Consider the following 57,671-nt stretch of genomic DNA (forward strand, 5'->3'; position numbering starts at 1 on the left):
GCCTCGTCACGTACCTACCTCTTCCAGACTTCTGTCAGCTTATGTAGCTGACTGTCCGGAATCTGCTGGGCACCTCAACTCGTGGAAGAGGGCGTCGAACCCCTGGGTGAGGAATGGCTGCAGAGGCTGCATAACGACCATCGCAACGTTGTCCAGTTCAGCCCGCCGACGCCGATCCTGGCCGACAACGCCCGCGAGGCGCTGGAACGCGTGTTCCAGCACGTGATCATTGATTCGGTCACTCAATCCCGTGTTCGAGGCGAAGGAAGCCATGCCGGGAGCCTTGAAGAGACCCGGACGTGGCCGGGGGAGATCGGCGGTGAGGTGGATGTAACAGTCGGGCGCGAACGTCTGTGACGTCTGCGTAACGCCTGTTTCTTATGTTTCCGTCGTTGGATCCGCCCGATGCGGCTTTGGCGTCCCCGCTGTTCGGCGGAGGGTGTCACGGGCCCCTGCTCAGGGAGAAGGGACCTATGGCGGCGTCAGAGAAAGTGAAGACGGTCTGCTCGTACTGCGGCGTCGGCTGCGGGATCGTCCTGGAGGTGGACGGGCGGCGCCGGGTCGTCAAGGCCTCCGGAGACAGGAGCCATCCGGCCAACGCCGGTCGGCTGTGCACCAAGGGAGCCACCACCGCGGACATGCTCGCCGCCCCCGGCCGCCTCGAAAGCGGGCTCGTCAGGCCCGACCGGGGCGCCGAGCCCGTGCCGACCGGCGTGGACGTGGCGATCAACGAGACCGCGCGCCGGTTGCGGCAGATCCTGGACGAGCACGGGCCGGACGCGCTGTCGTTCTACGTGTCCGGCCAGATGACGCTGGAGGCGCAGTATCTGGCCAACAAGCTCGCCAAGGGCTTCGTCGGCACCAACCAGATCGAGTCCAACTCCCGGCTGTGCATGGCCAGCGCGGGCAGCGGCTACAAGCTGTCACTGGGGTCGGACGGCCCGCCCGGCTCCTACCAGGACTTCGACCACGCCGACCTGTTCTTCGTGATCGGCGCGAACATGGCCGACTGCCATCCGATCCTGTTCCTGAGGATGATGGAGCGGGTCAAGGCCGGTGCCAAGCTCATCGTGGTCGATCCCCGCCGTAACGCCACCGCCGACAAGGCGGACCTGTTCCTGCAGATCAGGCCGGGCACCGACCTGGCCCTGCTCAACGGACTGCTGCACCTGCTGGTCGAGGGCGGCCACGTCGACCGGGAGTTCGTCGAGCGCTACACCGACGGCTGGGAGGCGATGCCGGAGTTTCTGCGGGACTACCCTCCCGAGACGGTCGCGGCCCTCACCGGCATCCCCGAGGACGACCTGCGCCGGGCGGCCGAGTGGATCGGCGCGGCGGGGGAGTGGATGAGCTGCTGGACGATGGGGCTCAACCAGAGTACGCACGGCACCTGGAACACCAACGCGCTGTGCAACCTGCACCTGGCCACCGGCGCGATCTGCCGCCCTGGCAGCGGCCCGTTCTCCCTGACCGGCCAGCCCAACGCCATGGGCGGACGCGAGATGGGCTACATGGGGCCCGGCCTGCCCGGCCAGCGCTCGGTGCTGGTGGAGGAGGACCGCCACTTCACCGAGGAGCTGTGGGACCTGCCGCCCGGCACCCTGCGCACCGAGGTCGGCCAGGGGACCATCGAGATGTTCTCGCGCATGGCCGAGGGCGAGATCAAGGCGTGCTGGATCATCTGCACCAACCCGGTCGCCAGCGTCGCCAACCGCAGGACCGTCATCGCGGGCCTGGAGGCCGCCGAGTTCGTCGTCACCCAGGACGTCTTCGCCGCCACCGAGACCAACGCCTACGCCGACGTGGTCCTGCCCGGGGCCATGTGGGCCGAGACCGAAGGCGTGATGGTCAACTCCGAGCGGAACCTCACCCTGCTCGAGCAGGCCGTGGAACCGCCGGGACAGGCGCTGCCCGACTGGCAGATCATCGCCCGCGTCGCCTGCGAGATGGGCTTCGAGGACGCCTTCTCCTACAGCAGCGCGGAGGAGGTGTTCGAGGAGATCAAGCGGGCCTGGAATCCCAAGACCGGCTACGACCTGCGGGGCGTCACCTACGAGCGGCTGCGCGAGACCCCCGTCCAGTGGCCGAGCCCGCCGGGTGGCGGTGACCGCAATCCCGTCCGCTACCTCAACGACGGCATCAGCCAGGCGCCGCTCATCCGGCCCGACGGCAGCCGGCCGCGCCTCGCCTTCGCCACCCCGAGCGGCCGGGCCGCCTTCCTTCCCCGCCCGTACCTGCCCGCCGCCGAGCTGCCCGACGACGCCTACCCTTTCGTCCTCAACACCGGCAGGCTGCAGCACCAGTGGCACACCCTGACCAAAACGGGAAAGGTCGCCAAGCTCAACAGGCTCAACCCCGGGCCCTTCGTCGAGATCCACCCGCGAGACGCCGCCGAGCACGGGATCGGCGAGGGCGACCTGGTGACGATCGCCTCCCGGCGCGGCAGGGCCGTGCTGCCCGCCCGCCTGACCGACCGCGTCATGCAGGGCAACTGCTTCGCGCCGTTCCACTGGAACGACCTGTTCGGCGAGTACCTCAGCGTCAACGCGGTCACCAGCGACGCCGTCGACCCCATCTCCTTCCAGCCCGAGTTCAAGGTGTGCGCGGTCTCCCTGACCAGGGTCGCCTCGGAGGCGGGCGGCGCCGCCTCGGAGGAACCTCCCGCGGCTCCGCAACACCTCCCGGCCCCCCGGACGCCCGGCGGGTCCGAGCGGATCGCCGCGCTGGCCGGCCTGCTCGGGCTGACCGACCTGGTGCCACCGGTGCTCGCCGACCACGAGCGCCGCTACCTGTCCGGCTTCATGTCCGGCCTCGGCGGCACGGCATCCACGGGTACGGCGGTGCCGGTCCTGCCGGACCACGCCCCCGTCGACCCCGCCCACGCCCTGTGGATCAACGGGGTGCTGGCCGGTATGTTCTCCCGCACCGTCGCGCCGTCACCTCAAGGAGAGACCGGCGATCAGGTGTCGGCGCGTGACGTCGTCGTCCTGTGGGCCTCCCAGACCGGGAACGCCGAGGAGTTCGCCACCACCAGCGCCGACCGGCTGATCGGCGCCGGGCGGAACCCCCGGCTGGTCAGCATGGCCGACTGCGCCCCGGCCGCCATCCCCCGTGGCACGGACCTGCTCGTCATCTCCAGCACCTTCGGCGACGGCGAGGCCCCCGACAACGGCGTCGGGTTCTGGGAGGCCCTCATCGGGTCCGGCGCACCCCGGCTCGACGGCGTGCGTTACGCCGTACTCGCCTTCGGTGACTCCAGCTACGACGACTTCTGCGGCCACGGGCGACGGCTCGACCAGCGCCTCGAAGAGCTGGGCGCCGTGCGGCTGGCACCCCGCCTGGACTGCGAGCCCGATGACCATTCGCTGGCCCTCGGCTGGCTTGAGCGGTTGCTCACCACCCTCGCGGAACCTTCCGTCCCGTCCCCGGCGAACCCGGAGCCCGAGCCGCCGCGGGCGGAACCCGGTTCGACGTTGCCGGGTTCCGGATCGACGCTCCCGGATCCCGGGCCGGCCTCCTTGGGCCCCGATCCGGCATCCTCGGCAGGCCCCGGAGCGGCACCGTCGGGCCTCGGCCCGGCTCCCTCGGGTCTCGGTCCGGCTCCCTCGGGTCTCGGCTCGGCTCCCTCAGGCTCCGGCCCGACGTTCTCCATTCCCGGCCCGACGTTCCCAAGCCCCGCCTCGACGTTCTCCGATCCCGGTTCGACGTTGCCGGGTCCCGGGCCGGCGTCCGTGGGTGCCGGGTCGGCCTCCTCGGATCGTGAGCCGTCGGCGGGGTCCGGCAGGGACGCGCCCCTCAGCGCCCCCCTGACCGGTAACCGGCTGCTCAGCATGCCCGGATCCGCCAAGGAGGTGCGGCAGTTCACCTTCGACACCGGCGGCGAGCTGACCTACCAGGCCGGTGACGCGCTCGGGGTGCTGCCGGTCAACAGCGCCGACCTGGTCGCCGAATGGCTGGCCGTGACCGGTCTCGACGCCGCCGACCCCGTCGAGATCTCCGGTCTCGGCTCCCTCCCGTTCGGCGAGGCCCTGCGGAGCCACCTGGAGATCACCAAGATCACTCCCGGCCTGCTCAGGTTCGTCGCCGAACGTACCCGCGACCGCGATCTCACCCGGTTCCTGCGCTCGGGCAACGGGGGCGAGCTGGCCAAGTGGACCTGGGGCCGCCAGGCCGTCGACGTGGCCGGCGAACTCCACGTCCGGGCCACGGCCCAGGAGTGGGCGGGCGTTCTCAAACGCCTGAGGCCGCGCCTGTACTCCATCTCCTCCAGCCCGCTGGTCGACCCCCACCGGGTGCGCCTGACGGTCTCGGTCGTCCGCTTCGACAACCCGCGCGGTACGCCGCGCAGAGGGGTGTGCTCGTCCTTCCTGGCCGACAGTCCCGAGAACACCTCCGTGCCCGTGTTCGTCCAGCGCAACAGGCACTTCCGCCCCCCGGCGGATCCGGCCGCCCCGATGATAATGATCGGCCCGGGTACGGGCGTCGCGCCCTTTCTCGGCTTCCTGGACGAGCGCCGGGCACTGGGGCACTCCGGCCGCAACTGGCTCTTCTTCGGCGAGCAGCGGCGCTCCACCGACTTCTACTACCGTGACGAGCTCGACGCGTCACGCCGCGACGGCCTGCTGACCCGGCTGGACCTCGCCTTCTCCCGCGACCAGCGCGCCAAGGTCTACGTCCAGGACCGCATGCGCGAGCACGGTGGCCGGCTCTGGTCCTGGCTTCAGGACGGCGCACACCTGTACGTCTGCGGCGACGCCAGCCGGATGGCCAAGGACGTCGACCAGACCCTGCGCGAGATCGCCACCGTCCACGGCGGTCTCGATGACGACGCGGCCGCCGTCTACGTCAAACACCTGGCCACGAGCAGGCGCTACGTGCGCGACGTGTACTGAGTTCCTTCGCCGTTCTCGTTCTTGTCGTCCGGGCCGGGACCGCCGCATCCGATTAGGGTCGCGGGATCGGCATTCTCGACGAGGAGTACGTGTGATCGGCAACCTGCAGTGCGTGGTGCTGGACTGTCCCGACGCTCCGGCCCTCGCCCGGTTCTACCGGTCGCTCCTGGGTGGCGCGCTCAACCGGCCCGATCCCCGGTGGACGCTCGACGACGACTGGGCGACCCTTCACACCGACTCCGGCCTCGTGCTCGCCTTCCAGGGAGTGAAGGAGTATCGGCCACCGCGCTGGCCGGATCCGGCGCGCCCGCAGCAGTTTCATCTGGACATCGACGTGAAGGACCTCGACCTGGCCCGGCGGCAGGTCCTCCGGCTCGGCGCCACCGTGCTGGACGCCGGAGACGGCACCCGCGGCTGGCAGATCTACGCCGACCCGGCCGGACACCCCTTCTGCCTGGTCCGCGGCTGACCGGCGGGTCCGGCCGCCCCGTGCGAACCCGTGGACGGCGCCGCGGGAGGGCGCCGCTCACGGGTACGGGCCGGGCGATCGTCAGATGCCCGGGAACACCCGGCGGAGGTCGTCCAGGGTGACGCCGTCGCCGGTGACGGTCGCCGACGGCGGGGTGTGCTCGGGGGCCAGCCTGCCGCCGAGCAGGCGCGACCAGGCCTCGCTGGGAAGCGACAGGGTGACGTCGGCGGTCTCCGGCGCCTCGCTGAAGCCGACGGTCTCCCCGAGGGTGAGGCCCAGGACGTGGTCGGGGTCGGTCGTCTCGACCCGGAGGGTCGTGGCCACGCGCGGGTCCAGGGCGTCGGACCTGCCGATGAAGCCGATCATGAAATCGAGCGGACCGGCGTACAGGTCGGTCAGCACCCCGGCGGCGTCCTGCCCGACGGTGGCCTTGGGGTCGAAGGCGACCTTGACGTCCCAGGCGTGCAGGGCGGTCTCGTTCAGGCGCATCCCGGCCACCAGCGCGACGCTGCCGGGCATGGGGAGGAATCCCAGCTTGATCTGCAGCCGCTCGCGGGCGTCGGCGTCGAGGTCCTCGTAGGCCGAGACGATGTCGGCGTCGGCGGTGAGAAAGTCCTCGGCCTGCTTCCCGGGGTCCTTCGCGTTCCACCGGTCCCACACCGGGTGGTTGAAGTCCTGGCCCGGCGCGTCCTGGCCGTTCTGCGCCGCGCGCAGTGTCGCCAGGCCGATCTCGGCGCCGCTGCCGAGGTGGCTGAGCACCTGGGCGACGGTCCACTCCGAGCAGCCGGAGGGCCGGGTGAGGTCGGCGGCGTCCAGCCCTCTGACGAAGGCCGCCAGCTCGTCGTGGGTGGCGCGCAGAGCCGCGATGGTCCTGTCGGCGAGTGTGGTCATGGTTCTCCTACAGGGTGGAAGTCGGACGTGAAGGACGACGGCACCGTCATCCCGGTGGCAGCGGGCCGGTCGAGCGGCGCGGCACGAGCGTCGGGTTGACGGAGAAACGCACCGACGCCGTCCGGCCCTCGATCCGCTCCAGCAGCAGCCGTCCCGCCGTCCTGCCCATGATGACGCCGTCCTGGTCGACGCTCGTCAGCGACACGTTGGCCAGCGCGGCCAGCCGGGTGTTGTCGTACCCGGCGACCGACATGTCGGCGGGGACGGTCAGGCCGGCCTCGTGGATGGCGGCGAGCGCGCCGAAGGCGGCCAGGTCGGCGCCGGCGAAGATCGCCGTTGGGCGCGGCGACCGGGCGAGCAGCTGGAGCGCGCCCTGGTAGCCGCCCTCCTCCGCGTAGGAGGTCGTCGCGACGGCGATCTCGTCGCCGAGCCCGTGCTCGCGCATCACGCGCTCGTACGTCGCCGCCCTGATCGTGTGCAGCAGCTCGGCGGCCCGGCCGAGGCTGCCGTCCTTCTGCGCGATGTGCGCGATCCTGCGGTGCCCCAGCGCGATCAGGTGCTCGACGACGAGCTCGGCCCCGGCGTCGTCGTCGTCGAACACCGAGTCGTAGGCCGCCGACTTCTCGTGGCGGCCGAGCACCACGGTGGGCGTGCCCGCCGCGACCTGTTCCAGCCGTGCCTTCGAGCTGAGCGGGGCGACCATGAGGGCGCCGTCCACCTGCCGGTCGACCAGGGCGTCGATCGCCCGCGTCTCGGTCTTCGGGTCGGTGCCGCCCTGGACGATGATGACCTGGTAGTCGGTGCCGCCGAGCTGCTTGGTGAGGCCGTCGAGGATCTCGGGGAAGAACGGGTTCCTGATGTGGGGGAGCAGCACGCCGATGGTGAAGGTGCGGCCGCGCATCGCCCGTGCCCCCGCGTGCGGCCGGTAGCCGAGCTCGTCGATGGCCAGCTTCACCCGGTCGCGCATGGCCGGGCTGACGCCGTAGGCGTTGCGCAGCACCTTGGAGACGGCGGTGGTGGACACCTGGGCGTGACCCGCCACATCGGCGATCGTCACACGCCGTCGTCCGTCGCGCGTGGCCATGGGCCCACCTCTCCGGGATTCCACAGGGACGAGATCCGTAGCCGAGTGTACGAGCAGCGGGCCCCGAGCTGGGACGACGGTGGGTAACGTTATCCATTTTTCGGCACACCTCGTGCCGCGGGAAGGGCAATTCGCTTGATGACACGGTGTTTCGATTGAGGACCGTTCCCCAAAATAAGGCTTGACGCGCCTTTTTTGTAACACTACGTTAACCGCACACGGGGGCTCTTAAAACGATTGAATCGAATCCCGGAGCGGCGTCATGAAGACCTATCACCGCAGGCTGGGCGCGGCCGTCGCCGCGCTCGCACTCGCTGCCCTGACCTCCTGCGGCTCGGGCGAGGAGCCCGCGGCCGACGGCGCGGTCACCCTCTCCTTCCTCATCGACAACAACGAGACGAGCGTGGTCACGGCCAAGGCGGTCGTCGACGCCTTCCGGAAGACCAACCCCACCATCAAGATCGAGACCGAGACCCGGCCGCAGGGCGGCGAGGGCGACAACATCGTCAAGACGCGGCTGTCGACCGGTGACATGGCCGACATGTTCTGGTACAACTCCGGCTCGCTGCTGCAGGCGCTCAACCCGGCGCAGTCACTGGCCGACCTGACCGGCGATCCCGTGCTGAAGGACGTGCAGGAGTCCTACCTGCCCGTGGTGACGCAGGGCGGGAAGGTCTACGGCGTGCCCATGGGGACGGCCGCGGGCGGCGGCGTCATGTACAACCGGAAGGTCTACGCCGACCTCGGCCTCCAGGTGCCCAAGAGCTGGGCCGAGTTCACCGCGAACAACGAGAAGATCAAGGCGGCCGGGCTCACCCCGGTGATCTCCGCGTTCAAGGACACCTGGACCTCGCAGCTGTTCGTGCTGGGCGACTTCTACAACGTCCAGGCCGCGGCACCGGACTTCGTTCGGGACTTCACCGCCAACAAGGCCAAGTACGCCACCACCCCCGCGGCCACGGCCGGGTTCCAGCGGCTGGCGGAGGTCCACCGGAAGGGGTACCTCAACAAGGGCTTCGGCTCGACGACCCTCGACGACGGGCTGAAACTCCTGATATCGGGCAAGGGAGCCCACTTCCCGCTGCTCACGTTCGTGCTTCCGCCGCTGCTGGCCGACAACCCGCAGGTCGCGACCGACATCGGCTTCTTCGGGATCCCCGGTGACGATCCGGCCAGGAACGGGGCCACGATCTGGGAACCCGGCGCCGTGTACGTCGCCAGGACGACCGAGCACCTCGACGCGGTGAAGAGGTTCCTGGCCTTCGTGGCCTCGCCCGCGGGGACCGCCGCCGCCACCTCCGCCGTCCCGCCGACCGGGCCGTACCGGGTCAAGGGCTCGACGCTCCCGGCCGACGCGCTGCAGGTGGCCAAGGACCTGCAGGTCTACATCGACGGCGACGCCACCGCGCCCGCCCTGGAGTTCCTGTCCCCGGTCAAGGGCCCGGCCCTGGAGCAGATCACCGTCGCGGTCGGCTCGGGTCTGACCCCGCCGGCCGAGGGTGCCGCGCAGTACGACAAGGACGTGGAGAAGCAGGCCAAGCAGTTGGGCCTCGCGGGGTGGTGACCGGCTTGGAACCGGACACCGCGAACACCGGATCCCGCCACGGCGCGGGGTCCGGCCCCCGGGCGGAGCGCCGGCGCGCCCGCTCCGCCCGGAACAGGTCCGCCGCCGCCTACCCGTACGCGTTCTACCTGCCCGCCGGGATCGTCTACGTCGTGATCTTCCTCGTCCCGACGGCGATGGCCTTCTACTTCTCGCTGACCCGGTGGACGCTCTTCGACAGCACGTTCGTCGGGCTGGACAACTTCCGGGACTTCTTCGCCGAGCAGAACCTGCGCGTCGGGTTCCAGAACACGTTCGTCTACGCCGTGGTGACCAGCGGCCTGAAGGTCGTGCTCGGGCTGCTGCTCGGCGTGCTGCTCACCTCGAGGCTGCGCCTGCGCGGCTTCCTGCGCTCGGTCGTCTTCTTCCCGGTGCTGGTCAGCACGGTCGCGGTCGGCATCACGTTCAGTGTGCTGCTCAAGCCGGACACCGGGCTGGTCGACAGGACGCTCGCGCTGGTGGGCGTCTCGGGACACGACTGGCTGGGCGACGCGAGCACGGCGCTGCTGTCGGTGGCGCTGGTCGACGTGTGGAAAGGGGTGGGCCTGGCCACCGTCATCTACATCGCCGGGATCCTGTCCATCCCGCCGGACTACTACCAGGCCGTCGCGGTGGACGGCGGCAACGCCTGGCACCGGTTCCGGCACATCACGCTGCCGCTCAGCCGGCCCGCCACGTACTCGGTGATCATCCTTTCCTTCATCGGCGGCCTGCGCTCGTTCGACCTGATCTGGACGATGACCCGCGGCGGTCCCGGCTTCACCAGCGACGTCATCGCGTCGATCATCTACAAGCAGTACCAGGCGGGCTTCTACGGCCTGTCCACCGCGGGCAACGTCATCCTCTTCGTCGTCGTCACCGCCGTCGTCCTCCCGCTCACCTGGTTCCTGGGCAGAAGAGAGGTCCCCTCGTGAGAGCGCTGCGCAAGGCCGGCGTCGAGGCGGTGGTGCTCGTCGTGGCAGCCGTCGTCTTCCTCGTCCCCTTCTCGTTCATGCTGCTGACCGCGGTCAAGGACAAGACCCAGGCCGCGGACCTGGACTTCGCCTGGCCGGCGAACTGGCCGATCGTGGCCAACCTCGTCGAGGTGGTGACCGCCCGGGACTACGTCCTGCTGCGGGCGTACGTCAACAGCACCGTCCTGACCGTCGCCTCCGTCGCGCTGATCGTGGTCTTCGCGGCGATGGCGGGGTTCGTGCTGCAGCGCAGGGCGGGCCGGATGGGCGCGCTGGTGAACCTCATGGTGCTGTCCGGGCTCATCATCCCGCCCGCGATCGTGCCGACCATCTGGCTGCTGCAGGGGCTCGGGCTGTTCAAGACGATGCCCGGCCTCATCCTGGTCGAGGTCGCCTTCAACCTGTCGTTCGCGGTGCTGCTCTTTCGCGCGTTCGTCGCGGCCATCCCCAGGCAACTGGACGAGGCGGCGATGATCGACGGCTGCACCGGCCTCGGCCTGTTCTTCCGTGTGATCTTTCCACTGCTGCGGCCGGTGACGATCACGGTGATCCTCACGACCTCGGTGGCCGTCTTCAACGACTTCGTGAACCCGCTGTACTTCCTGCCCGGCGACAAGAACGCGACCGTGCAGGTCACCCTCTACAACTTCCAGAGCCGCTACAGCACCCAGTGGAACCTGCTGTTCATGGACATCGTCCTGATCACGATTCCGCCGTTGCTGGCCTTCGTCTTCTTCAACCGCAAGATCGTGTCCGGCATGACCGCCGGTGCCATCAAGGGCTGACCCGAGGAGTTCCACGCCCCGTGACCACCGAACCCGCCCTCCGCGTCGAACCACCCCGCTTCGAGCATCACCGCGAACCGCTCGGCATGGGCGAGAGCGCGCCCCGCCTGTCCTGGACGGTCGTCACCGACCTGCCGGGCTGGCGGCAGCGCGCGTACGAGATAGAGATCGCCGACGAGACCGGCGCCACACTCACCGCGACCGGCGTCGTCGAGTCCGACCGCTCCGTCCTCGTCCCCTGGCCGGGGGCGGAGTTGGGCTCCCGGCAGCGGTGCGGCGCGCGTGTGCGCGTCCACGGCCGGGACGGCTCGGCCGCCGGCTGGAGCCCGTGGTCCTGGGCCGAGACGGGCCTGCTGGAGCCGGCGCGCTGGCACGCGGGCGCCGCGGCGCCACCGCTGGAACTCCTCGGCCCTCCCGACGGCCCCGCCCTGCTGCTGCGGCGCGACTTCGCGGTGCGCGGACCGGTCGCGAAGGCCCGCCTGTACGTGACCGCCCACGGGCTGTACGAGGTCGAGATCAACGGCGAGGTGGTCGGCGACGACGTCCTCGCGCCGGGCTGGACCAGCTACGGCCACCGGCTGCGCTACCGCACCCACGACGTCACCGCCCTGCTTCGGGAGGGCGCCAACGCCGTCGGCGCCACGCTCGCCGACGGCTGGTACCGCGGCCGCCTCGGCTTCCACGGGGGCAAGACCGGCGTCTACGGCGACCGTACCGCGCTCATCGCCCAGCTGGAGATCACCTACACCGACGGGACGGCCGACCGGCTGGTCACCGACGGTGGCTGGCGCTGCGCGCCGGGCCCGGTCACCGCCGCGAGCCTGTACGACGGCGAGACCCACGACGCCCGGCTGCTCCCGGACGGCTGGTCGTCGGCGGGCTTCGACGACGGCTCCTGGCTGCCGGCCGACGTCCTCGACCACGACCCCGCGCTGCTGGTGGCCCCCACCGGGCCGCCGGTGCGCCGGATCGAGACCCTCTCCCCGGTGGAGGTGCTCACCGGTCCCGAGGGGGAGACGATCCTCGACTTCGGCCAGAACATCTCGGGCCGCCTGCGCGTCCGGGTTCAGGGACCGGCCGGTCACACCGTTTCACTCCGGCACGCCGAGGTCCTCGAGGACGGCGCGCTGTCGCTGCGGCCGCTGCGCGACGCGGCCGCCCTGGACCGTTACACCCTGCGCGGGGGCGGGACCACCGAGGAGTGGGAGCCGCGCTTCACCGTCCACGGCTTCCGCTACGCCCAGGTGATCGACTGGCCCGGCGACCTGGGGCCGGGCGACGTCGAGGCGGTCGTCTGCCACACCGACATGCGGCGCACCGGCGCGTTCACCTGCTCCGACCCCCTGCTGACGCGCCTGCACGAGAACGTGCTCTGGAGCATGCGCGGCAACTTCGTCGACATCCCGACCGACTGCCCGCAACGCGACGAGCGCCTCGGCTGGACCGGCGACATCCAGGTCTTCGCCCCGACAGCCTCCTTCCTGTACGACTGCGCGGGCATGCTCTCCTCGTGGCTCGCCGACCTTTCCGCCGAGCAGGCGGACGTCGGCACCGTCCCGCACTACGTTCCCTGGATCGACCTGCTGTTCCCCGCCAGGCCGGCCGCGGCCTGGGGCGACGCCGCGGTGATCGTGCCGTGGGTGCTCCACCAGCGCTTCGGCGACCTCGGCGTGCTGCGGGCGCAGTACCCGGGCATGAAGGCGTGGGTCGACCAGATCGCCGCGCTGACCACGAAGAACCTGTGGGACGAGGGTTTCCAGTTCGGCGACTGGCTCGACCCCGCCTCGCCTCCCGACCAGCCCGGCAAGTCACGCACCGACCACGTCCTCGTCGCCACCGCCTACCACGCGTGGAGCGCCCGCATCCTGGCCGACACCGCCGGGCTGCTCGGCCACGACGACGACGCGACGCGCTACGGGGCGCTGGCCTCGGCCGTGCGCGCCGCCTTCCGCGACGAGTTCGTCACCCCCTCGGGCCGTTTGGCCGGGGACACGCAGACCGCCTACGCCCTCGCCCTGCACCTGGACCTCCTGGAGGAGCCCGGTCAGCGTGAGCGCGCGGGCCGCCGCCTGGTCGAGCTGGTCGCCCGCGACGACCACCGGATCGCCACCGGCTTCGTCGGCACCCCGCTCATCTGCGACGCCCTGGCCTCGGTCGGCGCCCACGACACCGCCTACCGGCTGCTGACGCAGCGGGATTGCCCGTCCTGGCTGTATCCCGTGACCATGGGCGCCACCACGATCTGGGAGCGGTGGGACAGCCTGCTTCCGGACGGATCGGTCAACCTCGGCGAGATGACGTCCTTCAATCACTACGCGCTGGGCGCGGTGGCCGACTTCCTGCACCGTACGGTCGCGGGCCTCGCCCCGGCGGCGCCCGGCTACCGCCGCTTGCGCGTCGCCCCGCGTCCCGGCGGGGGCCTCACCCACGCCTCGGCCGAGCTGCGCACCCCGTACGGCCCGGCGTCGGTCGCCTGGACGGTGGCCGGGGGCGCGCTGACGGTCGCCGTCACGGTCCCGCCGGGCACCGTCGCGGAGCTGGACCTGCCCTGCGAGGGGGTCTTTCCGAAGGAGGTGGGCTCGGGCACCCACACGTTCACCGGCCCCTACCGGCCGTAGCGTCACTCGCGACCTCCCGGAAACGTTGTTAGGGGTCGCGGTCCCGGGGGCCGTGTCACCTGTGGGAGGCCGCGTTCCTGGGAAGAGGTCGCGTCCTGAGGGATCGCGTTCCGGGGCATCGCGTTCCGGGGAAGAGGCCGTGTTCCGGGGGGCGCGTTCCTGGGAGGAAGGCCGTGTCCCGCCCCCCGGACCGGGGGGCGGGAACCTCGTTCAGGTGCCGGGGATCTCCTTCACCTTCGGGATCGGGGAGAAGACCAGCAGCAGGATCGGCAGGATGGCTCCGGCGATCACCGCGAGCAGGATGGCCGGGCGCAGGCCGAGGCCCTCGCCGAGCAGGCCCGCGCCCAGGGCGCCCAGCGGAGCCGGGATCAGTCCGAGGGAGTAGATCGTGCCGATCACCCTGGCCTGGAGGTGCGGCGGGGTGATCGACTGCACCAGGGTCATGTTGCTGACGAAGAAGACCTGGTTGCTCGCCCAGACGACGAACTGGGAGAGACCGAGCATCCCGGCGGCCAGCCAGACCGGCCCCGACGCGAACGGCACCAGCAGCAGCGCGCAGTTGCCGATGACCGTGCTCCACAGCAGCGTCGGGCCGATCCCCACGCGGCGCATGGTCCGCACCGACAGGGTCGCGCCGAGGATGGCGCCGACGCCGCCGGTCGCCATGACGATCCCCACCCACTCCACCGGCAGGTTGGGCCCGCCCCGCAGCAGGAACAGCACGTAGATCGACTGCATGGCGCCCATGACGAAGAACGAGTACAGCCCGCTGGCGATGGCCAGCGGCCGGATCATCGGCTGGTCCATCACCCACCGGAAGCCCGCCCAGATCGCCCGGTGCACGCTCCCGGCCGTCTCGTCGTCCGGGGTGGGCACCTCCTCGCGCTTGCGGATGAGGAGGATGGCGATCGCGGAGAACAGGTAGGAGAGCACGTCGATCATGATCAGCAGTGGCGCGGCCACCACCTTGATCAGCGCCGCAGCCGCGCCGGGACCGGCGGTCTGCGCCAGCGACTCGCTCAGCTGCAGCTTGCCGTTGCCGTCACCCAGGTGCCGCAGCGGGACCAGCGAGGGGAAGTAGGAGCGGTAGGCGACCTGGAACAGCACCGACAGCAGGCTCAGGACGAACACGACCGCGTACAGCACCCCGAGCGTGAGGCTGTCCATCACGTACAGCAGCGGCACCAGGGCCAGCACCGCGGCCCGGCCCAGGTCCGACCAGATCAGCACCGGCCGCTTGCGCATCCGGTCGATGTAGACGCCGAACAGCAGGAATCCCAGCATCGGCAGCCGGACCAGCGCGCCCAGGATGCCCATCTCGGTCGCGCTCGCGCCCAGGGTGACGACGGCGATCAGCGGGATCGCCACGTACGAGATCTGCGAGCCGAACTGGGAGAGGGTCTGGCCGGTCCACAGCCGCAGGAAGTCCTGGTTGCGCCAGAGACCACCGTCGTCATCGGCCCCCTCGGGCCGCTTCTCGCCCCCGGGGGCACCGGGACTCCCGGGTCCTTCGGGTCCTTCGGGATCTCCGAGGGTTCCGGGGGTTTCTGGGGCTCCGGCGATCGGGGCGTCCTCGGGGACGTCGAGGGTCGTGGGGCCCACGGAGCCCACGGGCCCCACGGGACCCACAGCGGACTCACCGTTCCCGATGCTCCGAGCGCCGTCGGCCGTTCCTGACGCTCCGGCCGTCGTGGTCTTCCCGGCGTTCCCGGTGCTTCCGGTGCTCTGTGGCGGCCCCGTGCTCCCCGCGCTCCGGGTGCTCTCAGTGTCCGGTGACGCCATCGTCGATCCAACTCCTCAGCTTGGCGGCCGCCTCGGCGACCAGGGGTTCGAACAGGATGACCACGCGCTCGCCGGGGATCGCCTCGATCGCGAGGTTCCCCTTGACCACGCCGGTCCAGCCCAGGTCGGGCCGGTCACCGGCGGGGGCGAAAAGCGCCACGTCACCCTCGTACGGTTCGTGCCGGTAACGGCCGACCGCGTGGGCGTTGGCCCGGAACACCCGAAGGAAGCGCCGGGCCTGCTCGACGTCGGCGGTGTCGGGCGCCAGCCGTTGTTCCCGCCCGGCGGCGGCGATGACCGCCAGCAGCATCTCCTCGGGGCCGAGCCCGGCGAACTCCTCGCCGTCCGTCTCCAGCGGCCCTCCCGCCAGCGCGTGGGTCATGAGCGAGGCGTCGTCCTCCAGCGAGCTGGTGATCACGGGCTCGTCCGCGTCGGAGTAGAACAGCACCAGCAGCGGGACGTCCTCACCGAGGGCGCGCAGCCGCCTGGCCATCTCCAGCGCGATGTTCCCGCCGATGCAGAACCCGCCCAGCACGTACGGCCCGCTGGGACGGACGGCCCGCAGCCGGTCGACGTAGTCCTCGACCATGTCGGCCATGGTGGTGTGCGGGTCCTCGCCGGGTGCCAGGCCGCTGGCCGCGATCGCGTAGACGGGCTGGTCGGGGCCGAGCCTGCGGGCCAGCGGGTGGTAGCGGAAGACCTGCCCGCCCAGGGCGTGCACCAGGACGATCGGGGTACGGTCGCCGTCCGCGTTGAGTGTCACCACCCGCTGCTCCCCCAGGTCCTCCGGGCGGCGCAGCACGTCCGCCAGGCCCGCCACGGTCGGCGAGGCCAGCACGGTCGCCACGGGCAGTTCCCTGCCGAACTCCTGCCTGATCCGCACGGCCAGCCGGAGCGCCAGCAGCGAGTGCCCGCCCAGGTCGAAGAAGTCGTCGAACACCCCGACCATGGGGACGTCGAACAGCTCCTCCCAGATCGCCGCGATCCGTCCCTCGACCGGGTCCCTCGGCGGCACCCTGAACCCGTCCGCGCCCACCGGGTCCGGCGCGGGCAGGGCCTTCCTGTCCAGCTTGCCGTTGGAGGTGATCGGCAGGGCGTCCAGCACCACCCACGCCGACGGGATCATGTGCTCGGGAACCCTGACGCGTAACCGCGCCCGCCAGTCGGCCGAGGCGTCGCCGGTGACGACGTACCCGATCAGGCGCTCGCCGTCGGCGACGACCGCCGCGGCGCGGACCTCGGGCTGGTCGAGCAGGGCGGCCTCGATCTCGCCGAGCTCGACGCGCATGCCACGGATCTTGATCTGGGTGTCGAGGCGGCCGAGGTACTCGATCTCGCCGTCCGGCCGCCACCTGGCCTGGTCCCCGGTGGCGTACAGGCGGGAGCCCGGCGGGCCGTGGGGATCGGGGACGAAGCGTTCCGCGGTGAGGGCCGGGCGGCCGAGATAGCCGCGGGCCAGCTGGACCCCGCCGATGAACAGCTGCCCCGGGGTGCCCACGGGCGCCCGTCCGAACCGCTCGTCGAGCACCTCCAGGCGGGTGTTGTCGACCGGGCGGCCGATCGGGACCGCCTGCTCGGCGGGGTCACAGCGGTGCCAGGAGACGTCGACCGCGGCCTCGGTCGGCCCGTAGAGGTTGTGCAGCTCCACCCCGGGCAGCCGCTCGGCGAAGCGCCGCACCAGGTCGGCGGGGAGCGCCTCACCCGAGCAGACCACCCTGCGCAGGCCGCCCGCGTCCGGTCCGTCCGCGCCCGGTCCGTCCACGACAGGCCCGCCCGTGCCCGGTTCGTTCGCAGCCGGTTCGCCCCTGCCCGGGGCGCTCAGGGCCTCCAGGCCGGGCGTGTCGAGGAACGGGTCCAGCATGGACGGTACGAAGTGCGCTGTGGTGACCTTCTCACCGCCGATCAGCTCGGTGAGGTAGCCGGGCTCGTAGTGCCCGCCCGGCCTGGCCACCACCAGTCCCGCCCCGGTGACCAGCGGCCAGAACAGTTCCCACACCGACACGTCGAACGAGACCGGTGTCTTGTGCAGCACCCGGTCCGCCGGGGTGAGCCCGTACGTCGCCTGCATCCAGCGCAGCCGGTTGACGATCGCCCGGTGCGACACCCCGACGCCCTTGGGCCTCCCCGTCGACCCCGACGTGAAGATCACGTACGCGAGGGAGTCCGGCGGATCCTCCCGCGAGGAGACCTCGGAGGGGGCCTCCGAGGCGGCGGGCAGCAGGACGACCCGCGTACCCCCCGGAGCCTCGTCCGCCAGGTCGGCGGAGGTCAGCAGCACCGAGGCGCCCGCGTCGTCGAGCATGCCCCGCACCCGCCCGGCCGGGTGGCCGGGCTCGAGCGGCAGGTAGGCGCCCCCGGCGGCGAGGACGCCCAGCAGCGCGGCGGGCAGGTCCGCGCTCCGTTCGAGCAGCACCCCCACCGGCCGGTCGCGCGACACCCCGGCGCGACGCAGCTCCCCGGCGATCGTCAGGGCCCGCCCGGCCAGCTCGCGGTAGGTGATCCACGAGCCCTCGAAGCCCACGGCGGGGGCGTCGGGCGTCAGCTTCGCCTGGGCGAACACCAGGCCGTGCAGCGTGCCGCCCGGGTGCTCGCGCCCGGTGGCGTTCCAGCGATCGATCGCCTCGTTCTCCGCCTTGCCCACGCCGGGCTCGCCGGTCAGGGCGTCGATCACCCGTCCGGCCAGGGACTCCATCTGCTCCGCGGGGAACTGGGAGGCGTCGTAGGAGACCGTGAGGGTCAGGCCGCCGCCGGGCACGCGGACGAAGGCCACCGTGCACGGCATGTCGGTCTGCTCGAAGAACTCCTGCCCGGTGATCGCCACGCCGTCGCCGGACAGCCCTCCGTACACGTGGAAGTCCCGGAAGTCGAACAGCGTGTCCAGCAGCGGCGAGCGGCCCGCGGCCCGCTGGATCTCGAACAGCGGGTAGCGCCGGTACGGCACCGCGGCCACCTCGGCGTCGAAGACCCGCCTGACCAGTTCGGCCCGGTCGCCCGCGTCGAGGCGGACCCGCAGGGGCAGCGTGTTGAGGAACAGCCCCAGCACCTCGCCGCCGCCCTCGGTCTCCGGCCTGCCGTGGCCAAGGACGCCGGTCATGACCTCCCGCTCGCCGGTGACGAGGCCCAGCGCCGTCACGTACGCGGCCAGCAGGGTCGTGCGCAGCGGGACCCGCAGCTCGCGGCTCTGCCGTTCGAGCGCCGCCACCGTCTCGTGCGGCACCGGCACGGCGACCACCTCGGCGGCGCGCGGCCCGCCGGACGGGAACCCGGGCAGCCGGGGCAGACGGCTCTCCGGGGCGTCCTCGGCCCGCTTCCGCCAGAACTCCCGCGCCGCCGCCGAGCCCACCGCGGCCCGCTCGGCCGCCACCAGATCCCTGAACAGGGCACGTGGCGGAGCGGGATCGGCGGCGTCGCGCGGATCGTGCGAGCCGTTCGCGGTGTAGCGGCCCAGCAGTTCGGTGACCAGCGCCGCGACGCTCCAGCCGTCGAGGACGGCGTGGTGGAAACTGAGACTCAGCGCGAACTCGTCGTCGTCCAGCACGTGCGCGTACGCCCGCAGCAGCGGCGGTGACGACCAGTCGAACCCGGAGTGCTTCTCGGCCTCCCGCCACGCCGCCAGCCGCTCCCGGGGGCCGTCCCCGTCCGAACCGTTCCCGCGCAGGTCGGCGACCTCCAGCGGGATGGTCGCGGTGTCGTGGACGAGCTGCAGCGGCTCGCTGAACCCGGTCAGGTCGAACGAGGTGCGCAGCACCGGGTGCCGGGCGGCGACCCAGGCCAGCGCCCCGGTCAGCGCCTGGACGTCCAGGACGCCGCGCAGGGTGATGGTCATCAGGTCGTGGTAGGTGGGGCTGCCCGGTTCGAGCTCGCTGTGGTAGAGCATCCCCGCCTGCAGCGCGGCCAGCGGGTACGCGTCCTCGATCATCGCTCGCCCTTCCTGAGCTTGGCCAGATCCGCGGCGCCGAGCATGCCGAACGCCCCGGTCGCGGCCTCCGGCTCCGGTTCCGCCTCCACGGAGGACCCGGTGTCCGGTGTGTCCAGTACGGAGGCCAGCTCGGCCACGGTCTGGTGGGTGAACAACCGCTGCAGGTCGAGCCCGTAGCCCAGGTGGCGCAGACGGGCCACCACCGAGAGGCTGCGGATCGAGTCACCTCCGACGCCGAAGAACCCGTCGTGACGGCCGACCTTGTCCAGGCCCAGCACGTCCTGCCACACCTGGGCGACGGCGCGTTCCGCGTCGGTGCGCGGCGGCTCCCAGGGAAGGTCGCCCCGGCCGGGCGGCGGCGGCAGGGCGGCTCGGTCGAGCTTTCCGTTGGGGGTGAGCGGGAGGGCGTCCAGCGTCACCCAGGCGGTGGGGATCATGTGCTCGGGCAGCTCGCCCCTGAGCCACTCGCGAGGATCGGCGTCCACGGTGTTCACCGGGCCCCGCGTCCCCTCGCGCCGCACTCCGTACCCGACCAGCCGGGCTCCGGCGCCGTCGTGCCACACGCCGACCGCCGCCGCGCTCAGGTCCGGGTGCCCGCCGAGCACGGCCTCGATCTCGCCGGGTTCGACGCGCATGCCACGGATCTTGATCTGGGTGTCGAGGCGGCCGAGGTACTCGATCTCGCCGTCGAATCGCCATCGGGCCCGGTCCCCGGTGGCGTACAGGCGGGAGCCCGGCGGGCCGTGGGGATCGGGGACGAAGCGTTCCGCGGTGAGGGCCGGGCGGCCGAGATAGCCGAGGGCCAGCTGGACCCCGCCGATGAACAGCTCGCCAGGCGTCCCGACCGGCACCGGGCGCAACGCCCCGTCCAGCACGTACAGGCGGGTGTTGGCCACCGGGCGGCCGATCGGCACGACCTTCTCGCCCGGCGTGTAGCGATGCCAGGAGACGTCCACCGCTGCCTCGGTCGGCCCGTAGAGGTTGTGCAGCTCCACCCCGGGCAGCCGCCCGGCCAGCCGCTCGGCGGCCCCCGCCGTCAGCTCCTCGCCGCTGCAGATCACCCGGCGCAGCGAGCGGCACTCCTCGATCCGCTCCTCCGAGGTGAAGGCGGCCAGCATCGAGGGGACGAAGTGGACCGTGGTGACCGCCCGCTCGGTGACGAGGTCGCGCAGGTAGGCGGTGTCCCGGTGGCCGTCGGGCCGGGCGAGCACCAGGCGCGCCCCGCTGATCAGCGGCCAGAAGAACTCCCACACCGACACGTCGAACCCGGCGGGGGTCTTCTGGAGCACGGCGTCACTCGCGTCCAGGCCGTACGTCTCCTGCATCCAGCGCAGCCGGTTGACGATGGCCCGGTGTGGCACCCCGACGCCCTTGGGCCTTCCCGTCGACCCCGAGGTGAAGATCACGTACGCGAGCGAGCCGGGCAGGTCCCGCACCCGGGGGGCCGCGTCCCCGGGCACCGCAGGGGTGTCCAGGGCGGCGGTGAGTTCCACGGCCCCGGCGTCGGCGAGCATGGCCTCGACACGGCGTTCGGGCAGCCCCGGATCGAGGGGAAGGTAGGCGGCCCCCGCCTTGAGCACGGCGAGCAGCCGCACGGGCAGGTCGAGCGAGCGCTCCGCCCGTACGGCGAACACCCTCCCTGTCTCTGTGCCCCTGGTCGTGCCGGTACCGGCGACGGAGGCGCGCAGCCGCGCTGCCAGCAGGTCGGCGCGGTCGTTCAGTTCCGCGTAGGTCAGCGTCTCGCCCTCGAAGACCACGGCCGGGGCGCCGGGAGTCCGCGCGGCCTGGGCCTCGACGAGACCGTGCAGCGTCTCCTTCGGCGGGTACGCGGTCTCGGTGGCGTTCCAGCCGGTCAGCACCAGTTCCCGCTCCCCGGGGGGGAGCATCTCCAGGTCGCCCACGCGGGTCCCCGGAGCGGCGACGGCCGCGCGCAGGAACGTCTCGAAGGACACGGCGAGCCGCTCGACGGTGTCCGGCAGGAACAGGTCGCGGTTGTAGACGAACCTCGCAGCGAGGCCGTCACCGGTCTCCGAGACGTACAGCTCCAGGTCGAACCGGGTCGAGGTGGTGTCCGGCGCGAACGGCTCGACCACCGGCCCCTCCGTCCGATCGGCCGCGAGCCCGGTCGTGGTCGTGACCCCGGTCTGCTCCTCGGTCGTGAGCCCGGCCGTGGTCGTGGCCCCGGACTGCTTCCCGGTTGTGAATCCGGTCGTGGACCCGGTCTGCTCCTCGGTCGCGAGCCCGGTCGTGGCCGTACCCCCGGCCACCGGTACGGATCGCCCTGTCGGGACCGCACCGCCCAGGTAGCTCTGCAGGGCGAAAAGCACCTGCACCACGGGCGGACGGGTGGCGTCCCTGGCCAGGTCCAGTTCGGCGACCAGTTTCTCGAACGGCAGCTCCTGGTGGGCGTAGACCTCCAGGGCGGCGTCGCGGGTGCGGCCGAGCAGCTCGGTGAAGGCGGGGTCGCCCTCCAGGCGGGCCCGGAGCGGCAGCAGGTTCACGAACAACCCGACCACGTCCTCGAACTCCGTCTGGTCCCGGCCGGCGACCGGTGAGCCCACCGCGAAGTCGTGCTGTCCCGACCAGCGGGAGAGCACGGCCTGGAACCCGGAGAGCAGCGCCATGTAGAGGGTCGCACCGCGTTCCCGCGCCAGTGCGCCGAGCGCCCCTGTGAGCCCGGCGTCCAGCCGCAGGTCGTGCCAGGCACCCCTGTGCCCCTGTCGAGCCGGCCTGGGCCGGTCGAGGGGAAGTTCGAGCGGGGGGAGCTCGGCCAGTTCCTCCCGCCAGAACTCCAGGTGCCGTTCCAGACGCGGCCCGGCCAGGCGCTCGCGCTGCCAGAGCGCGTAGTCGCCGTACCCGACACGAGTCTCCGGACGGCCGTCACGAACGTCGCGGCCGTCACGGTCGTAGCGCCCGGAGAGCAGCTCGTCCAGCAGGATCTCCGCCGACCAGCCGTCGGCCACGATGTGGTGTACGGCGACCAGCAGCACGTGGTCCTCGGGGGCGATCCCGACCAGGGTCACCCGGAGCAGCGGGCCGTCGCCGAGATCGAAGGGGCGTGCCGCGTCGGCGCTGACGATCCGCCGCGCCTCCGCTTCCGCCTCCGTCGCGGTCTCGACGACCGACTCCACGACCGACTCCATGGCGGAGTCGGTCGTGGAGTCCGATCCCGGCAGGGCCGCCTCCGTGGAGACCGATCCCGCCGAGGTGGTCCCCGGCAGGACCGATTCCGCCGACGGTCCCGCCTCGACGACGCGGATCGCGATTCGTGCCTCCGGGGCCGCGGCCGGGACGATCCGCACCTCGGGCCTCCCGTCGGGGGAGGCGGGGAAGCGCATCCGCAGGCTCTCGTGCCGCGTCACGGCGGCGTCCAGCCTCGCCTCCAGCGCCGCGAGGTCCAGCGGCCCGCGCAGCCGCGCCGCGGCGGGCAGCACGTAGGCGCCGGTCCCCGGACTGAACTGCTCCATGAACCAGAGCCGTTCCTGCGCGAACGACAGCGGTGGCGCCGTGCCCTCAGGGCGCCGCGCCGGTCCGGGTCCCACCTTGGAACCCGCGCCGGGCCCGGCTTCCGCCAGCGCGTCCAGCGCCTGCGCCAGTCTCCGTACGGACGGGTGGCTGAAGGCCAGCTTCAGCGGCACGTCCAGCCCGGTCGCGGCCGAGAGCCTGGCGATCGTCCTGGTGGCCAGCAGCGAGTGGCCGCCGAGCTGGAAGAAGTCGTCGAGCGCCCCCACTCGCTCCACTCCCAGGACCTCGGCCCATATCGAGCACACCAGCTCCTGCGTGGCGGTCTCCGGGGGCAGGTAGCCCTCACCCGAGCGGTGCTCGGGAGCGGGCAGCGCGCCCTGGTCGACCTTCCCGCTCGGCGTGAGCGGGATGCGCCCGACCTCCACCACGGCACTCGGCACCAGGTGCGGCGGCAGCTCCGCCGCGAGATACTCCCGCAGCTCCCCGGCGCCGAGCCGGTGCCCGGACCGCTCGCGGGCACCCTCCGCCAGGCCGGTGCCGTTGATCGACCGTTCGTCGGATGCCGGCTCGTCGGCCACCCGTTCGCCGGCCGTCCTTCCGGCCGCTCGCCCGTCAGGGGCCCGGTCGTGCCGTACGACGTAGGCGACCAGGCGGCGGTCACCGGGGGTGTCCTCCCTGACCGTCACGGTCGCCTGGCCCACCCACGGGTGGGCCAGCAGGCGGGCCTCGATCTCGCCGGGCTCCACGCGGTAGCCCCGGATCTTGACCTGGCGGTCGAGACGGCCGAGGATCTCCAGGCGCCCGTCGGGCCGGAACCTGGCCCGGTCGCCCGTGCGGTACAGCCGAGAACCGGCCGGACCGTACGGATCGGGCACGAAGCGTTCCGCCGTCAGGGCGGGCGCCCCCAGATAGCCGCGAGAGAGCCCGTCGCCGCCGACGCACAGCTCGCCGGGCACGCCGACGGGCACCCGTGCGCCGTACTCGTCCAGCACGTGGACGCGGGTGGCGGACAGCGGGTGACCCACGGTGGGCCGCCTGGACGCCTCGGCGGGGTCGAGCTCCCCGGCCGTGGCGATGATCGTCGTCTCGGTCGGCCCGTAGCTGTTGACCAGGGTGACGCGCTCGCCGTGAGCCTCGTACCAGGCGGCGAGCGCCGGTCCCGGCAGCGGGTCGGCACCCAGGATCAGCAGGCGCAGCGCGGGCGGCCAGGAGACCCGGGCGGCGACCAGCTCCTGCCAGTAGGAGGTGGGCAGGTCCATCACCGTCAGCGACGCGCCCCGGGAGGTCCGCAGGAAGTCGGGAAGCGGCTCGTCGGGGGCGAGCACCAGCTCGGCCCCCGAGGTGAGCGCCGGGTAGATCTCCTCGGCGTGCGTGTCGAAGCCCACGGAGGCGAACTGCAGCACCCGGTCGTCCGGCCGGATGCCGTACTCGGCGCGCATCCACGCCACCCGCGCGTCCAGCGCCCGCCGCTCGACCTGCACGCCCTTGGGGGTGCCGGTCGAACCGGAGGTGTAGATCACGTACGCCAGGTTCCCCGGCCCGCCGGGCCTCGTCACCCGGCCGTCACCGGCGGGCGTCCGGACGTCGTGCTCGCCCGGTCCGTGAACGCGGACGCCGGACGGAGAGCCGTCTCCGATGTGTTGGTTCTCTCCGGTGCCCCGGTCGTCGCCGGTGTATGAGTCCTCTCCGGTGGCGGGACCGTCCGCGACGCCGTCGAGCGGGATCGTCGGCAGGTCGCACTCCGGCAGGCCGTCCTGGGACAGCAGCAGCGCGGCCCCGCTGTCGCGCAGCATCCAGCGAAGGCGCTCGGCCGGGTAGGCGGGGTCGAGCGGGAGGTAGGCGCCTCCCGCCATGGCCGTCGCCAGCAGCGCCACGACCAGCTCGGGACCGCGCCGGGCGCACACCGCGACCACGGTCTCGGGGCCCACCCCCGCCGAGGTCAGCCGCGCCGCCAGCCTGACGGCGCGATCGCGCAGCTCGGCGTAGCCGAGCCGCCGGTCGCCGTGGCTGACGGCGACCGCCTCCGGCGCCAGCCGCACCCGTTCCTCGAACAGCTCGACCACCCCGGCCGGACCGGTGGAACCGGCGGTCGAGGAAGGGCCGGGCAGGGCGGTGGACAGGGACGCGGTGACGGCGGGCAGGCGGTCCTCGGGAAGCAGCATCGCGGCCCGCAGGCGGGACAGCGGAACATCAGGGTCGTCGGCCACGGCCTCCAGGACGCGCTCGTACCTGCGCAGCATCCTGGCCACCGTCTCCGGTTCGAACAGGTCGGCGTTGTAGGACAGCAGCGCGTACAGCGATTCCGAGCGAGGTGTCACGTCGAGCATCAGGTCGAACTTGGCCTGCCGCGCGCCCGGATCGAACACGTCGGTCTCGATGCCGGGCATGACCAGCTCGGACGCCTCCTTGTCCTGCATCACGAACATCGCCTGGAACAGCGGCGTGGTGCTCAGGTCGCGCTCGACGCGCAGCTCGTTGAGCAGCCGCTCGAACGGGATGTCCTGGTGGGCGAAGGCGTCGAGCACCGTCGCCCGGACGCGGCCCAGCAGCTCCCTGAAGCCGGGGTCTCCCGACAGGTCGCCGCGGAGCGCGAGCGTGTTGGGGAAGAAACCGACGATCTGCTCCAGCTCCGGGCGTTCCCGCCCGGCGATCACCGACCCCACGCACACGTCGTCCTGCCCGGAGTGGGCGCCGAGCAGCGTCTGGAAGGCGGCCAGCAGCACCATGAACGGGGTGCACCGCTCGTCCCTGGCCAGCCGGTCCAGCCGGGCGGTCAGCTCCCGCCCGATCCGCCGCGCCGCGTAGTCGCCGTTGGACGACTTCACCGGCGGCCTGGGCCGGTCGGCGGGGACGTCCAGCGCGGGTACCCCGGCCAGTTGCCCGCTCCAGTAGTCGAGCTGGCGGCGCACGCCCTCCTCGTCCAGCAGCCCGCGCTGCCAGGCCGCGTAGTCGGCGTACTCCAGCACCGGCGCGGGCAGGTCCGCCTCGCGTCCCTCCAGGTGCGCGCCGTAGCAGGCGGCCAGCTCGCCCAGCAGGATCTTCAGCGACCAGCCGTCGGCCACGATGTGGTGCAGCACCACGCACAGCACGTGGTCGGTCTCCGACATGGTGATCAGGTGCACCCGCAGCAGCGGCCCGGCCGCCAGGTCGAACGGGCGGTTGGTGAGGTCGGCGACCAGTTCGGTCGCGCGGGCCTCCCGCTCGGCGGCGGGCGTCCAGGTGAGGTCGATCAGGTCGGGTTCGACCGGCCGGGGCGGCTCGATCTCCTGCACCGGGCTGCCCTCGTGCGAGGTGAAGCGGGCGCGCAGGGTCTCGTGCCGCTCCACCAGGCGGCCGAGCGCGTACCTGAGCGCCTCGATCGAGACGTGCCCGCGCAGCCGCTGCACCATGAACATGTTGTACGAGGCGTCGGACGGGTCCAGCTGCTGCAGGAACCACAGGCGCTCCTGGCCGAACGACAGCGGTGGCGGCCCGCTGTCGCCCGCGCGCCGGGGGATGCCCGACGGCCGCCGCGGCGGCGGTTGCCGCCGCAGCCTCTCCTCCAGCGCGGCCCGCTGTTCCGGGCTGAGCCGCGCCAGTTTCGCCCTCAGGTCACTCATTCGCGGGGTCCTCCAGCGTCGCGAGCAGCGCCGCCAGCTCCTCGTCGTCGTCCCCGAGCTGCAGCTCCAGTACGGCGAGGGCGTGCTCGGTCACCGTGGTGATCTCGAAGCACCGCCGCAGCGGCATCTCCACGCCGTACGTCTCCCGGTAGCGGGTGACCAGCAGCACCGCCAGCAGCGAGTGGCCGCCGAGCTGGAAGAAGTCGTCCTCGACGCCGATGCGCTCCCGGCCGAGCAGCTCGCTCCACAGGGCGCACAGCTCGGTCTCCAGCGGGGTGCGCGGCTCCGTGTACGGCGTGCCGAGGTCGGCCCGGCCCGAGCCTGTCGGCGCGGGCAGCGCGCCCCGGTCGAGCTTGCCGCTCGGGCCGAGCGGGATGTGGTCGATCCCGACGAACGCCTGCGGGATGAGCGCGGCGGGCAGTTTCTTGGCGAGCGCCCTGCGCAGCTCTCCGGTGAGCACCGAGGCGTCTCCGGACCAGTCGACGTAGCCGACCAGCCCGCGCCCGCCGGGGGCGTCGTCGCGCAGCGCCACGACCGCCTGGCGCACCCTGGGGTGCTCGGCGATCACGGCCTCGATCTCGCCGAGCTCGACGCGCCAGCCGTGTACCTTCACCTGGTCGTCCATCCGCCCCAGGAACTCGATGTCCCCGTTGGCGCGGACCCTGGCCAGGTCGCCGGTCGCGTACAGCCGCGAGCCGGGCGGCCCGTACAGGTCGGGCACGAAACGCTCGGCCGTCAGGGCGGGGCGGCCCGCGTAGCCGCGCGCGACCTGGACCCCGCCGATGTGCAGGTGCCCGGGTACGCCGACCGGCACCGGCTGGAGCAGGTCGTCCAGGACGTGCAGGCGGTTGCCCGGCATGGGCGGGCCGATGGGCAGTGTGTGCAGCGCGTTCAGCGCCTCCGGCGTCTCGCCCGGCTCGACCCGCCAGGCGGTCACGTCGACCGCGGCCTCCGTCGGCCCGTACAGGTTGTGCAGCTCCACACCGGGCAGCCGCTCGAAGAAGCGGGCGGCCAGGCGCGGCGGCAGCTCCTCGCCGCTGCAGATCACCCGCTTCAGCGAGCCGCACGACTCGATGCCGGTCTCCTCCAGGAACAGGGCCAGCATCGAGGGGACGAAGTGCGCGGTGCTCACCGAGTGCGCCTTGATCAGGTCGCGCTGGTGGTTGGGGTCGCGGTGCCCGCCAGGCCGGACCGGTACCAGGGACGCCCCGGTGACCAGCGGCCAGAAGAACTCCCAGACCGACACGTCGAAGCTCGTCGGGGTCTTCTGCAGGACCGTCTCGGCCGGGGTGAGGCCGAACCTGCGCTGCATCCAGGCGAGCCGGTTGACGATGCCCCCGTGGGTGTTGACGACGCCCTTGGGGCGCCCGGTCGAACCCGAGGTGTAGATCACGTACGCGGCGTCGCCGGGACCGGTCACCGGAAGCGCCGTTCCTGGGGGCTGCGGTCCCCAGGTGTCGGGCGCGTCCAGCAGCACCGGTTTGACGGCGCCCTCGGGGAGCAGGTCGCGCAGGTGGCGCTGGGTCAGCATCACCCGGGCCCCGCTGTCGGCCAGCATGAACGCCAGCCGCGACGGCGGATACTCCGGGTCGAGGGGGACGTAGGCCCCGCCCGCCTTGAGCACCGCGAGCAGGCCGACGACCAGCTCGGCCGACCGCTCGGCGCACACCGCCACCGGGCTGCCCCGCCTGACCCCGATCCCGCGCAGCCAGTGGGCCAGCGCGGTGGCGCGCTCGTCCAGCTCCGCGTACGTCAGCGTGGTGTCACCGGTGACCACGGCCGGAGCGCCCGGGGTCCTGGCGACCTGGGCCTCGATCAGCGAGGTCAGCGAGGTCGCCTCGATCAGCGAGGTCAACGAGGTCGTCGAAGTCAGTGAGGTCGTCGAGGTCGGAGAGGTCGTCGAGGTCGGAGAGGCCGGCGCCGTACCGGCCCCGGCGGCGCCACCGACGTCCCCGGTGTCCTGGGCGCCGGCCGGATCGGCCACGCCCGCCGTGCCGACCAGGACGTTCAGGGCACGCCCCGGGTCCTCGCCGGCGCCGAGCGCGATGACGTGGTCCCGTTCCGCGGGGGTCAGCAGCGGCAGCCGGGAGATCGGCGTCCCCGGGGCGGCGACCGCGGCCTCCACCAGCGTCTCCAGGCAGGCGCCGAACCGCTCGATCGTGGGCCGGTCGAACAGGTCGGTGCTGTACTCCAGCCGGGTGTGCAGCCGTCCCCCGCGCATGTTGAGGTCCAGCTGCAGGTCCACCTTGGCGGTGCCGTTGGCGATCTGGCCCTCGTTGGTGTCGCCGGCCAGGTTGAACATCACCTGGTAGATCGGCGGCACGCTCAGGTCCCTGGTCGGCTGGAGCGCCTCCACCAGCCGCTCGAACGGCAGCTCCTGGTGGTCCAGGGCCTCGGCGACCGTGGTGCGCACCCGCCCGGCCGCCTCGGCGAACGTCGGGTCGCCGGTCAGGTCGGCGCGGAGCGCCACGGCGTTGACGAACATGCCGATGACGGGTTCGGTCTCCGGCAGCAGCCGTCCCGCGATGGGGGTGCCCACCACGACGTCGTACTGGCCCGACCAGCGAGACAGCACGGTCGCGAACGCGGTGAGCATGACCGTGAACAGCGTCGAGTTCAGGTCCTTGGCCAGGCGCTGGATCCCGGCCGACACCTCGGGGGAGAACGCGCCCAGCTGCATCTCACCCCGGTAGGAGCGGCTGCGCGGGCGCGGCCGGTCGGCGGGCAGGGCGAGGTCGGCCGGGATACCGGCCAGCCGCTCCCGCCAGTGCGCCAGCTCCTCCTCGACGAACTTCCCGGTCAGCCGTCCCCGCTGCCAGACGGCGAAGTCGGCGAACTGGATGGGCAGCTCCGCCAGCTTGGGCTCGCGCCCCTCGCCGATGGCGTCGTAGCACTCCTCCAGCTCGTTGACGAAGACGTGGCTGGAGACGCCGTCGAACACGGTGTGGTCGAACACGCAGATCAGTCGCAGGTCGTCGTCGGCCATCCGGACCTGCCGCAGCCGCCACAGCGGTGCCCGGTCCAGGACGAACGGCGTGACCGAGTCCGACTTGGCCAGCCGGGCGAGCTCGGCCTCGCGCAGGTCGGCGGGCAGGTGGGTGAGGTCGGTCTCGGTGAGCCGCACCGGGGGGACGGCGCCGCTGACGATCTGCACCACCTGGCCGTCCCTGAACTCGAAGACGGTGCGCAGCACCTCGTGGCGGCGTACCACGTGGGCGACGGCGGCCTCCAGCCGGCGCGGATCGACCGGCTGGCGGGCGCTCATCGGCATGAGCATGCCGATGTTGTAGACGGCGAGCTCGGGTTCGAAGCGGGCGAGAAACCACATCCGCTCCTGCCCCGAGGAGGACGGGAAGACGTCCACCATCTGTTCGGTCATCCCGCGTCTCCCGCTTTCATCGCCTCGCGCAGGCTGCGCGGACGCATGTCGGTCCAGACCTGCTCGATGTGGGCCAGGCACTCGTCCTTGGTGCCGGTGAAGCCCGCGTCGTGCCAGCCGTCCGGGTTGTCGCGGCCCGAGGGCCAGATGGAGTACTGCTCCTCGTCGTTGAGGACGACCTTGGTGTCGGGAAGGGGCTCGCTCACTGCTGCTCACTCCTGCGGGGGAGACGGGGGATCATGGTCTGGTTCGCGGCCGGGGCGGTCTCCGCCGGCGGCGTGGTGGCGCGCACCTGCTCGATCAGCGAGGTGACCCCGGCCACCGTGGGCTCCTCGAAGAGGCTGCGCATCGGCAGCCGCACGCCCAGCTCCTTGCGGATGAGGGCGATGAGCTGCACGGCGATCAGCGAGTTGCCGCCGAGTTCGAAGAAGTCGTCGTCGACGCCGATGCGCTCGCCGCCGAGCACCTCACTCCACAGCCGGGCGATGGCGGTCTCGACGTCGCCGCGAGGCGCCACGTAGTCGTCGGCCGCCGCGCCGCCGGGACGGGGACGGTCCGACACGGCGGCCGGGTCCAGCTCCGTCTCGACCGTTTCCTGGGTGACCGACCCGACACCGGCCAGGTAGGCGGCCACCGGGGTCGCGGCGATCACCACCTGCGCGCCGAGGGGGGTGGCCAGCAGCCGGTGGAACGCCTCGGCGCCCTCGGCGGGACGGATGCCGACCGCGTCGGGGCCTCCGGCGGTCGTCGCGACCTGGCCGCCCTGGTCGGGGACGGTGACCGTGCCCGCCCGCTGGGCTCCGGCGTCGGCCGTCACCCCGGCCACCACGGCGTCGGTGTTGATGCGGCGCAGCACGTAGTCGGAGATCTCGGTGACGATCGTGCCATTGGAGTCGATGAGCGTCACGTCGACCGCCAGCACCTCGTCGGTGCCGCTGTCGCGGAAGCGCATGTGACTCCAGAACCTGCCGGGCAGCCGGTCCCTGACGGTGATGCGGCCGTAGCCGAGCGGCAGGTAGTGACCGACGACGTCGATCCAGGTGAAGGAGGTGGCGCTGTCGAGCAGTGCCGGGTGCAGGCCCCAGCCGTCCAGGTCCTCCGACAGCTCCTCGGGCAGCTCGAACAGTCCCAGGGCCTCGTTCTGGCCGATGTACCACTTCTGCATGTGACCCCAGTGGGGGCCGAGCGTCAGCAGCCCGGACAGCGGCACGCCGCCCTGCTCGTCCGACGCGGGGGTGCAGCGCTCGATGATCGCCGTCACGTCGGCGTGCCCGGCGGGCCCGGCGTCGACCTTGGCCGCGGTGCCGCGCGCGTGGGTGCGCTGCTCACCGCCGATGACGCTGCGCACCTGGAAGTCCGCGCCGTCCGCCTCGGTGCTGAACGTCACCCGTACCTCCGCGAAGGCCCCGTCGGCCACCGACAGCGGTTCGACGAACACCACGTCGCGCAGCTCGACGGCACCGGTGCCGGGCAGCACCACCTCACTGGCGCAGCGGGCCAGCTCCAGGTGGCCGGTGCCCGGGAGCACCGGCACCCCGGAGATGCGGTGCCCGTCGAGCGCCCAGTGGGTGTCGGGGGAGAGGCCGCCTCCGGCCCAGCCGAGCCCCTCGCCGTCGGCCTCGTGCCAGGCCGACAGCACGGGGTGGTCGACGGCCCTGATCCGGTCGCCGCGCTGCAGCGCCACGAACCCGGCGGGTGCGGCGACCTCCGCCGCCATGCCGACCTCGAGCCACTTGCCCCAGTTGGCGGAGACGACCGTGGCCGCGCCCCAGCCGTGCTCGCCCCTGGCGTGCGCGTCGAGGAAGTTGTTGGCCGCGCAGTAGTCGACCTGGCCGAAGCCGCCCGCGACCGCGGTGATCGACGAGCAGAGCACCACGGCCTCCAGGTCGAGGTCGGCGAAGGCCTCGCGCAGCGCGAGCGTGCCGACCACCTTGGGCGCCAGCACCTCCTCGGCGGCGGCCCGCTCCTTGATCTCGGCCATGCCGCCGCCGGGCAGTCCCGCGGCGTGCACGATCACGTCCACCCGGCCGAACCCGGCGATCGTCTCCTCCCTCACCCGGCGCATGTCATCGGGGGAGGTGACGTCGGCGGCGAGCACCAGGACCTCGGCCCCGGCCTCCTCCATCCTGCGGATCGCGGCGATCGCCCGGCCCTCGCGGCCGCCTTCGTGCGCGTCCCAGGACCCCCGGTCGGGCAGCCCGGCCCGAGACAGCAGGACCAGTCGCACCCTGGCCCGCGCGGCCAGGTCCTCGGCGAGCGAGATGCCGATGCCGCCCAGGCCACCGGTGATCACGTAGACCTGCCCGTCCCGGGGACCGGCCTGCCCGCCGACCACCCCGGCCGTCTCCGCGGTCTCCACAGAAGAAGCGGGCACCTCCAGCTGCTCGTAGTGCTGCAGCCAGCGGCGGCCACCCCTGATGCTCACGGTGGGCAGCAGTCCCGCCTCGTCGGGCTCGGGCCTCCTGCCCAGTTCCGCGGCGGCGTGCCTGATCCAGTCGCCTCCCTCGACGTCGACGTGGCGCACCCGCAGCCACGGTGTCTCCAGCGGCACCACGCGGGGGAACCCTGCGAGGGTCGCGTACTCGGGACGGAGCAGGTCGCCGCCGGTGACGTCCTGGGCCCCCGAGGTGAGCAGGTCCAGTTGCACCCCGTCCGCGGGCTGCGCCGCGGTCAGCGCCTGCACCAGGGCCAGCACGCTGAAGAAGCCCCGGTCCTGGGCCTTCCAGGTCTCCTCGGCCCCGGCGGCCGGTTCGGCGCCGACGGTCCACGCGTGGACCACCCGCCCCGGCACCTCGCCCACGGCCGACAGCAGCGCGTCGTAGTCGGCGCGCTCGGAGGGACGCACGGTGTAGACGCCTTCGGGGTTCTCCGAGGAGAACTCGTCGCCGGGCCTCACCTCGACGACCTCGGCCCCCGTCGCGCGCAGCGCGTCCACCAGCCCGGCCGAGCCGTCGTCGGCGAACACCAGGGCCCGGGTGACCGGCGACAGCGGCGCCGGTCCCGGCGGGACCTGCCGCCACACCGGCACGCTGAACCAGCGGTCCAGCGGCAGGTCGTCCTCGACCGGCGCGGGGTTGGCCACGCCGCCGACGAACGCCCCCTGCGGGTCGGGGTCGATCCAGGCGCGCTGGCGCTCCCACGGGTAGGTCGGCAGCGAGACCCGGTGGCCCTCCTCGCCGAACGCCTCCAGCGCGACGCCGTTCACCCACAGGGTGCCGTACGCGGCCGACAGCACGCCCACGTCGCCACCGGCGTCCTTGGGGCCGGGGAGGGAGGGCAGCGGCGCGACCGCGCCCGGCGGGTTCTGCGCCCTGGCCAGCCCGGCCAGCTGCCTGCCGGGGCCGCACTCGATCATGATCCAGTCGCCGTCGGCGAGCAGGGCGGCCACACAGTCGCCGAACAGCACCGGCTCGCGCATGTGCCGGGCCCAGTAGGACGGGTCCGTCGCCTCGTCCGCGGTGATCCAGGTGCCTGTCACGTTCGACAGGAACGGCAGGCTCGGCGCCGACCGTTCGACGCCGGCGACCAGCGCGCGGAACTCGCCCAGGATCGGGTCCATCATCGAGGAGTGGAAGGCGTGCGAGGTGCGCAGCTCCATCCGGCCGATGCCCTCCTCCTTCAGCAGGGCCGACAGCTCGGCGATCGAGGCCGGGGGACCGGCCACCACGCACGTGCCGGGGCCGTTGACGGTCGCCACCGACACGTCGTCGGGCAGCAGCGGCCCGATCTCGTCCGGCGCGAGCTGCACGGCGAGCATGGCCCCCGCGGGCATGCCCTGCACCAGGCGTCCCCTGGCCGCCACCAGCCGCAGCGCGTCCGGCAGGCTGAAGACCCCGGCCACGGTCGCCGCGACGTACTCGCCGATGCTGTGGCCGATCATCCCGGCGGGTTCGGCGCCCAGCGAGCGCCAGAGCGCGGCCAGGGCGTACTCCACGGTGAACAGGGCGGGCTGGGTCAGCGCCGTCTGCCGCAGCCGCTCGTCGGCCTCCTTCCCGGTGGCGAAGATCAGCTCACGCAGGTCCTCGCCCAGCACCGGCCGCAGGATCTCGGCGCACTCGTCGACCGCGTCCCTGAAGACCTGCTCGGTGCGGTACAGCTCGGCGCCCATGCCCCCGTACTGCGAACCCTGCCCGGAGAACAGGAACGCCGGGCGCGGAGTGCGCCGTGAGGCGGCACCGGAGACCGTCCGCTTGGGGTCGCGGAGCGCGGCGACCGCATCGGCGACGCCGGAGGCCACCACCGCGCTCCTGCGCGACAGTTCCCTGCGCCCCACCCGCAGGGTGTGGGCGACGTCGGCCAGGTCGGCGTCGGGGTGGGCCTCCAGGTGCGCGGCCAGGCGCTCGGCGGCGGCGGCCAGCGCGGTGTCGGTCCTGCCCGACAGCCGCAGCAGGTGCGCCGGGCGGGAGCCGCGCTCGTCGCGGGACGGCGCCGGGGCCTCCTCCAGCACGATGTGCGCGTTGGTGCCGCCGATGCCGAACGAGCTGACGCCCGCCCGGCGGGGGAAGCCGTTGCGCTCCCACTTGGTCGGCGTCCCCGTCACGTAGAACGGGCTCCGGGTGAAGTCGATCTTCGGGTTGGGGCTCTCGTAGTGCAGCGTGGGCGGGATCAGCCCGTTCTCCAGGGCCAGCACCGCCTTGATGATGCTGGCGATGCCCGCCGACTGGCCCAGGTGGCCGATGTTGCTCTTGACCGAGCCGATGCCGCACCACTGGGTGTCGTCGGTGTCCTGGCCGAACACGCTGCTCAGCGCCGCGACCTCGATCGGGTCGCCCAGCGCGGTGCCCGTGCCGTGCGCCTCGACGTAGGTGATCGTGCGCGGGTCGATCCCGCCCACCCCGAGCGCCTGGGCGATCACCGCGGCCTGGCCGTCCATGCTGGGCGCGGAGAACCCGACCTTGCTCGCGCCGTCGTTGTTGATCGCGTTGCCCAGGATGACCGCCCGGACGTTGTCGCCGTCCTCGATCGCCTCCGACAGCCGCTTCAGCACGATCACGCCGCCACCGCTGCCCCAGATCGTCCCGGCCGCCTTGGCGTCGAAGGCCCGGCAGTGGCCGTCGGGGGAGACGATGCCGTCCTCGTCGTACACGTAGCCCTGGCCCTGCGGCAGGTCGAGCATCGCGCTGCCCGCCAGGGCCATGTCGCACTCGCCGTTGCGCAGGGCCTCGGCGGCCACGTGGATCGCGACCAGCGAGGTCGAGCACGCGGTGTGCAGGGTGTAGCTCGGGCCGCGCAGGTCCAGCTTGTACGACGACAGCGTGGCGCAGTAGTCGACGTGGTTGCCGACCATGACGGCCAGCCAGCCCGCGTTCGCGTGGGCCTGCGCGTTGCTCCTGATGTTGATCCACTGGTAGAAGTCCCCGCCGGAGCCGGCGTAGACGCCGATCTCGCCCGGGTACCTGAACGGGTCGTATCCCGCGTCCTCCAGGGCCGTGTGCGACAGTTCGAGGAAGAGCCGGTGCTGCGGGTCCCGGATCTCCGCCTCCCTGATCGACATGCCGAAGAACGCGGCGTCGAACCCCTGGTGGTCGTCGAGCATCATCGCGGCCGGTACGAAGTCCGGGTCGTCGAGGATGTGGTCGGGCACGCCGAGTGCCCGCTGCTCCTCGCGGGTGAAGTGCGTCAGCGACTCGACTCCGTCGGCGAGGTTGCGCCAGAACTGCCTGGCGTCCCCGGCGCCGGGCACTCGGCACGACAGGCCGATGATCGCGATTGGTTCGACGGTGGGCTCCTCGGCCATGCGGGGGTCCCTTTCTTCCTTGCTGGGCGCGGTCGGCGCCGGTGCGGTGGGTTGGACGGGGGGCGGCTCGATTTCCGGTGCGGAGGGTCGTGCGGGTGGCGACTCGATCGCCGGCTCGGTCATGGGGTGGGTGACCGGGCGGGTTCGCGCTCCGGAAGGTCGTGCGGTCGCCGGTTCGGTCTCGGATGCGAGGGGGTGGACGGGGGTCGGTCCGGCCGCGAGGGCCGAAGGAGGGACGGATGTCGGCTCGGGTGCGGGTTCGGGTGTGGGGTCCTGCTCGAATTCGGCTGCGGGGCCGGGTCCGGGCTCGGATGCGGGTACGGGTTCGGGTGTGGGACCGAGCCTGGGCTCGGATGCGGGTGCGGATGATTGCGCGGTTGTCAGCTCGGCTTCCTTGAGCGGTCCTTGAGGCGGTCTCGCCGCACGGCGAGTCGTCGTGCGGCGCGGTCGAGGCCCGGAGTGGGGCCTCCACCGTCGAGGTGCGCGGCCAGGGCGCGGATGGTCGGGTGGCGGAAGAGGTCCACGATCGGGATCTCCCGGCCGAGGGCCGAGCCCAGGCGGGCCTGGACGGCGGCGATCGCCAGCGAGTGGCCGCCGATCTCGAAGAAGTTGTCGGTCGCGCCCACCCGCGGCACGCCGAGCACGGCCCGCCACACCTCGGCCACGGCCCGCTCGGTCGGGCCGGACACCTCCCCGCCGGCCTCGCCTCCCGGCCGGGACACGGGGCGGCGCAGCGCGGCGCGGTCGACCTTGCCGTTGGGGGTCAGCGGCAGCGTGGGAACCACGATCACCTCGGCGGGCACCGCGTGCTCGGGCAGTACCGCGCGCAGGTGGTCGAGCAGCCGCGGCGCGGCCAGCCCGGGTCTGCGGGGCACCGCGTAGGCGTGCAGCACCGTCTCGCGCCGCTCGTCCCGGTCGGCCACCGCGACGGCGGCGCGGACCTCGGGGTGGGCCGACAGCGCCGCCTCCACCTCGCCCAGCTCCACCCGGAAGCCGCGGATCTTCACCTGGTCGTCACGTCGGCCGGCGATCGTCACCGTCCCGTCGGGGTTGAGACGTCCGAGGTCGCCGGTGACGAAGCCGTCCCCGGTGAAGCGGAGCCGGGTGAGCCCGGCGTCGAGATAGCCGGTCGCCAGGTTGGCGCTGCGCACGACCACCTCGCCCAGCTCGCCCACCCCGGCCCGGCCGCCGTGCTCGCCGACCACGACCAGCTCGCTGCCCTCGATGCCGCGCCCCGCCGGGACGGGTTCGGCGCTCTCGCGCACCCAGGCGGGGATCTCGTACCAGGCGTGGGCCTGCGGGGTCTCGGTGGTGCCGTAGAAGGCCACCAGGCGGGCGGCCGGTACCAGGCGGCGCAGCCGCGCGGCGTCGGCGTGGGTGAGCCGGTCGCCGCCGGTCGCCACCAGCCGGACCTCGGGCAGCGTCGCGCCGGTCCCGCAGAGCATCCTGGCCAGCTGCGGGGTCAGGTGCAGTACGGTGACGCGGTGCTCGCGCAGCCACGCGACCAGCCGGACGGGGTCGCGGAGCAGTTCCCGCTCCGGCACGCACAGCCGGGCGCCGGTGGCGAGCGGCACGAACACGTCGCGCAGCGCGGGGTCGTGCGCCAGGCCCGACAGCAGGGCGAAGCGGTCGGCGGGGGTCACCGCGAAGGTCGCCGCGTACCAGGCGACGAAGTGCGCGAGCGGTCCCTCGCCGGTCACCACCGGCTTGGGGTCGCCGGTGGTCCCCGAGGTGAGCGACAGGTAACCCCGCTCCGAATGCGGCGGCTCCCACGGCGTCGCGCCGATCCGAGCCTCCCCGCCGCTGTTCTCCTCCGGCCTCGCCACGGCCGTCCGAGTCTCCCCGTCACCGGGCTTTCCGTCACCGGCCGGCACGGTCTCCGGCAGCACGATCTCCGGGAGGCCCGGCAGGGAGGGCGCGCCCGGGCAGCGCAGCGCCGCCACGGCTCCGGCGGCGGCGGCCTGGCGGGCCAGCACCGGCGCCGGGTGCGCCGGGTCGAGGATCACCCAGAGGGCCCCGGTGGCCAGCACCCCCAGCAGCAGCCCGGGAAGCTCGGGCACCCGCGCGGCGAGCACCGCGACCGCCTGGCCGGGCTCCACCCCGGCCGCGCGCAGCGCCGAGGTCGTACGGTGGCGCAGCGCGGTGAGCTCGGCGTGCCCCAGGACCCGCCCCGCCCCCTCCACCACGACGTCGCCGTGCAGGGTGTCCAGCGGCCCCGGACCGTCCCAGACCGGCAGCGCGGCGGGCGGTTCCTGCGGGGCCAGCCGGGCCTCGCGCGCCGCCTCGCCCGGGTCGGCGAGCAGGTCGCCCAGCAGGTGCGCGTAACCGGCCAGCAGGGCGTCCATCCTGGCGGCGGAGAACAGGTCGGGGTTGTAGACGAGCTGCAGGGCGTACCCGTCGCCGCGCTCGCTGACGTACATCGTCAGGTCGAACAGCGCGCCCGGCAGCCCGGCGGGCAGCGGCTCGGTCACGCACCCCAGCAGGTCCAGCTTGGGCTCCGCGAAGTTGTACATGTTGAACAGCACCTGCGTCACCGGGTTGCGCCCCAGGTCGCGCGGGACGCGCAGCGCCTCCACGACACGCTCCAGCGGCACGTCGCCGCGGGAGACGACCTCGGCGAGCTCGTCGCGGCAGCGGGCCACGTGCTCCTCGAAGGAGGCCTCGGGGTCCTGGCGCAGCCGCAGCGGCAGCATCCGCACGCACATGCCGATCAGCGACTCGAACGCGACGTGCCCCCGGTCGGCGTACGGGGTGCCGACGAGCAGGTCCCGCTGCCCGGACAGCCTGGAGAGCAGCTGCGCGAACGCGGCCAGCAGCACCGGGTACGGGGTGACCCCCAGCCGGACCGCCAGACTCCTGACACGGTCCCCGATCTCACCGTCAATCTCCGCTGTTCGGAGCGCTCCAAAAAAAGTTTGGACGGGAGGGCGAGGGGTGTCCCTGGGCAGGTCGAGCACCATGGGGGCGTCCTTGAGGTGCTCGCGCCACCAGTCGACCCCGTCGCCGTCCGAACGCTCCCTCGACCAGCGCGCGTAGTCGGCGAACGACGCCCCCGCCGGACCGTGCGGGTCGCCGCGGTAGGCGGCGCTCAGGTCCCGGTAGAAGACGTCCTGGGACCAGCCGTCGAAGACGATGTGGTGCGCGGTCACCGCGAGCACGTGGTCGTCCTCGGCCAGCCGGATCAGCCTGGCCCGCACCAGCGGGTCGCGCGCCAGGTCGAACCGCGTCCGCGCCTCCGTCTCCAGCGCCCTCACCAGCGCGGTCTCGGGGTGGGCGAACGTCGAGAGGTCGTCGAGCGGGAGCGGCACCTCGCCGGGCGGGACGACCGACACGTGGGGCACGCCGTCGCGGGAGGTGATCCGCCAGCGCAGCGTCTCGTGCCCGGCCACCACGGACTCCAGGGCGCTTCGCAGCGCGCTGTGGTCCAGCGGGCCGCGTACGCGCTCGGCCATCGCGATGTTGTGGGCGGGGGTGTCGGGGGCGAGCCGCTCCACGAACCACATGCGCCGTTGCGCGGGCGACAGCGACGGGGACTCGCCGGAAAGGGCGCTTCCCGCGGGCGCGTCGTCCCGGAGAGGGGCCTTCTCGACACCGGAAGAGAGGGCGCCGTAGGTGCGGGCCGCGTAGACGTCCTCGACCGAGATGTCCCGGCCGAGCTCCGCCCTGACGGCCGACACCAGGCGCATCGCCCGCAGCGAGTGCCCGCCGCGCTCGAAGAAGTCGTCGTCGGGGCCGGGGGGAGGGGCGTCGAGCACCCGCGCCCAGATCCCCGCCAGTCCCGAGGTCTCGGCCGTGTTCCCGTTCACGTCCCCGGTCGCGCCCCCGGGAACCCCGGAGGCGTCCCGGGCGAGGCCGCGCAGGGCGGCGAGGTCGACCTTGCCGGAGGCGTTCAGCGGCAGGACGGGGACGTGCACCACGCGGGTGGGCAGCATGTAGACCGGCAGCCGTCCCGCGCAGTGCACCCGCAGGGCCGCCAGCCCCGGCGCGTCCAGCGGCGCGACGTAGGCGACCAGCTCGCCGGGGGCGTCGACCACCGCCTGCGTCACCCCGGGGTGCGCCCGCACCACCGACTCGACCTCGCCGATCTCGACCCGCTGTCCCTGGATCTTCACCTGCCGGTCCAGCCGCCCCATGAAGGCGATCCGGCCGTCCTCCTGCCAGGCGACGTGGTCGCCGGTGCGGTAGAGCCGCGCCCCGGGCGCGGCCTCGAACGGGTCGGGAACGAACCTCTCGGCCGTCATGCCGGGCAGGCCCAGGTAGCCGCGGCTCACCTGCGGCCCGCCGATGTACAGCTCGCCGGGGACGCCGACGGGACACTCGCGCATGTCCTCGTCCAGGATGTGCGCCCGGCAGCCTCGCAGGGGATACCCGATCGGCAGCGACCGCTCCCACGTCCCCGACAGCTCGGTGCCGACCACGCAGACGGTCGTCTCCGTGGGGCCGTACCAGTTGTGGAAGCGGGTGTGCGCCGACCAGCGGGCCACCTGCTCGGGGCCCGGCGGCTCACCGGCCGTGATCAGGTCGCGCAGGTGCGGCAGCCTGGCCGGGTCGACCAGCGGCAGCAGGGCGGGCGGGACGAACCCCCAGGTGACGTCGTGCGCCTCCAGGAACCGCTGCAGGCGGGCCGGGTCGGTCCTGTCCTCGTCCGGCACCAACTGCACGCAGCCGCCCACGGTGAGCGGCGCGAGCATGTCGAGCACCGAGACGTCGAACCCGAGCGCGGAGAACGCGATCGACCGGCACGTGGAGTCCAGGCCGAAGTGGGCCGCCGCGGCCGAGGCGAACGCGACCGCGGAGGCGTGGCTCACGACCACGCCCTTGGGCCGCCCGGTCGACCCCGACGTGTACAGAACGTAAGCGGCGTTTTCCGGCCGCGCCGGACCGCCGCCGACCTCGCCGCCGATCCCGCCGTCGCTTTCCTTCCCGGTTCCGGCCGAGGTTCCGGCCAGGGGCCCGTCGGCGGCTCCGGAGGTAATTTCGGACACGGGCGCGGCGCTCGTTTCCGGTTCGACCAGGGGACGCCCGCAGCCGTCCAGCAGCATGCGGCCGTGGCCGTCGGTCACGACGACCGTGATGCCCGCGTCGTCGAGGACCTCGTCAAGTCTCCGGCGTGGATGCGCCGGGTCGAGGGGGACGTACGCGCCGCCCGCCATCATGATGCCGAGGGCGGCGACGGTCATCAGCGGCGTGCGCCTGACGCAGAGCCCGACCCGGTCCTCGGGACCCACCCCGAGGGCGCGTAATCGCAGCGCAAGCGCGGTGGCGGCGCCGATCAGCTCGCGGTAGGTGAGGCTGGTGTCCCACTGCCGGATCGCCGGGGCGGAGGGCGTCCGCGCCGCCTGGGCGGCGACGAGATCGCACAGCAGCGCGTCCGGGGCGATGTGGGATGGTCCGGCCGTCCAGGAGGCGGGAGCGGGAGCCGTCGGCGGCGCCGGTGAAACGAACGACGGACCGTGCAACGAGGCGGACGACGAGTCCCCCCGCATCGCTTCGAGCATTCACCCCCCATAGCCCCAAACAGGGTTTTTGCCCTGTCAAGTATTCACAAGCGATAAGCCAGATCATTCCTATTATTTGTGTCATCGGCAGTCAAGGATTGAAAATTAAACATGAGTCGGAATGCCGGTTTCGGCCGCACGGGAAGATCTTCGGGCTTACTGACGCTCCGAGATCGCCGCAGTTCACGGCGATATCGTGAACGGAAGGTGACGTACCACTTCCCTGAGTCGTAAAGCGTCTCACTCTGTGGACACCGGAAAGAGGCCGGAGGCTACCAAGAGCAAGCGTCCGAAATGCCGATTTCGGTCCTAGTTCACTGCGCTGTCATTTCGGTCGTATTCATCGGCGATCCGCTCGGCCTCCTCGTCCGTCAGCCGATCGATCTCCGCGGCCAGGCACTCCTCCACCACCAGCGCCAGCCCGCGGACCGAGCGCGTGGTGAACAGGGCGTTGAGCGGCAGGTCGATGCCCACCGCCGAGCAGATCCTGGCGACGACCTTGGTGCCGAGCAGCGAGTGCCCGCCGACGTCGAAGAAGTCGTCGTCGATCCCGATGCCGTTCCTGCCCAGAACCTCGCACCAGATCTCGTGCACCAGCTCCTCACTCGCCGTGACCGGTCCCGCGGGCGCCGCCGGGGCCTCCTCCGCGACGGGGGAGGGCAGCGAGGCGCGGTCGAGCTTGCCGTTGGGCAGCCTCGGGAAGTCCCTCACCGGTACGAAGAGGCTCGGCACCATCGTGGTGGGCAGCCGCGACGCCAGGAACGCCCGAAGCTCCCCGGCCGTCACCTCCCCGGCCGTCACCTCCCCGGCCGTCACCTCCCCGGTCGTCCCGGTCGTCCCGGTCGTGCCCACGCTCGTGTCCGCATCGGTGTCCGCATCCGCCGCCGCGCCCGCGCCCGCGCCCGCGCCCGTGCCCACGCCCGTGACCACGCTTCTGCCCGCATCCGTGTTCGCGCCGCTCGCGCCCGTTTCAGCGCCCAGGTTCGCGTTTGTGCCCGCGCACACCCCCGTACCCGTGCCCGTTTCCAGGCCCGTGCCGGCTTTTGTGCCCGTGTCCACGTACGCGACCAGCGCCCGGCCGCCGGGCGCGTCGTCCCTGACCGCGGCGACCGCCCGCCGCACGCCCGGGTGCGCCGCCAGCGCCGCCTCCACCTCGCCCAGCTCGATCCGCACCCCCCGCACCTTCACCTGGTCGTCCGCGCGCCCGAGGAACTCCAGGGTGCCGTCGGGCAGCCGCCGCACCAGGTCGCCCGTCCGGTAGAGGCGGCCGCCCCGGCCGAACGGGTCGGGGACGAACCGCTCGGCGGTCAGCCCCGGCCGCCCCCGGTAGCCGCGGGCGACCCCGTCGCCGCCCAGGAACAGCTCCCCGGAGACCCCGGCGGGCACCGGCTCCATCGCCTCGTCCAGCACGTACGCGGTGGTGCCCGCGACCGGCATGCCGATCGACATCGACTCCGCGCCCTCCGGCACCCGGTGCGCCAGCGACCAGATCGTCGTCTCCGTCGGCCCGTAGAGGTTCCACAGCTCACCGGCGACCCGGTGAATCCGCCCGGCCAGCGACACCGAGAGCGGCTCCCCGCCGCTGAACACGCGCGGCAGCCCGGCGGGCAGCCGCTCCAGGATCTCCTCCAGCACCGACGGCGGCGCCTGCACCGTCGTCACCCCCGCCTCCGCCACCAGCTCGCCCAGCCCGCCGTTGCGGTGCGGGGGAGCCAGCACCACCGCACCGCCCGCCGTCAGCGGGCCGAAGATCTCCAGCGCCGCGATGTCGAACGACAGCGAGGTCAGCAGCAGCATCCGCTCCCGCTCGGTGAACCCCAGCCCGGTGACCAGGTTCACCACCCCGCGATGCGGCACCACCACCCCCTTGGGCGTCCCCGTCGACCCCGAGGTGTAGATGACGTACGCCGGAGCGTCGGGGGAGACCGGGCCGGGGACGAACCCGGACGCCCCGTTCATCGGCAGCGCGTCCAGCAGGATCGCCGGGGGATGGTTCGACGGCAGCAGCTCCACCAGCGTCGAGCGGGTCAGCAGCAGCGGGCTGCCCGAATCGGCCAGCATGAACCCCAGCCGCTCCGCCGGGTAGTCCGGATCCAGCGGCACGTAACAGCCGCCCGTCTTCAGCACCGCCAGCAGCGCCACGATCAGCTCGGCGCTCCTCGGCAGGCACACCGCGACCGGCGTCTCCGCCCCCACCCCGCGCTCGCGCAGCCGCCGGGCCAGCGCGCCCGCCCGCTCCTCCAGCCGCCCGTAGGTGAGCGTCCCCTCGGCGGAGATGACCGCCGGGGCGTCCGGTGTCCGCTCCGCCCGCTCGGCGATCAGCTCGTGCAGGCAGCGCTCGGGGTACGAGGCCGCGGGACCGTGCCAGGAGGCCAGCAGCCGGGCCCGTTCCCGCCCGTCCATCAACGGCAGCCGGGAGATCGGCAGCTCCGGGTCGTCGACGGCCGCGCCGAGCAGCGTCAGGAACGCCGACACCAGGCGCCGGATCGTGTCCTCGTCGAACAGGTCCGTGCTGTACTCGACCCAGCCCTCCATCCTGCCGTCCGGATTGTGCAGCTCCATGGTGAGGTCGGCCTTGGAGGTGCCGTTGCCGTACCGGCCGCGCCCGTCCACCGCGACCTGGTTGAACCCCACCTGGAACAGTGGCGTCCTGCCGGGGTCGCGGGGCGGGTCCACCGCCTCCACCAGCTTCGCGAACGGCACGTTCTGGTGGTCGAACGCCTCCAGCACGGTCGTGCGGACCCGGTCCAGCGCCTCGCCGAACGCCGGGTCGCCGCCCAGGTCGGTACGGAGCGGCAGCGTGTTGACGAACATGCCGATCAGCGCGTCCAGCTCCGGCAGCTCCCGCCCGGCGACGGGGGAGCCCACCACGACGTCGGTCCGCCCGCTCCAGCGCGCCAGCAGCACAGAGAACGCCGTCAGCAGCACCGTGAACGGCGTGGTGCCCCGCCGCCTCGCCAGCGCGCCCACCCGCTCGGCCAGCTCCTCGGGCACGGCGAAGTCCAGCACCGAGCCCACGTAGCTCATCTCCGCGGGGCGCGGCCGGTCGGACGGCAGCTCCAGCGGGACGCTCCCGCGCAGCCGCTCCCGCCAGTACGCCAGGTCGCCGTCCAGCTCGCCGCCGCCCAGCCGGTCGCGCTGCCAGACCGCGTAGTCGGCGTACTGGATCGCCAGCTCGGGCAGCTTGGGCTCGCGGCCCTCGCGCAGCGCCCGGTAGACCTCGGTCAGCTCCCGCCACAGGATGCCGGCCGACCAGGCGTCGAAGACCGTGTGGTGCAGGACCAGCAGCAGCCGCCACTCCCCGCCGCCCAGCGTGACCAGCCGCACCCGCCAGAGCGGGGCGCGCTCCAGCCGGAACGGCTTGCGCGCCTCCTCCGCGGCGACCCGCTCGAACTCCTTCGCCGCCTCCTCCGGGGGCAGCCCGGAAAGGTCGGTCCTGGCCATCGAGACCGGCACCCGGTCCGCGATCGTCTGCACGACCCGCTCGTCGCGCAGCTCGAACGCCGTCCGCATCGACTCGTGCCTGCCCGCGAGCACCGCCAGCGCCCGCTCCAGCAGATCGGGGTCCACCGGCCGCAGATCGGCCGCCTCCGAGCGGATGGCGATGTTATACACGGCCAGGTCCGGCAGGAGCTCGTGCAGGAACCAGATCCGCTCCTGGGCGAACGAGGCGGGAAAGACGTCCATTTACACGTTCTCCTTCAGGCACTCGCGGAGCTGTTCCGCGATCACGGGCAGGGCGGCCGTCTCGCCCAGGGTGGCCAGCCAGTGCCACTGCTCCAGGGCGTGGCAGAGCCGGTAGAACGCCAGGCGCCGCGGCCAGTCGTCCGGCAGGCCGCCGTACCCCTCCAGCAGGTACCGCCGCCGCTCCGCGTCACCCCTGACCGCGAAGTAGTCGGTCCGCGCCAGATCCATCAGCGGGTCGCCGCCCAGCGCGTTCTCCATGTCGATCACGCCGGTCATCCGCAGCGGGCTCCCCGGCCCGTCCTCCTCGGCGACCATGACGTTGCGCTCGTGGAAGTCGTTGTGGCACAGGACGGGGGAGTCGCAGCGCGCCACCAGGTGGCGGTTGCGCCCGACGTACGCGGAGATCTCCGCGTGCAGCTCCGCGTCCCCGCCGAAGTCGGTGAACTGCGCCAGCCTCAGGTCCAGCTGCCCGCCCACGTACGCCTCGTTGGAGCTCTCCCGCGGCCCGTCGATCGGCCCGAACCCCTCCACCGAAACCCCGTGCACCGCCCGCAGCGTCCGGCCCATCTCCCGGTACAGGCCCGCGACCTCCTCGGCCGCCAGCGCGCCGGAGACCTCCGACAGCGGCCGGCCCGGCACCTTCGTCATCACCGCGTACGCGTGTGGCAGGTCGCGCCGCGAGACGTCCCAGTGCACCATCTCGGGACAGGAGGCGCCGCTGCCGCGCAGCAGCTCGTAGACGCGCGCCTCCTTGTGCAGCCGCGCCGCCAGCACGTCCGGGTAGATCTTCACGATGAGCTCGCGGTCGGCGCACCTGACCTCGTACACCGCGCTGATCTCCCCGCCGGTCCGCAGCACCACCTCCCGCACCTCCGCGTCCGGGTACGGGGTGCGCAGCACCGCCTTCGCGCGCTCCAGCGGCAGCGGCATCGTGATCGCCTTGGCGAACGCCGGGGCGGTCCAGGCCACGCTCACCCGGTTGCCCGCCCGCTCCCGCAGGATCTGGGCCCCCACCAGGTCGTCCGCCGGGGCGTCCGGCATCTCGTCGTCGAACCGCGACAGCACCCGCGTGCGCATGGAGATCAGCACGTGCACCGCGATGCCCAGGCCCAGCACGACGTACATGAACGCCACGCCGCGGCCCTGGCCGACACCGATCACCGCGCCCACCGTCGGCGCCAGCGCGCCGCCCTCGACCAGCAGCGGGTTGAGCAGCCGCTCGCCCAGCGGCGCCACCACCGCCATGCCGATCGGCAGCGTCGACCACGACACCATCTGGTTGAGCGACTGCACGCGGCCGTGGAAGCGCTGCGGCACCTTCGTGTGGATGATCGTCAGGAAGGTGCCGTTGACGATCGACAGGCAGCCCCACAGGCCGAACGCCCCGATCCCCACCACCCACGCCGTGGGTTGCAACCCGGTGATCACCGCGAACACCGACAGCCCCAGCGTCGCCAGCATCACCCCGCGCATCCGCCGCCGCCTCGGCCCGCCCCACAGCGCGATCACCATGCCGCCCAGCGCCCCGCCCAGACCGCCGACGAAGGAGATCTGCCCGGCGACGGTCAGCGTGGAGAACGACAGCACCAGCGGGGTTATCGACAGCAGCAGCGCCGCGAGCATCACGTTGAGCGTCGCGAAGTAGATCATCGCCGCCCGCAGGTGGCGGTTGCCGATCGACATCCGCAGCCCCTGCGCGATCTCCTTCGACAGGGGCTCCCTGGGCGAGTGCGCCATCGTGTCCGGGAAGCGGATCAGCAGCAGGGCGCCCAGCACCAGGACGAAGCTCGCCACGTCGACCGCCAGGATGCCGCCCAGGCCGATCGTGGAGAGCAGCGCGACGGCCACCAGCGGCGCCGCGAACTGCGCCGTGCCGATCACCATCTGCACCACCCCGGCCGCGTGCCCCATGTACTCCTTCGGGACGAGCTGGGGGAGCGCGGTGGTGAAGCCCAGCCGCTGGAAGATCAACGCGATCGACAGGCACGCGGTCAGCGGGTAGATGTGCCAGATCTCCAGCGTGTTCGTCCAGAACAGGGTGCCCAGGACCAGCTGCGTGCCACCGGCCATGCAGTTGCCGAGGATCATCATCGAGCGACGGCTCGACCGGTCCACGATCGCCCCGGCCAGCGGCGCGATCACCACCCCCGGCATGATCGACAGTGCCACGAACAGGGCGAAGTCCACCAGCGACCCGGTGGTCAGGTAGATCCACACCGGGATCGCGAAGTCCGTGATGGCGGTGCCCACCATCGACACCAGCTGGAACGCCGCCACCACCAGGAAGCGCCGCAGGCTGGGCGGCGGCGCCTTCGTCGCGGTCCCCGCCCTCGAGGGGCCGCTCCCGCCGGTCCGGCCGGAGCCGCTTCCGCGTGATCTCCCCGAGCCATCTCCGCCCGCGGAGCTCGCGGAGTCCGTCACCCCGACGGCCGCGTCCTTTCCGGTGGAGCCAGGCGCCCCCTGGGAGGCGGCCACCGCCGGGCCCTCATCGCCCCCTTCCGGCGCGCGCCCCGTCACCTCCTCCGGGGCGGGGGAGCGGACGGAGACCTCCTCGACCCACCAGCCCGCCCCCGGACCCCGCGAAGGCCGGTCGAGCGTGCCCGCCGCGCCGTACCCCATGGCGATGTGCGTGTTGGTGAGGATCTCCGACAGCTCCGCAGCCCGATATTTCAGGAAATAGTGACCTGCCTCATCCAGGATCACCAGTGCCGTCGTGTCGCTCAGGAAGTGCCACTCCCGGTAACGCTCCTGGTAGTAGTCGGTCGTCGGATCCTGCTCGCCCACCACCGAGATCACCGGCGCCCGCAGCCGCTTCACGCGCTCCGCCAGCACCCGCGTGAAGATCTCCTCCGCGATCAGCGTGTCACGCCGCTGGTTGCGCACCATGAACCGGATCTGCTCGTCGTCCAGCCCCGAGATGTCGGTGCCCATCGACTTCATCCGGTTCTCGTACACCCGGTCACCGCGCAACCGGTCGTAGCGCGTCAGCCGCGCCAGCGGCCCCGCGATCCGGCCTCGCGGTTTGGCGAACGGGAAGATCGCCCCGATGTACACCGCCTCCAGCGCGCGACCCCGCTCCTCCAGCCGCCGCGCCACCTCCACCACCAGCGCGCCGCCGATGCCGCAGTGCCCGTACAGGGCCAGGGGGCCCTCGACGTTCTCCAGGATCTCGGTCACGCACAGGTCCGCGACCTCGTCGATCGGCCTGGTCTCCTCGTCGGGCAACCCGGGATCGTGCCCGGGAAAGGCCAGCGCGTGCAGCGAGCACCCGTCCGGCAGCGCGTCGGCCAGCGGCTGGAAGATCAGCGGGCTGCCTCCGCCGTACGGTACGCACACATACGTCATCAGCCGGGGGCCCGGCCTGGTCAGCTCGTACAGCAGGCTCCGCGGCCCCGCCGGACCCGCGGGCCGCTCCACCAGGGCGGCCAGCTCGCGCACCGTCGGATGCTTGAACAGGTCCATCACCCCGACCGCGCGCCCCCCGACCACCGGCAGCGCCTTGCGCATCCGCGCCACCGCCTGGATCGCGACCAGCGAGTGACCGCCCAGCTCGAAGAAGTCACCGTCGGCACCGACCGACGCCACCCCCAGCAGCTCCCGCCAGATCTCGGCGATCGCCCGCTCCACCGGCGTCCGCGGCTCCGCCCCCGGCCCCGCGGCCTCACCGCCCGGCCGCTCCGGCGCGGGAAGCGCGCCGCGATCCAGCTTGCCGTTCGGGCTCAGCGGTAACGCGTCCAGCACCACGAACGCCGACGGCACCATGTGGTCGGGCAGTGTCACCTTCAACGCCCGCCGCAGCTCCGCCCCGTCCAGTCCCGCCCCGTCCGGTCCCGCCTTGCCCGGTCGCCCGTCCCGTCCGGCCCCGTTCGGCTCCGCTCCGGGCGGACCCTCCCCGCCCGCGCCCGCCACCGCGGGCACCGCGCCCACCACGTACGCGACCAGCCGCCTGTCACCCGGCGCGCCGTCCTCCCGAACCGTCACCACCGCCTCGCGCACCCCCGCGAGCCCGCGCAGCACCGCCTCGATCTCGCCCAGCTCGATCCGCTGCCCACGGATCTTCACCTGGTGGTCGATCCGCCCCAGGAACTCGATCGCCCCGTCGCGGCGGAGCCGTACCAGGTCACCCGTCCGGTACAGGCGCGCCCCCGCCGTCCCGAACGGGTCGGGCACGAACCGCTCCGCCGTCAGGCCGGGCCGGGCGTGATAGCCCATCGCCACCTGCGCCCCGCCGATGTGCAGCTCACCGGGGACCCCGAAGGGCACCGGCCGCAGATGCCGGTCCAGCACGTGCAGCGAGGTGTTCTCCACCGGGTGCCCGATCGGCACCGTCGCGTCACCCGGGCGGCACCGCCACAGGCTCACGTCGATCGCCGCCTCCGTCGGCCCGTACAGGTTGAACAGCCCCGTCCCCGGCAGGCGCCGGAAGAACCGCTCGGCCACGTGCGCGGTCAGCTCCTCGCCGCTGCACACCACCCGCCGCAGCGACCCGCACGCCTCGACGCCCTCCTCCTCCAGGAACGCCGCCAGCATCGACGGGACGAAATGCGCCGTCGTCACCCCCCGCTCCACGATCAGGTCCCGCAGGTACGCCGCGTCCCTGTGCCCGCCGGGACGGGCCAGCACCAGCCGCGCGCCCGTCACCAGCGGCCAGAAGAACTCCCACACCGACACGTCGAAACCCGCCGGGGTCTTCTGCACCACCACGTCGTCGCCGGTCAGCCCGTAGACCCGCTGCATCCAGCCCAGCCGGTTGCGGATGCCACCGTGGGTGTTGGGCACCCCCTTGGGCCGTCCCGTCGACCCCGAGGTGTAGATCATGTACGCCGCGTCCGCCGACGTCGCCGACGGCTCCACGGGCGTGCCCGGCCCGTCCGGCAGGTCGTCCAGCACGACCGTCACCACCCCGCCCGGCACGTCCGGGAGCACGCCGAGCACCGCCCGCTGCGCCAGCAGCACCGGCACCGCCGCGTCGGCCAGCATGAACGCCAGCCGCTCCGCCGGGTAGTCCGGATCCAGCGGCACGTACGCCCCCCCGGCCTTCACCACCCCCAGCAGCGCCACCACCAGCTCGACCGACCGCTCCGCGCACACCGCCACCAGCGAGCCCGGCCCCACCCCCAGCCCCCGCAGCCGGTGCGCCAGCCGGTTGGCCCGCACCTCCAGCTCCGCGTACGTCAGGCGCTCACCCTCGAACTCCACCGCCACCGCCCGCGGCGTCCGGGCCACCTGCGCCTCGAACATCCCGCCCAGCGTCGCCCCGTCCGCGTACGGCTCGCCGGGACCCGCCGCGCACGCCAGCACCCGCTCCCGCTCCTCGGCGGGAAGGACGTCCAGCTCCGAGATCCGCGCCGCCGGAGCCGCCACCACCGCCCCCAGCAGCGCCTCCAGCTGCGCGGCCATCCCCTCGACCGTGGCCGCGTCGAACAGGTCGCGGTTGTAGACGAACAACCCGCCCATACCGCCCGGCTGCTCGCTCAGGAACAGCTCCAGGTCGAAACGCGTCGCCCTGGCCTCGAACTCGAACGGCTCCACCGACAACCCGGGCCAGCGCGTCCCCTCCCTGCGCCCGTAACTCTGCAGCGCGAAAACCGCCTGGAACACCGGCGACCTGCTCACGTCGCGCTCGATGCCCAGCTCCCCGACCAGCTGCTCGAACGGCAGCTCCTGGTGCGCGTACGCCTCCGTCGTGGTCCGCCTGACCCTCTCCAGCAACTCCAGGAACCCCGGGTCGCCGGAAAGGTCGGCGCGCATCGCCAGCACGTTCACGAACATGCCGATCACGCTCTCCAGCTCCCGCCGGGGACGCCCGCCCACCGGGGAGCCGACCGCGAAGTCGTCCTGGCGCGCGTACCGGCCCAGCAGCACCTGGTAGGCCGCCAGCAGCACCATGTACAGGGTCGCGTCGGCCTCCCGTGCCAGCCGCGTCAGCCCCTCCACCAGGTCCCGGCCCAGCGTGAAACCGTGCGAGGCCCCCGCGAACGTCTGCTCGCCCCGCCGCCGCCCGTCCACGGGAAGCTCCAGCGGGACCACTCCGGCCAGCTGCGCCCGCCAGTAGGACAGCCCGGACTCGGCGACCGGCCGGTCCCGCTGCCACAGCGCGTAGTCGCCGTACTGCAACGGCGGCTCGGGAAGCTCCGTCCCCGCGTAACAGGCCCGCAGTTCCTCGGCCAGGATGTCGGTGGACCAGCCGTCACCGCAGATGTGGTGCAGCGCCACCAGCAGAACGTGATCCCCGGCGCCCCCCGCGTCCCCGGCGGTGTCCCCTGTGTCCCCCGTGTCCCCGGTGTTTCCGGTCTCCTCGGCACCCCGGGCACCCCGGGCACCCCGGGCGCCGGTGTCCTCTGCGCCCTCTGTGTCCTTCGTGTCCCCGCCGCTCACCCGCACCAGCAGCGTCCGCAGCAGCGGCCCCCGCGCCAGGTCGAACGGCAGCGCCGCCACGTCGCTCACCAGCCGGATCGCCGTCCGCTCGCCGTCCGCCTCCGCCCTCTCCAGCGGAACCTCGACCCGCTCCTCCACCACCGCCGTCGGACGCCCGTCCTCGTCGGCGGGAAAACGCGTCCGCAGGCTCTCGTGCCTGGCCACCACCGCCCCGATCGCCCGCTCCAGCGCCGCGACGTCCAGCGGTCCCCTCAGCCGCAACGTCATCGGGATCGTGTACGCGGCGGTGCCCGGGGCGAACTGGTCCATGAACCACAGCCGCTCCTGCCCGAACGACAGCGGCGCCCCCTGCCCCGGCGCCCGCCGGGGGATCGTGAACACCGGATCCGGCACGCGACGGCGCAGCCGTTTCTCCAGCAGTGCTCGCTTGGCGTCGGAAAGCTGTGTGCTGCTTAGGGACTGGCCAGGCGAGGACGTCACACGTGTCTCACTTTCGGCAGGGGGGCTGAGACGCGCTCCGCGGCCGGGGAACGCACCCGATCTCTCCGGTACCGCTTACCTTTCCTTAGGATTAATGACATTCATACATATCTGTCTGACCGAGTCGAGATCAACAACACAGCCCGCTCACCCGCTTATCCGCGAGGATCGGTCTCCTCGTACTCCCACGTCCGCAGCACCATCGACCGCCCCTTCTCCTCGGAGGGCACCGGCGGCGCGTCCGTCAGGTGGTATCCGGCCGCGCGGGCCACCGCCACGCTCGCCGCGTTGTCCGCCTCGATCTCCAGCAGCAACCGGGACACCCCCACCGTCTTCCTGGCGAACTCCGTCATCACCCGCACCGCCCCCGACGCCAGCCCCCGCCCCCGGTAGGCGGCTCCCAGGCCGTAACCGATCTCCGCGACGTCCAGGCCCAGCCCGCTCAGCATCAGCAACACCTCACCCGCCGGCTCGCCCCCGTCCACGGTGATCGCCAGCTGCACCCGCTCCCCGGCCGCCCGCCGCCGCCGGGCCCGGTCCAGATAGGCCCGCGCCGCCTCCGCGTCGAACGGCGAGGCCAGCGGCGTCCAGTAGGCCACCTCGGGGTCGTCGAACAGCTTCACCATGGCCGCCAGGTCGCCGTCCTCCCACTCCCGCAGCACCACCCCATGCCCGCTCAGCCTCACCCGCTCGGGAAGGCACACCCGTCCGGCGCCGAGATCGCCCTGCTCCGCCCGGCCGTTCCCCACAGCTCCCACGCCGCCACCTCCCGTTACGCCATTTCCGAGCAACCTACTCCGCCCGCGGAACCACCATCCGCCATCCCGCCGGCCACCATCCGCCGGCCCGTCACCTCGGTGCCTCGGCCCCACGAACTCGTCCGTCCGCTCGGCCGGGTCCCGCCTGGCCGCGGAGACGGTGTCGGGCTTGGAACGACGCCACGCCACATCAGGCAGGTCGGGCGCTTCGCCGCGGAGAGGAGGATGTCCCGCGGCTCGTTCACGAAGAGGTGGCGCGGATATCCGTACCGGCGTGTCCCGCCGGGCAGCCGCCGTCGAACCCGGTCGAGGAGGCGGCGTCCGCCGGAACGCCGGTCCACGTGATCCGGATGTTCCCGCCCCGCCTCGCCTCGCCTCGACGGTCGAGCGGGAGGCGCCGGTGCGCCGGCTGACCGCGCTGATCGTCTCGCCGGACTTGAGGGGACCGCGAACTCTTTCACGGATCGTTACGTCGCGCGTACGGAAAGCGCCCCGGTCGGGTACGACAAAACCGCCCGGTATGTGCTCGGGCGGTTGAAGTGTGCCCCGGGTGGGATTCGAACCCACACTGTGCGCTGTTTGAGAGCGCCCTCTCTGCCGTTGGAGTACCGAGGCTTGTGCAATTCGGGGTGAGCGATTGGATCATACAATCCCGCGCCACGCCCTGACGTGGTCCCAATCTAGCGGACGTCGGTACTCTCTTGCTCGTGAGTACGCAGCGGCGAGTGGTGATCGCGGAAGACGAGGCGCTGATCCGCCTCGATCTCAAGGAGATGCTGGAGGAGGAGGGGTATGCGGTCGTCGCGGAGGCCGGAGACGGGGAGTCGGCGGTCAAGCTGGCGATGGAGCAGCGGCCGGATCTGGTGATCCTGGATGTGAAGATGCCCATTCTGGACGGGATCTCGGCGGCCGAGCAGATCGTGTCGCAGCGGATCGCGCCGTGTCTCATCCTCACGGCCTTCTCGCAGCGCGATCTGGTCGAGCGGGCGAGGGACGCCGGCGCGATGGCGTACCTGGTGAAGCCGTTCACGAAGTCGGACCTGGTTCCGGCGATCGAGATGGCGGTCAGCAGGCATCAGGAGATCGCCGCGCTGGAGCGCGAGGTCGGGACGCTCTCGGAGCGGCTGGAGACGCGCAAGCTGGTGGAGCGGGCCAAGGGCCTGCTGATGGAGCGTCACGGCTGGAGCGAGCCGCAGGCGTTCCGGTGGATCCAGAAGGCGTCGATGGACCGCAGGCTGAGCATGCGGCAGGTGGCGCAGATCGTGGTGGCGGACGGGGCGGAGCCCGACGTGGAGGCCCCGGAGGCCTGAGCGGGCGTTTCCGGCCTTTTCGGCGGCCGTGCCCGCGAGGCGCCCGCAGGGCGCGCCCCAGGGGGCGCGGCGCGGGCCTCCGGGCGGTCGGGGTGATCCCTGCGGAGACCGTAAGGTTGCCAGTGACCACGGCTTTTGTATCTGATAGCCGAAAAGGATCGGTGTTATAACGAAGCGGTAACGGTGGGCCGTCCTGTATCGACCCGTGACATCCGCTAGTTGTACTAACCGACACAACCCCTGGCCACCCGCCAGGGAAGGGCATCTGTGAACTCGGTCCTGACGAGGGACCGGGCGAAAGGAAGGCAACCTTGCGGCCTAAGACTGCACGCCTCGGTGGAGTGCTTGCCGCCGGTGTGGCGCTCACCCTCGGTCTCGCTGCCTGCAGCAGCGGTGGTACGGAGGCCACGCCGGCTGAGGGCGGCTCCAGTGCTGCTGCCCCCAGTACCGTCAAGCTTGGCTTCATGGGTGACCTGACCGGCGCCAACGCCGGCATCGTCATTCCCCCCCGGAACGGTGCGAAGCTCGTCATCGACGAGTACAACAAGACCAACCCGGCCGTGAAGATCGAGCTGGTCGAGTACGACAGCCAGGCGGACCCCTCGAAGGCGGTCGCCCTGGCCCAGCAGGCCATCAAGACCGACAAGATCGTCGGCTTGATCGGCCCCGCGTTCTCCGGTGAGTCCGCCCAGGTGGCGCCGGTGCTGGAGGAGGCGAAGCTGCCGAGCATCTCGGCGTCCGCCACCAACGCCGCGCTGGCGACGAACGGCTGGAAGTACTGGCACCGCGTGCTGCCGAGCGACAGCATCCAGGGTCCCGGCATCGGTGACTTCATCGCGACCGGTGTCGGCGCGAAGAAGGTCTTCGTCATCGACGACAAGTCCGAGTACGGCAAGCCGCTCTCCGACGCGGTCAAGGCCGCGCTCGAGGCCAAGGGCGTGACGCCGACGACCGACTCGCTCGACCCGGCCGAGAGTGACTTCTCCTCGGTGGTGAACAAGGTCGCGGCGGCCAAGCCCGAGGCGATCTTCTTCGGTGGTTACTACGCCGCGGGCGGCAACCTGCTCAAGCAGCTCCGCGACAAGGGTGTGACCGCGAAGTTCCTGTCCGGCGACGGTTCGCTGGACAAGGGCCTGATCGACGGCGCCGGTGCCGACAACGCCGAGGGCGCCCTGGTCGGCTGCCCCTGCTACATCGCCACCCCGGACGTCACCGACGCCAAGGTGAAGGCGTTCGCCGACGCCTACAAGGCCGCCTACAGCGCCGACCCGGCCATCTACGCGGCCGAGGGCTACGACGCCGCGACGGTCTTCGTCGACGCGATCAAGGCCGGCAACGTCACCCCTGACAAGATCAACGAGTTCATCGCCACGGTGGACCTCGCGGGTGTCTCGAAGCAGGTCAAGTTCGAGGCCAACGGTGAGGTCGCCGCGAAGGACATCTACATCTACCAGGTCAAGGACGGTGCCATCGGCCTGCTGGGCAAGGCCAACGAGGCCAAGCTGGGCTAGTCCGGCGCTGAAGGACAGTAGGTAGTCGACGCGCGGGGAGCGGGAACGCCGCGAATGCGTTCCCGCTCCTCTCGTACTTCCAGAGAGTCCACGAGGTTCTGCTGGAGGCGGTGTGCTACCCGGACGTGCAGGCGACCCCCGCTAGAAGTGGTAAACCCTAGTGCTCAATGACTTCATCAATCAGTTCTGGCCGGCAACGATCGACGGCCTGGCCTTCGGCTCGATCTACGCCCTGATCGCGCTCGGTTACACGATGGTGTACGGCGTGCTGCGGCTGATCAACTTCGCGCATTCCGAAGTTTTCATGATCGGCACCTTCGGTGCGATGTTCGTACCGTTCGTGCTCGGCATCAACTCGCCCCTCACGGGCATCGCGCTCGTCGGCCTCATCCTGGCGATGATCCTGGCCGGCATGCTCGCCTCGGCGGGCACCGCGGTGGCGCTGGAGCGAATCGCCTACCGGCCGCTGCGCCAGCGCGGCGCGTCCCGGCTGGCGGCGCTGATCTCGGCCATCGGCGCCTCGATCTTCCTGCAGGAGCTCTTCGCGCTCCTGGTGATCCCGAACGTCTTCAACCGTCCCGAGCAGGGCAGGATCCAGATGGGTCTGCCCCGCATCATGGAGCGGACCGAGCTTTTCTCGATCTTCGGTTTCCCGGTCCGGGTCGACCAGATCTTCGTCATCGTCGCCGCCATCGGCATGATGATCGCGCTGGACGCCCTGGTGAACCGGACGAAGATCGGCCGGGGTATTCGCGCCACCGCGCAGAACCCCGAGGCGGCCGTCCTGATGGGTGTCGACATCAACAGGATCGTTCGGATGACCTTCCTCATCGGCGGCAGCATGGCCGGTGTGGCGGGTGCGCTCTATCTGATCTCGTACGAGAACACGAACTACTACATCGGATTCCTCTTCGGTATCAAGGCGTTCACCGCGGCGGTCCTGGGCGGCATCGGTAACCTGCGCGGCGCCCTGGTCGGCGGAATCACGCTCGGGCTGGTGGAGAACTACGGGGCCATCTTCTTCGGCTCCGACTGGAAGCACGTGATCTCCTTCACCATCCTCGTCTTGGTCCTGATGTTCCGCCCCACCGGAATTCTCGGTGAATCACTTCAGCAGGCGCGCGCATGAACCAGAAGAATTCCCTGGCAGGCTTCCGCAACGGTCTTGGCCGCTTCGGTGACGTCATGCACGATCGCTGGCAGACCACTCCCGGCTGGCAGCGCTGGATCCTTTACCTGGTCCTGATCGTCGGCGCGCTGCTGCTGCCCTCGGAGAGCCTCGCCCCCTTCATGTCGCCCTACACCGACTGGGCGAGCATCCTGTTCTTCCCGATCGGGACGTACGTGGTCCTGGCGATCGGCCTGAACGTGGTGGTCGGCCAGGCGGGCCTGCTCGACCTGGGCTTCGTCGCGTTCTACGCGGTCGGCGGCTACGCGATGGCGCTGATCGGCACCCGGCTGGGCTGGAACTTCTGGATCATCCTGCTGGTCGGCATCGGGATCTGCGCCCTGTCGGGCATCACGCTGGGCGCTCCGACGCTGCGACTGCGCGGCGACTATCTGGCGATCGTCACGCTGGGCTTCGGTGAGATCATTCGCATCACCGCCCGCAACACCGACGAGATCGGCGGCCCGAACGGCATCCGCGGCATCCCGCACCCGCCGAGCTACGAGGACCTGCACCTGTTCGGGATCAGCATCCCCAACGTGTTCGGGGTCGATCCGCTCAAGTACGGCGTGCTGGACCCGCGGCCCTACTACTACCTGCTGGTCGCGCTGGCCGTCATCGTGATCATCCTGGTGAAGCGCTGGGAGAAGAGCCGGGTCGGGCGCGCCTGGGCGGCGATCCGCGAGGACGAGGACGCGGCCGAGGTCATGGGCGTGCCGACGTTCCGCTTCAAGATGCTCGCCTTCGCCATCGGCGCCTCCATCGGTGGCGCGATGGGCGTGCTGTGGGCGGCGAAGGCCATCTCGATCAACCCGAACGACTTCCAGTTCCTGCTGTCGGCGACGATCCTGGCCGCGGTGGTCATGGGCGGCGCGGGCAACCTGCCGGGTGTCATGCTGGGCGCCTTCGTGGTGGCGTGGCTGCCCGAGCGGTTCCGCGGCCTGCAGGAGTACCGCATGCTGATCTTCGGTGCGGTGCTCGTGGCGCTGATGATCTTCCGTCCGGAGGGTCTGCTGCCATCGCGCCAACGCAAGGCGGAGCTGAAAGAGGGGTCAGGCGGGATGGGTACGCTCGGAGCCGAGGTTCCCGGGCCCGAGTCGCAGGGTGAGGAGGTGGCTTCCAAGTGAGCGCCGAAGTGAACCCGGCCGAGGTGAACCCGGCCGGTACGACCCCCAAGGCGGTCCAGGCGGAGCGCGGCGGTCGCGTCATGCTGGAGCTGAAGAACCTCGTCATGCGGTTCGGCGGTGTCACGGCACTGCGTGAGGTCAACCTGACCATCAACGAAGGCGAGATCTTCGCTCTCATCGGCCCGAACGGCGCAGGAAAGACCACGGTCTTCAACGTGGTGACCGGCGTCTACCAGCCGACCGAGGGCGAGGTCCGCTTCCTGGACGACAAGATCAGCGGCGTCAAGCGCTTCAAGATCACCAAGCGGGGCATCGCCCGCACGTTCCAGAACATCCGGCTGTTCCACAACATGACGGCCATCGAGAACGTCATGGTGGGCGCGGACGCGCACCACAAATCGGGCATGGTCAGCGTGGCGCTGGGGCTTCCCTGGCACCGCCGGGCCGAGAAGGACGGGCGCAAGCTCGCGATGGAGCTGCTCGACTTCGTCGGCATCTCGCACCGCGCCAACGAGCACGCCAAGAATCTGCCCTACGGTGACCAGCGCCGTCTGGAGATCGCCCGCGCGCTCGCGACC

The 57,671-nt window shown here is 72.2% G+C and carries 24 protein-coding genes and 1 tRNA gene (1 of these 25 running past the window's edge); 12 read left to right on the forward strand and 13 right to left on the reverse strand.

The annotated features are described in order from the left end of the window. Window positions 1-81 precede the first annotated feature (81 nt). From ACSDR0_RS14570 to ACSDR0_RS14580, 3 genes are all read left to right on the forward strand, one after another. Entirely contained in the window at window positions 82-357 is a 276-nt protein-coding gene (locus ACSDR0_RS14570) for a hypothetical protein (protein WP_435289322.1), read from the forward strand. Between the two features lie 116 nt (window positions 358-473). Further along, a complete protein-coding gene (locus tag ACSDR0_RS14575; protein ID WP_435289323.1) occupies window positions 474-4,892 on the forward strand; it encodes a molybdopterin-dependent oxidoreductase in 4,419 nt (1,472 codons plus the stop codon). Between the two features lie 91 nt (window positions 4,893-4,983). Beyond that, window positions 4,984-5,361, forward strand: coding sequence for a VOC family protein (locus tag ACSDR0_RS14580; protein ID WP_435289324.1), 378 nt, complete (start codon window positions 4,984-4,986; stop codon window positions 5,359-5,361). An 81-nt stretch (window positions 5,362-5,442) separates the two neighbouring features. Here ACSDR0_RS14580 and ACSDR0_RS14585 read toward each other — a convergent pair whose 3' ends face one another. Together ACSDR0_RS14585 and ACSDR0_RS14590 are read right to left on the reverse strand one after the other, a co-directional pair. Then, the gene (locus tag ACSDR0_RS14585) at window positions 5,443-6,252 is read right to left on the reverse strand and encodes a maleylpyruvate isomerase N-terminal domain-containing protein (protein ID WP_435289325.1); all 810 of its coding nucleotides are present in this window, start codon (window positions 6,250-6,252) and stop codon (window positions 5,443-5,445) included. 46 nt (window positions 6,253-6,298) lie between these two features. Beyond that, window positions 6,299-7,336: a LacI family DNA-binding transcriptional regulator gene (locus ACSDR0_RS14590; protein WP_435289326.1), complete on the reverse strand. Its 1,038-nt coding sequence runs from the start codon at window positions 7,334-7,336 to the stop codon at window positions 6,299-6,301. Window positions 7,337-7,598: 262 nt separating this feature from the next. On the opposite strand from ACSDR0_RS14590, the gene ACSDR0_RS14595 reads away from it, so the two are divergent. Genes ACSDR0_RS14595 through ACSDR0_RS14610 form a run of 4 tightly spaced genes read left to right on the forward strand, consistent with a single transcriptional unit; the run spans window position 7,599 to window position 13,295 of the window. Continuing rightward, window positions 7,599-8,900: an ABC transporter substrate-binding protein gene (locus ACSDR0_RS14595; RefSeq protein WP_435289327.1), complete on the forward strand. Its 1,302-nt coding sequence runs from the start codon at window positions 7,599-7,601 to the stop codon at window positions 8,898-8,900. A gap of 5 nt (window positions 8,901-8,905) precedes the next feature. Then, the gene (locus ACSDR0_RS14600) at window positions 8,906-9,853 is read left to right on the forward strand and encodes a carbohydrate ABC transporter permease (protein ID WP_435289328.1); all 948 of its coding nucleotides are present in this window, start codon (window positions 8,906-8,908) and stop codon (window positions 9,851-9,853) included. Then, complete coding sequence (locus ACSDR0_RS14605; protein WP_435289329.1) at window positions 9,850-10,677, forward strand: carbohydrate ABC transporter permease; 828 nt, start codon at window positions 9,850-9,852, stop codon at window positions 10,675-10,677. Before ACSDR0_RS14600 ends, ACSDR0_RS14605 begins: the two co-directional genes overlap by 4 nt. 20 nt (window positions 10,678-10,697) lie before the next feature. Next, a complete protein-coding gene (locus tag ACSDR0_RS14610) occupies window positions 10,698-13,295 on the forward strand; it encodes a family 78 glycoside hydrolase catalytic domain (protein WP_435289330.1) in 2,598 nt (865 codons plus the stop codon). Between the two features lie 210 nt (window positions 13,296-13,505). Here ACSDR0_RS14610 and ACSDR0_RS14615 read toward each other — a convergent pair whose 3' ends face one another. The 11 genes from ACSDR0_RS14615 to ACSDR0_RS14665 all read right to left on the reverse strand — a co-directional run bounded on the left by ACSDR0_RS14615 (window position 13,506) and on the right by ACSDR0_RS14665 (window position 52,592). Then, a complete protein-coding gene (locus tag ACSDR0_RS14615) occupies window positions 13,506-14,906 on the reverse strand; it encodes an MFS transporter (protein WP_435289331.1) in 1,401 nt (466 codons plus the stop codon). A 151-nt stretch (window positions 14,907-15,057) separates the two neighbouring features. Further along, a complete protein-coding gene (locus tag ACSDR0_RS14620; protein ID WP_435289332.1) occupies window positions 15,058-18,996 on the reverse strand; it encodes an AMP-binding protein in 3,939 nt (1,312 codons plus the stop codon). Further along, on the reverse strand, window positions 18,993-26,060 hold the full coding sequence (locus ACSDR0_RS14625; RefSeq protein WP_435289333.1) for an amino acid adenylation domain-containing protein: 7,068 nt from the start codon (window positions 26,058-26,060) through the stop codon (window positions 18,993-18,995). The genes ACSDR0_RS14620 and ACSDR0_RS14625 overlap by 4 nt, the downstream gene beginning before the upstream one ends. Continuing rightward, on the reverse strand, window positions 26,053-29,439 hold the full coding sequence (locus tag ACSDR0_RS14630; RefSeq protein WP_435289334.1) for a non-ribosomal peptide synthetase: 3,387 nt from the start codon (window positions 29,437-29,439) through the stop codon (window positions 26,053-26,055). Before ACSDR0_RS14630 ends, ACSDR0_RS14625 begins: the two co-directional genes overlap by 8 nt. Further along, the gene (locus ACSDR0_RS14635) at window positions 29,436-29,645 is read right to left on the reverse strand and encodes an MbtH family protein (RefSeq protein ID WP_362676169.1); all 210 of its coding nucleotides are present in this window, start codon (window positions 29,643-29,645) and stop codon (window positions 29,436-29,438) included. The genes ACSDR0_RS14630 and ACSDR0_RS14635 overlap by 4 nt, the downstream gene beginning before the upstream one ends. Next, window positions 29,642-35,176, reverse strand: a complete 5,535-nt coding sequence (locus ACSDR0_RS14640) for an SDR family NAD(P)-dependent oxidoreductase (RefSeq protein WP_435289335.1) — start codon at window positions 35,174-35,176, stop codon at window positions 29,642-29,644. The genes ACSDR0_RS14635 and ACSDR0_RS14640 overlap by 4 nt, the downstream gene beginning before the upstream one ends. A 380-nt stretch (window positions 35,177-35,556) precedes the next feature. Next, window positions 35,557-40,674, reverse strand: a complete 5,118-nt coding sequence (locus ACSDR0_RS14645) for an amino acid adenylation domain-containing protein (RefSeq protein ID WP_435289336.1) — start codon at window positions 40,672-40,674, stop codon at window positions 35,557-35,559. Between the two features lie 309 nt (window positions 40,675-40,983). Next, window positions 40,984-44,361 (reverse strand): non-ribosomal peptide synthetase, encoded by a 3,378-nt coding sequence (locus ACSDR0_RS14650; RefSeq protein WP_435289337.1) that lies wholly within the window; start codon window positions 44,359-44,361, stop codon window positions 40,984-40,986. After that, window positions 44,362-51,219, reverse strand: a complete 6,858-nt coding sequence (locus tag ACSDR0_RS14655; RefSeq protein ID WP_435289338.1) for an amino acid adenylation domain-containing protein — start codon at window positions 51,217-51,219, stop codon at window positions 44,362-44,364. It abuts the gene before it with no gap. Window positions 51,220-51,374: 155 nt separating this feature from the next. After that, a complete protein-coding gene (locus ACSDR0_RS14660) occupies window positions 51,375-51,977 on the reverse strand; it encodes a GNAT family N-acetyltransferase (protein ID WP_435289339.1) in 603 nt (200 codons plus the stop codon). 542 nt (window positions 51,978-52,519) lie between these two features. Beyond that, window positions 52,520-52,592, reverse strand: a tRNA-Leu gene (locus tag ACSDR0_RS14665). A gap of 92 nt (window positions 52,593-52,684) precedes the next feature. On the opposite strand from ACSDR0_RS14665, the gene ACSDR0_RS14670 reads away from it, so the two are divergent. From ACSDR0_RS14670 to ACSDR0_RS14690, 5 genes are all read left to right on the forward strand, one after another. Continuing rightward, complete coding sequence (locus tag ACSDR0_RS14670; RefSeq protein ID WP_435289340.1) at window positions 52,685-53,287, forward strand: ANTAR domain-containing response regulator; 603 nt, start codon at window positions 52,685-52,687, stop codon at window positions 53,285-53,287. 356 nt (window positions 53,288-53,643) lie between these two features. Continuing rightward, complete coding sequence (locus ACSDR0_RS14675) at window positions 53,644-54,798, forward strand: branched-chain amino acid ABC transporter substrate-binding protein (RefSeq protein ID WP_435289461.1); 1,155 nt, start codon at window positions 53,644-53,646, stop codon at window positions 54,796-54,798. Between the two features lie 160 nt (window positions 54,799-54,958). After that, window positions 54,959-55,927, forward strand: coding sequence for a branched-chain amino acid ABC transporter permease (locus tag ACSDR0_RS14680; RefSeq protein ID WP_435289341.1), 969 nt, complete (start codon window positions 54,959-54,961; stop codon window positions 55,925-55,927). Then, on the forward strand, window positions 55,924-57,093 hold the full coding sequence (locus ACSDR0_RS14685; RefSeq protein WP_435289342.1) for a branched-chain amino acid ABC transporter permease: 1,170 nt from the start codon (window positions 55,924-55,926) through the stop codon (window positions 57,091-57,093). The genes ACSDR0_RS14680 and ACSDR0_RS14685 overlap by 4 nt, the downstream gene beginning before the upstream one ends. Then, window positions 57,090-57,671 carry the 5' portion of an ABC transporter ATP-binding protein gene (locus tag ACSDR0_RS14690; RefSeq protein ID WP_435289343.1) on the forward strand. 267 nt of this gene lie beyond the right edge of the window, so the window shows 582 of its 849 coding nt (coding positions 1-582); the start codon lies at window positions 57,090-57,092; the stop codon falls past the right edge of the window. Before ACSDR0_RS14685 ends, ACSDR0_RS14690 begins: the two co-directional genes overlap by 4 nt.

The sequence above is a fragment of the Streptosporangium sp. G11 genome (assembly GCF_051192615.1).
Taxonomy (GTDB): domain Bacteria; phylum Actinomycetota; class Actinomycetes; order Streptosporangiales; family Streptosporangiaceae; genus Streptosporangium.

Coding starts and splice junctions, on each gene's coding strand:
- ACSDR0_RS14575 (WP_435289323.1), top strand. CDS start 474: ATGGCGGCGTCAGAGAAAGTGAAGACGGTCTGCTCGTACTGCGGCGTC.
- ACSDR0_RS14585 (WP_435289325.1), bottom strand. CDS start 6,252: ATGACCACACTCGCCGACAGGACCATCGCGGCTCTGCGCGCCACCCAC.
- ACSDR0_RS14590 (WP_435289326.1), bottom strand. CDS start 7,336: ATGGCCACGCGCGACGGACGACGGCGTGTGACGATCGCCGATGTGGCG.
- ACSDR0_RS14595 (WP_435289327.1), top strand. CDS start 7,599: ATGAAGACCTATCACCGCAGGCTGGGCGCGGCCGTCGCCGCGCTCGCA.
- ACSDR0_RS14620 (WP_435289332.1), bottom strand. CDS start 18,996: ATGATCGAGGACGCGTACCCGCTGGCCGCGCTGCAGGCGGGGATGCTC.
- ACSDR0_RS14625 (WP_435289333.1), bottom strand. CDS start 26,060: ATGAGTGACCTGAGGGCGAAACTGGCGCGGCTCAGCCCGGAACAGCGG.
- ACSDR0_RS14630 (WP_435289334.1), bottom strand. CDS start 29,439: ATGACCGAACAGATGGTGGACGTCTTCCCGTCCTCCTCGGGGCAGGAG.
- ACSDR0_RS14640 (WP_435289335.1), bottom strand. CDS start 35,176: ATGGCCGAGGAGCCCACCGTCGAACCAATCGCGATCATCGGCCTGTCG.
- ACSDR0_RS14645 (WP_435289336.1), bottom strand. CDS start 40,674: ATGCTCGAAGCGATGCGGGGGGACTCGTCGTCCGCCTCGTTGCACGGT.
- ACSDR0_RS14650 (WP_435289337.1), bottom strand. CDS start 44,361: ATGGACGTCTTTCCCGCCTCGTTCGCCCAGGAGCGGATCTGGTTCCTG.
- ACSDR0_RS14685 (WP_435289342.1), top strand. CDS start 55,924: ATGAACCAGAAGAATTCCCTGGCAGGCTTCCGCAACGGTCTTGGCCGC.